We start from the raw sequence: 57671 nt of genomic DNA, 5'->3' as shown, positions 1-57671 counted from the left end.
ACACTTCCTTGGTTAAGACCTGATGCAAAAAGCCAAGTAACATTAATTTACCAAGACGGTCAGATAAAAGGTGTTGATACAATCGTTCTATCAACTCAGCATTCAGAAGATATTGAGCAAAAAGCATTACATGAAGCCGTCATGGAAGAAATCATTAAACCAACATTACCAGCCGAATGGTTAACATCTAGAACAAAATACTTTATTAATCCTACTGGGCGTTTTGTTATTGGTGGCCCTATGGGAGACTGTGGACTAACTGGACGAAAAATCATTGTCGATACGTACGGTGGAGCAGCTCATCATGGTGGTGGGGCCTTTTCTGGAAAAGATCCTTCAAAAGTTGACCGCTCAGCAGCTTATGCCGCACGCTATGTTGCAAAGAATATTGTTGCTGCAGGACTTGCTGACAGATGTGAATTACAAATATCTTATGCAATTGGTATTGCCAATCCTACATCAATCTATGTCAATACTTTCGGCACAGAAAAAATCCATCACAATAAAATTGTATCGCTTATTAAAGAATTCTTTGATTTAAGACCTTATGGATTGATCCAAATGCTTGATCTAATTCAACCGATCTATCAACAAACTGCAAGTTACGGTCATTTTGGTCGAGATATATTCCCTTGGGAAAAAACTGATAAAGCGGCACTACTACGTGATGCAGCAGGATTATAAACGCATACCAATTTATTTACATAATCAAACTATGGCTTGTCTAAGAACTCACTTAATGCAAGCCAATCAACGTCTACATTCCCAATATAAAGAACCTAAGATCATTTATAAACCCAAAGGCAGTATTGCTGGTAGTGCCTTTTTAACACGTTGGGAAATTCAACTTAATTCGATTATGTTGCTAGATAATGGTACTCAATTTATTGAGGAAGTTGTGCCTCACGAATTAGCTCATCTCATTGTGTTTAAAAAGTTTGGCAAAGTAAAACCACATGGCAAAGAATGGCAATATATTATGTCAGAAATATTAGAAAAAAGCCCTGTGACAACTCACCGTTTTTCCATTCAACGCAATACTTATTTATACTACTGCAATTGTCAACAACATCACTTAACTTCGATAAGACACAACAAAATTCAAAAGAATAAAACTAGTTATTTGTGTCGTAAATGCGGTACTATACTCAAACTTAAAAGCGCTTTTTAATAATAAGATATTGTATGTGTAAGTTAGATTTTCATTTTTACAAAAGTTCGTTATTAATTATCACTCTTGGCATTATCCTTTATATGACGGGAAATTGCTTTATACCTTTATACAATGGAATGACGGTTGTAGTGATTGAACATATTCAATCTCTCTTCTTATTATTTATGTGCTGTTATACCTATTATTATGCAAAACGAGTATCTGAACATTCTGAGCTTTATAGATTTTGGGTTTGGACAATTTTCTGGTGGTTTATGCTTTTTGGTCGAGGAATTAGTTGGGGACGAGACTTTTTTCCTGAGGTACCTCGTTTCTATTATAAAATCATTGCTAGTATATTAATAGCGATCCCAATCCTAAGTATATTTTCACCCACGATTCGCCGAGAAATTGCTCGTCGCTACAAATACGAAAAAATACCATTTTGGCATATATTCTTTGCTTTTTTATTCTTAGGTATAGCTGATATTGCAGAACATCACCGTATTGGACATGAATTTCTAGTTATAACAAAAGAGCGAAAAGATCTCATTGAAGAATTAATGGAAATTCCTTGTCTTCTTTGCTTATCCTTAATAACCTTTTATATGCAAAAAAATGAACAAAAGGGAGTAGATTCCCTATGCTAAGCTACCGCCACAGTTACCATGCTGGAAATCATGCAGATATATTAAAACATATTGTTTTAACGTTATGTATTGAATCATTAAAAGAAAAAGAAAAGCCTTTTTTATATTTAGATACACACTCGGGGGCTGGACGATATCTGTTAAGAAGTGAGCATGCAGAAAAAACGGGTGAATATTTATCAGGAATTAATTTACTATGGCAACAATCTAATATTCCTGAATTGCTTAATACATATATATCGGTACTAAGACGCTATAATCCTTTTGAGGAAATAAAATATTATCCAGGTTCACCATTAATTGCCAAGCAATTATTACGTGAACAAGACAAGCTCAACCTTACAGAGTTACACCCAACTGATTACCCTTTATTAAAACAAGAATTTAGTAAAGATAAACGAACAAAAGTTTTACGTGAAGATGGATTTTCCCAATTAAAATCAAAGTTACCTCCACTATCTCGTCGTGGAATAATATTGATTGATCCTTCTTATGAAATTAAAGACGATTATCAAAAAATCCCTGCAGCATTATTTGAAGCATATAAACGTTTTGCAACAGGTGTTTACTTAATTTGGTATCCTGTGGTATCTCGTACACAAACTCAAAAAATGATTGATAATATTATTAATTTAGGCATAAAACGAATTTCACAATTTGAGCTAGCAATAAAGCCTGATAATAACCAAAAAGGCATGACAGCATCAGGAATGATAGTAATTAATCCTCCATGGAAATTACACGAACAAATGCGTACAATTTTACCATGGCTAAAAACAACTTTAGACGTTGAACAAACAGGAAATTTCATCATTAGAGAACTAGTTACCGAATAGATTTTGGGTAATTAAACTATTGTCAAAACTTTCCGGAAAACCTACGTTTAAATAAAAAATTATGATGAAAAGTGACAAGAAAATAGATAAATCCACAAGATAATAGTCAATAATAACGACAAAAATACAGCAGCCGAGCCATAATCCTTTGCTCGGCCAGATAAATCATGCCTTTCAGAACCAATCCGATCAACTACACACTCTATTGCACTATTTATTAACTCAGTAATCATCACAACTCCAATTGAACCAAGTAATAAAATACGTTCATAAATAGAAAAATCGACTAGCATTACAATAATATAAGCCACAATTAATAGAATTAACTCTTGGCGAAATGCGGCTTCATGTTTGATAGCTGATTTCAAACCTTTTAAAGAATATTTTGCTGCCTTAAGGATACGTAGTAAACCTGTCGATTTTTTCATTACAATATTCCAAATTACCTTACGTAGCCATAGTTCATCAAGCGTTGATATCTTCTTTCTAGTAATACAGATAAATTTATACTTTCAAGTTCATCAAGATCACTAAGTAACTGTGTTTTGAGTGAATTAGATACAACAGCATAATCACGGTGGGCACCGCCCAGTGGCTCAGGTATAATCGAATCAATAAGATTCAATTTTAGTAATTTATCTGCAGTCATATTCATAGCTTCAGCTGCAACTGGTGCTTTATCAGCACTTTTCCATAAAATCGAAGCACAACCTTCTGGCGATATAACAGAGTAAGTACTATATTGAAGCATATTAACTTTATCGGCAACCCCAATAGCAAGAGCGCCCCCAGAGCCTCCCTCTCCAATTACTGTACAAATAGTAGGTACTTTAAGACGTGACATTTCTCTTAAATTACGAGCAATAGCTTCTGCTTGCCCCCTTTCTTCAGCACCAATACCAGGATAAGCGCCTGGAGTGTCAATAAAAGTAATAATTGGTAATTTAAAACGCTCCGCTAATTGCATTAATCGTAAAGCTTTTCGATACCCTTCTGGAGCAGGCATACCAAAATTTCGGTAAATTTTCTGTTTTGTTTCTCGACCTTTTTGATGCCCAATAACCACCACAGATCTTCCATCAATACGAGCTATTCCACCAACAATTGCTTTGTCGTCAGCATAAGCCCTATCACCAGCTAATTCATCAAAATCAGTAAAAATTTCTTTCAGATAATCCAATGTATAAGGACGATTTGGATGTCTTGCTAGTTGCGCAATTTCCCAAGGAGTTAAATTAGCAAATATTTTTTTTGTTAATTCACGGCTTTTTTTATGTAATTGCTTAATCTCTTTATCTAAATTAATATCTAATTCAACTTGTTGCGAATCAATATTCTTTAAGGAATTAATTTTTGCTTCTAATTCCGCTATCGGCTTTTCAAATTCCAAAAAATTGTTCATAACGCTTGTAATTGCCTCTTAATTTATTTGGTATTTTAATAAAATACACATCTAATACAGTATACTGGCTAATTCTTAAAATAAAATTAAGCCAATTCTACTATGTAATACTCATTAAAGTCACTTAAATTTATATTATTAGACTTCAACTATTCCAAATGTTATACCACTTACATATAATTAAAGTAACATCATTTATTTAATAAATTCAATTAATCAATCAGAATACTATTAATAAGTTTATTTTCTTATTCAAACTCAAATTCAATACGATCAATGCCAATAAGTGTCTTTAATTCAACAATCAGAGAGTCCTCTGGAATAACTCTCCATGTCGTGCCGAATTGAATTTTAACAACCGAATCATCTCGGTGATAATATAAGTTGACAGGCACACTACCATGACGATAAGGTTCTAAAAGTTGTTGTAAACGCTGCAATATCGCTTGATTTGCTTCGCTTTCAGTTAATGTAATGGACAGTCCTTTTACATATTTAGCACGGGCATCTTTTAGATCAACAATATCCCGCACTGACATTTTAAAACCACCATTAAAATCATCATTACTAACTTGGCCTGTAACAATTAAGATCTTATCTTTTACGAGTAAATGTCCAAAATTTTCCAAAGATTCTGCAAAAAGCATACCATCAATACGGCCTGAACGATCATCCAAAGTAAACAAGCCAATTTTTTTACCTTTTTTAGTAATTCTGGTCCTAGCATCAGTAACAATACCAGCAAAAGTGACCGTTTTTCCCCAGCCTGTCGGAGATGCTTCACTAATTCGCAATCCACCAGTATAACGATTTAATTCTTTTAAATATTGCGTTACAGGATGCCCTGTTAAATAAAGCCCTAAAGCTTCACGCTCGCCATCAAGCAAAACTTGATCGGGTAATTCAGGTACCGCAGCATAAGCATGCTCAACTTGTTCAGGTTCTTCCGCTAAGACTCCAAACATATCTTCTTGACCAATATCTTGAGCTTTTGCATATTGATCCGCTGCCTGCATTGCATCATTAATACTATGCAAAATAGCTGCTCTGTGAGGGCCTAATTTATCAAATGCCCCTGCCATAGTAAGTTTTTCAAGTACACGGCGGTTGATCTTTTTCATATCTGTTCGAGCACAAAGTTCGAATATATTTTTAAAATATCCACCACTATTACGTGCTTCAACAATTGCCTCAATAGGCCCTTCACCGACACCCTTTATAGCTCCAATCCCGTAAACAATCTCACCTTTATCATTCACATGAAAGTGATAAAGGCCACTATTAATATCTGGAGGGTTAACCTTTAATCCCATCCGTAAGCATTCATCAACTAAACCGACAATTTTATCAGTATTATCCATATCTGCAGTCATAACTGCAGCCATAAATTCTGCTGGATAGTGAGTTTTTAACCATAATGTTTGATAAGAAACAAGCGCATAAGCTGCTGAATGGGATTTATTAAAACCATAACCGGCAAATTTTTCCACTAAATCAAAAATGCGCATGGAAAGCTCACCATCGATACCTTGCTTTTCGGCACCTTCTTTAAAGACAGAGCGTTGCTTTGCCATTTCCTCAGGTTTTTTCTTCCCCATAGCTCGACGTAATAAATCCGCACCACCTAAGGTATAACCGGACAAAGTCTGAGCAATTTGCATAACTTGTTCTTGGTACAAAATAATACCGTATGTTGGTTCTAAGATAGATTTTAATGATTCATGTTGATATTTTATATCAGGATAGGATACTTCTTCTCTGCCATGTTTACGGTCAATAAAGTTGTCTACCATGCCTGATTGTAACGGACCTGGTCTAAATAAAGCAACTAAAGCGATCATATCCTCAAAACAGTCAGGTTTTAATCGCCTTATTAAGTCTTTCATACCTCGAGATTCAAGCTGGAACACAGCTGTTGTTTCAGCTTTCAATAACAAATCAAATGACGGCTGATCATCAAGAGGAATTCGAGTAATATCGACTGGTTTATTACCATCTCTTAACTGACGTTCATTAATCATTTTGATTGCCCAATCAATAATGGTTAATGTTCTTAGTCCTAAAAAGTCAAATTTAACAAGACCTGCATATTCAACATCATTTTTATCAAACTGGGTTACTGGGTGATTTCCTTCTGGATCGCAATAAATTGGCGAAAAATCTGTAATCTTAGTTGGGGAAATGACAACCCCCCCAGCATGCTTACCTGCATTTCTAGTTACGCCTTCTAATTGACGTGCTATATCAATTAATGATTTAATTTCTTCATTATTATCGTATAACTCCTGAAGTTGAGGCTCAACTTCAAAAGCTTTAGCCAATGTCATTCCTGGATCTAAGGGAATTAATTTGGAAATTCTATCAACAAAACCATAAGGATGTCCAAGTACTCGGCCAACATCTCTGATTACCGCTTTAGCCGCCATAGTCCCAAAAGTAATAATTTGAGAGACCGCATCACGACCATACATATCAGCAACGTGATCAATTACTAGATCTCGCTTTTCCATACAAAAGTCGACATCAAAATCAGGCATTGAAACACGTTCTGGATTCAAAAATCGTTCAAAAAGTAAGTCAAACGCCAGTGGGTCTAAATCGGTAATTTTTAAAGCATACGCAACTAGTGAACCCGCACCTGAACCACGCCCAGGTCCCACGGGAATATCATTATCTTTCGACCATTGAATAAATTCCATAACGATTAGAAAGTATCCAGGAAAACCCATCTGATTAATAACCGTTAATTCTGTTTCTAAACGCTCATCATATTCAGGTCTTCTTTGTTTTCTAACTTTTGGATCGGGAAATAAAAACTCAAGTCTTTCTTCTAAACCTTCACGCGATTTATGCACTAAGAAATCTTCGGTCGACATATCACCAGTAGGAAATTTAGGTAAAAAATATTCACCTAACCGGATGGTTACATTACAGCGCTTTGCTATTTCAACACTATTTTCAAGCGCTTCTGGTATATCAGAGAATAGTTCACACATTTCCTGTTCAGATCGTAAATATTGCTCTGCTGAGTAATTTTTAGGTCGGGAAGGATCTTCAAGTGTATTTCCATCATGAATAGCAACACGAATTTCGTGAGCCTCAAAATCTGAAGCTTTTAAAAAACGAACATCATTAGAAGCAACCACGGGTAATTGATACTGTTCAGCCAATCTTACTGCACTATGAATAAATAGCTCTTCATTGATTCGTTTAGTCCGTACTAGCTCAAAATAAAAATGCTCATTAAAATTTTCAAGGTAAAAATTAATAGCATGCTCAATAATAGTTTGATTATTGCGAACGATACCGATACCAATATCACTTTCTCGTCCAGCTAATACAATTAACCCTTCTCGATGCTCAATTAACCACTCATTATCAACAACAGGCAAATCTCCAATGTATCCTCGCTGATAAGCTTTAGAAATCAATAAAGTAAGATTTTGATATCCCTGATTATTAGCTGCTAACAGAGTTAGATGATAAATATCATCAGGCAATTGAGAACTTCTAATAGCGAGATCTGCACCAATGATAGGTTTAATACCTTTTGACATTGCTGAGCCGTAAAACTTAACCAGTCCACAAATATTAGTAAAATCAGTGATTGCAAATGCAGGCATCTGCAACTTGCTCATTTCATTTACTAATGCACCTACCTTAGCAATTCCATCAATCATAGAGAAATCACTATGCAAATGAAGATGAATAAATTTTGGTTCTGCCATAATTACCAGAAATGAAGCGATAAAATTAGCTTTGAATTATAACACAAGCAAGAAGAATTTTCTTATTCTCTTTACCTACATGAACTTACAACAAAATGTAAAAGAAATAAAAACTCTTGATGTAAAAAACCAACCAGAGTACATTTAAAGTTAGCACAATTAATCTAAAAAAGTGCAAAGCTATTTACGACGTAATCCCTCTGTATTTGCTACTTTTGTAGCGATTTTCATCAAGTTTTCATCACTGGCATTAGTTAAGTCAATTTCAGCCAGAGCAATTGGTAAACCGACAGATTCACAGAAATTATATACAGTTTCAATCATATCTGGATCACTATCGATTAACATTACCAAAGTACCTATCGCTACTGTTTCTCCAACCAATAATCTTGTGTTGCTTCTGATACAGTAAAGCCATTATGAATAGCATGAGCAACAGCCATCTGCCACATTTAAAGCTCCTAAAATATTAGAATAAAATTTGAACACACACTAAACATATCGTCTTCAATCAAGGAGAAAGTATATTTGTTGGTATAAATATAAAATAAGCTTTAACATTCAATTTACCAAATAGAATGTTGGAAAAATGAGGAATACGCTACATTTTTACTTAATAAAAATGGACTATTATTGACAACACTTTAACAAGAGATGAATAAATCCCCACCACTTTTAGTGATGGGAGAATAACTAAAAATTATATTTTTTTAAATAGCACCGAACCATTGGTTCCACCAAAACCAAAAGAGTTACAAAGTGCATATTCTAAATTTTTAACCTGACGCGCTGTATGGGGGACATAATCAAGATCACACCCTTCATCAGGGTTATTAAGATTAATTGTCGGCGGAACAGCTTGATCACGCAATGCTAGGACAGTAAAAATTGATTCAACCGCACCAGCAGCACCTAATAAATGCCCTATCATAGATTTGGTTGAACTTACCATCACTTTACTAGCATTTTCTTTAAAAATACTTTTTACCGCTTGAGTTTCAGCTTTATCACCAGCAGGGGTCGATGTACCATGAGCATTAATATAACCAACTTGTTCTGGAGTAATACCTGCATCGCGCAGCGCACATTTCATTGCTAAGGCAGCACCACTACCATCGGCTGGAGGCGAAGTCATATGATAAGCATCACCACTCATACCAAACCCAACTAGTTCAGCGTAAATCTTAGCTCCACGTTTTTTGGCGTGTTCATATTCTTCTAAGAACATGATTCCTGCACCATCACCCAACACAAAACCATCACGATCTTTATCCCAAGGTCGGCTTGCTGCTTTAGGATTGTCGTTGTTAGTTGATAAAGCACGAGCTGCACCAAAACCACCGATACCCAATGGAGTACTCGCTTTCTCGCCGCCACCAGCTAACATCGCATCAGCATCACCATAAGCAATCATGCGTGCAGCGTGCCCAATATTATGAACACCTGAAGAACAAGCTGTTGCAATAGTAATGCTCGGTCCTTTTAATCCATAAATAATAGATAAGTGACCTGCAATCATATTAACAATTGTTGATGGTACAAAAAACGGGCTAATTTTGCGTGGACCACCATTTACTAATGCACTGTGGTTTTCTTCAATCAACCCAAGCCCACCAATACCAGAACCTATAGCACAACCGATTCGTTCTGCGTTTTCATTCGTGATTTCAATGCCTGCATCTCGCATTGCCTGCATACCTGCAGCAATGCCATATTGGATAAAATAATCCATTTTACGTGCATCTTTGCGTGAAATATTATAATCTTCGCCATTAAAGTTTTTTACCATCGCTGCGAAGCGCGTTGCGAAAGGGGCTGTATCAAAGTGCTCTATGAGTTCAACACCACTTTGCCCAGCTAACAAAGCTTGCCAAGTGGATTCAACTGTATTACCTACAGGAGATATCATGCCCATTCCAGTAACAACAACTCTGCGTCTAGACACATTGCCCTCCAGGAAAGGATTGAAATGAAATTTGAATCATTGAAAAATTTTATTTGGAGTTTTCTATAAATTTATATCAAGTTGTCTATAAATTAATAATTAAAGATATAAATACAAACTAGGCGATCATTTGACCGCCTATCATGAAAACTCTACTAACCTTATTGATTTGCAGTGATATAATCAATTGCAGATTGAACAGTTGTAATTTTTTCAGCTTCTTCATCAGGAATTTCTGTATCAAATTCTTCTTCTAAAGCCATAACTAATTCAACTGTGTCAAGAGAGTCAGCGCCAAGATCTTCAATGAAAGAAGATTCGTTTTTAACTTCTTCTTCTTTTACACCAAGTTGCTCAACAATAATTTTCTTAACTCGCTCTTCAATAGTGCTCATACTCTTTTTTTTCCTATAAAAATCGCCAAAAGTGGCGGTGAATGTAAGTTTATAAAATGTTGAAAAAGATGCCAATCATTTTTCAACCCAATTGCTTAATTTTTGTTCAAAACGTTAAAATAATGGCTTATTTTACACTATTCTAACCAATTACACCATATACATGCCACCATTGACATGTAAAGTTTCACCAGTAATATAAGATGCTTCATCTGATACTAAAAATGCTACTGCATTAGCTATTTCTACTGGTTCACCTAATCGTCCAGCAGGAACTTGTGCTAATGTTAAAGATTTTTGTTCATCAGTTAATGCATCAGTCATATCAGTTGCAATAAAACCAGGTGCAACCACGTTAACAGTAATACCTCGTGATGCAACTTCACGTGCTAATGATTTACTAAAACCAATTAATCCAGCTTTAGCTGCCGCATAGTTAGCTTGGCCGGCATTTCCCATTGTGCCTACTACTGAGCCAATGGTTACAATTCTTCCATAGCGTTTTTTCATCATTGTGCGCAATAATGCTTTAGATAAGCGAAAAACAGATGTTAAATTTGTATCCAAAATATCTTGCCATTCATCTTCTTTCATCCGCATTAATAAATTGTCACGAGTAATACCTGCGTTATTAACCAAAATATCAATATCACCAAATTGAGCCTTAATTGCACCAATAACCGACTCAATTGATGTTTCATCAGTCACATTTAACGCAAGACCTTTACCATTTGCTCCTAAGTAATGGCTAATAGCTTCAGCACCTTTTTCTGTTGTTGCCGTACCAATAACAGTTGCGCCACAAGCAACTAATTTTTCTGCAATTGCTTTACCAATTCCACGACTTGCGCCCGTAACTAAAGCAATTTTTCCTGATAGGTTCATAACTACCCCTTTTACCATTTTACTTTGTGTTTTCTAATGCCGTTTCTAATGATACTTTATCATTAACCACAAGACCAGAAAGTGTATCAACAATACGTTTAGTTAATCCAGTTAATACTTTCCCTGGCCCCATTTCAACTAAAAGTTTTACATCTTGTTTTGCCATATACTCAACAGTTTCAGTCCAACGTACAGGGCTGTAAAGCTGAGCAATTAATGCAGTTTTAATTTTTTCTGCAGATGTTTCAACTTTAACATCGACATTATTGATAACAGCAAACTTTGGTGTGTTAAATTCAATATTATTTAATGTAGTCGCTAATTTGTCAGCTGCTGGCTTCATTAACGCACAATGTGATGGCACGCTAACAGCAAGCGGTAATGCACGCTTAGCACCCGCATCTTTACATAGTGAACCTGCACGTTCAACAGCTTCCTTATTACCAGCAATAACTACTTGGCCAGGTGAATTAAAATTCACTGGCGCAACAATCTGCCCTTGAGCCGCTTGTTCACATGCTTTGCTAATTGATTCGTTATCTAATCCAATAATAGCATACATTGCACCTGTGCCGCTTGGCACGGCTTCTTGCATTAATTTTCCGCGTAATTCGACTAATTTAATCGCATCTTTAAAATCAATCACGCCTGCACAAACTAAAGCAGAATATTCGCCTAAACTATGACCTGCCATAAAATCGGGTTGAGTACCATTAACACTTTGCCAGACTCTAAATATTGCAACAGATGAAGCAAGTAGTGCTGGTTGTGTTTGCCATGTTTTATTTAGTTCTTCAACTGGGCCTTTTTGTACTAAATCCCACAAATCATAACCTAACACATCAGAAGCTTCATCAAATGTTGATTTGACAATCGGAAAATTATCAGCAAGATCTTTTAACATACCGACAGCTTGAGAGCCTTGTCCTGGAAATACCATTGCAAATTTGGTCATTCTTAAATCCTTGATCATTAAAAATACTTCATAAACTAAAATCTAACTAGTGCAGATCCCCAAACAAATCCGCCACCAAAGGCTTCCAATAAAATTAGGTGGCCTCGTTGAATTCGTCCATCTCTTACACCTGCATCTAAAGCACAAGGCACAGAAGCAGCAGAAGTATTACCCTGCTTATCTAATGTGACAATAACTTTATTCATATCCATATCTAGGCGTTTTGCGGTTGCAGAAATAATTCTTAAATTAGCTTGATGGGGGACTAACCAATCTAAATCTGCTTTGTTGAGCGTGTTCTCAGTTAAAAGCTCGTCAACCAAATTTGACAGCTCTTTAACTGCCACTTTAAACACTTCATTGCCATGCATTGCCATATAAACAGGATCATTCATATTACGGCGATCAACATATGGATATTTTAATAGATCACCATAACGACCATCAGCATGAAGATGCGAAGCAATAATACCTGGTTCTTCTGATGCGCCGACAACAACCGCTCCTGCACCATCCCCAAAAATGATAATGGTGCCTCGATCATTTGGATCAACACCACGGGTTAACATGTCAGAACCAACAACTAAAGCATTTTTAATTGCACCACTTTTAACATATTTGTCAGCAATATCAAGCGCATAAATAAACCCAGAACAAGCAGCTGACACGTCAAAAGCAACGACATCACCAATACCTAATTTAGCTTGTAATTCTGTTGCTGAACTTGGAAATGCATTGACCGAAGTTGCTGTTGCAACAATAATCATACCGATTTCTTCTTTATCGATATTGGCCATTTCAATTGCATTTATAGCAGCTTCATAAGCCATACTTGTTACAGTTTCATCTGGCGCTGCGATACGTCTTTCTTTAATACCAGTACGCGTTGTGATCCATTCATCACTGGTATCAACCATTTTTTCAAGATCTGCATTAGTTCTTATCTGTTTTGGAAGATAACTCCCAGTTCCTAATATCTTTGTATACATCTAATTATTCGCTCTTGGGTAGTGCGGAAGAAAGGCTCGTTGCAATCTTCTCAGGTATATTTGTTTGTATAGCCAAAATAGCTTGTTCTATTGCTGCATAAAATGATTTTTGATTGGCACTACCGTGACTTTTAATCACAATACTTCGAAGTCCAAGCAAGCAAGCACCATTATATCGTCCGGGATCTAAATAACCAAAATTTTTTGCAATTTTCCTTTGTAGCCATTTACTCAATAATTTCAATAATAGTGAATGATGACCTAACGATAATTTAAAAGAAGACATAAAAATTTTTATTAAACCTTCTACTGTTTTTAACGTTACATTACCCACAAAACCATCACAAACAAGTACATCGGTTTTACCCGTTAAAAGTTCGTTACCTTCTAAATAACCGATATAATTAATTTTGTTATTTGATTTCAAAATAGCAGAAGCCGCACGAATTTTATCCAAACCTTTAATGTCTTCTTCACCAATATTAAGTAATGCAACACGAGGATATTCAATATTAAGCACTGTTTTAGCTAAAATTTCACCCATTATCGCAAACTGAACTAACATATCACTATCACACTCAGCATTAGCTCCTAAATCCAATACTACTGTATTTTGATTGTTTAATGCTGGAACTATAGCAACGAGTGCAGGACGATCTATACCCGTCAATGAATGCAAAAGTAGTTTTGACAGCCCCATTAACGCACCAGTATTACCAGCACTTACACATGCTTGAGCTTTATTATCTTTAACTAGTTCAAGCGCAATTCTCATAGAAGATCCTTGACTATGACGAATTGCATAAGAAGGTTTCATATCATTAGCTATTACTGATGTCGATTCTATCAACATTAATCGACCTTCTTGTTGGTATTGAGTAATTAACTTTGCTTTTTCTTTAGGCAAAAAAAGATTGATTTCTGTTAGACACCCTACCAGAAAAATTGAAAGAGTTGGATAATTATTTAGTGCTTGTATTGCAGCAGGAACAACAATACGAGGACCGAAGTCCCCGCTCATAGCATCTAACGCAATGGTTAGATTATCCAAAATGTCACCTGAGGATTTCTAATTACTAAATAATTATTTAGAAATCACTTTACGACCACGATAATAACCATCAGCGGTTACGTGATGACGCAAATGTGTTTTACCTGATTCATCAACTGAGATATTAGCAACAGTTAATGCATCATGAGAACGACGCATACCACGTTTTGCACGAGTTTTACGATTCTGTTGAACAGCCATGGATTTACCCCTTATTCTTTAAACTAACTAAAATTGCAAATGGATTTGTTTTTTCATTCTCAGTAGGAATTTCACCAAATACCATATCTGCCTCTGACACTTCGCAGTGTTTACTATCATGTACCGGCGCAATTGGTAACGAGAGAATAATTTCGTCCTCAAGTAACGCTAATATATCTACTTCACCAAACTCGTTCATCAAAACGGGTTCATAATGTTCCGGTAGCGTCTCTGCTTGAGCATCGCTCTTAACAGGACTAAATTTATTCGTCACATGAACTTCAGTGACAAAAGGTTTAAAACAACGTTGACAAGTTTGTTCTAACGTTAATTTTGCATCAATATTGATAATGCAGAGTTTTTGTTCATCATAATAAAAAGACAAACTACATTCAATATCACTTTTTGGGCTATCAACCCTATTTACCGCTTGAAGTGGATAATATCCAATATAATCAAGTCGTTTTTGTGCCGATTTAATCGGGTCAATAGTAAATGGTAATTTATTTTGCATAAGATATGCATACTACCTTAAAAAAATTTTTTGGTGTAGTTAAAAACTACACAATGCCATAAGGCGCGCATATTACCTTTAAATCAAGGTTTCGTCAATGGGATCACACAATATAATTTGTTTTAGTTGTTGATTATTACTTTAATATTCATTTTGTTAATGATAATTTTTTTCTTGTAAAGTCCTTTCAGGAAACACCCATATTTCAGTATAAAAGTAGTTATTTTGGTCTTTTCATTTATTATGATAATCGGCACAAACTATCTTTCATAATCGCTCGAAAATCATCAAAAGTTCTGCTATCTAATAAACGTTTGGTAGACTTTTCTTTGACAAAGTTTACAAACAAATTATATATTCGCATAGCATCTTCATATTCATCTTTGCTAATTGCTAATAAAAAAATAACATGTGCAACTTCATTTTTATCCCAAACAATACCTTGTGGTGCTAAAATAGTCGTAACTACAGTTTTTCTTGCCAACAATCCAACTGAATGAGGAATAGCAATATTTTCACCTAATAATGTAGAGACTATTTTTTCACGCTCAACAACTGATGGATAAAAATCACTACCAACATATCCTGATTGTTCAAGCCTTACACAAATACTTTTAAAAATCTCTTTTTGTGTCACTGGTTTATCAATAATAATAAAAAACTTTTCATCAAAAAAACGTTCAATAATATAAGGCATTTTTCGATCAACCATTGCCAATCGCCCTAATTGTTCAAGCTGATAAGCTGTCGGAAATGGTGCTATTTTGACAATTTGTTTGTCTTTTTCAGTTAAACGAACAGTTGATACAACAAAATCCTCTTCTATCTGTGTTAATTGCTCATACTCTCGATAGGAAAGTGTACGATTAATTTGGATATGCGGAAAATCTCTTTTAATTTTTGATTCAACCATACGCAAAGTTGAGTTACTGAGCTCACTAACTAATAGAATTTGTGCAAATCTTTCATGCCCTGCACTATAATTTCGCTCCAATGCTACACCAATATGTATGGCTAAATAACTGATTTCATCCTCTGTCATTTTAAATTCTGTATACTTTTCTGTATTAGTTAATGCAGAAAGCGTAATATCATAAGCAAATGGGTAATATTGTTTAATTTCATGCAATAGAGGATTGGTTGTTCTAATTTGATATTTTATCCTAGATAACATTGATGACGTATGAATCAGCATATCTTGGCGTAATTTAGTATCATCCCATAAATTATAGTGATATGTATCATTAATATAAGATAATATATGCTCAACTAACGCCAAACTTTTTGCTTGATTTGGGGATTCTGTTATTGTCCGAGAAATAATTTGTACACACAGGTAATTAAATTCCGCATCACAAAGTACACTGCCTAAAAAATATGAAAACTCTTCTGAAATTTCACGTGCAGCACTAATAACTGTTGTATTAATTTGATCAACTTGATATTCAAGCAACTCATAACCTTGAGTAATACGAGTGATAGATACTGCGCAACTGTAAAGCAAATATCCCAGTCCTTCAGCATTTAACTTTAGTTCAAAACTTTCAAGTTGGTTTTGTAAAATCTTTTCAAGATAATCTAAATCAATATCATTTAATATTGTCTGACGAAGTCTGTTTACGTTTATAGTATCTTCTGCCATATGACGTTGCCACAATATATCAGTTAAACACGCTCGAATTGATGACTCCTCGCCAACTAAGTACATCCCATAATAAGGGCGATTTTCAAGAGATAAATTGTACTTATCTAAATATTGTTTAACCTCGATAACATCATTTTGTAAAGTACTGCGACTTAAAAACCACTCATCAGCGATATCATCCAATTTCACAGAATTAGACTGTGTTAAAAAAGCAATCAATAAAGCCGAAATCCTTTCTTTACTAGTTCTTGGAACTTGCTCAATTGCTTGAGTGATAGGCAATTGAGCATAACTGACAGGATCGGTTACTACAAGTTGATATCCTACATTTTTAGTATAATCAACCTGAGCACCATAACTACGTAGAACATCGTTAAGTGCTGAAATATCAGTACGAATTGTGCGAGTAGATACTGAAAAGCGATTAGCTAACTCTTGCTGAGGTAGTGTCTCCTTTTTTATAGTATCAAATAAATACGCTAATCGCTGATAAGAGAAAAGCACTTTAGATGACATCATTTATCCTACTAGTTTTTGTGTGATAGCTAAAAGTTGTTTGACATCATTGGTTCGCGTTGCTCCTGTCGCTTTATCAATAATAGAACTATAGATGTGTGGAATAATTTTTTTTACACCTGCATCTAAGGCAATTTTTAAAATTGCTTCATAATTATCTAGATCAATTCCACCTGTCGGTTCAAGATAGAAATCGTACTCAGCGCAACACTTAGCCACATACTCAAATTCATCTTTATGTTTTAGTCCACCCATGGGAAAATATTTTATTGAACTGCCGCCCATATCTTTCAATAAAGCGATAGCCGTTTCCACTGGAATAATTCCTGCTGGGGAATTTGAGCTTAAAGGTCCAGTTGCAATATTAACTAAACCAACTTTACCTGTCGGCGAAACTAAACCATTAATAACAGTTTGTTTTTGCCCTAATAATGCTCTGCTAGTTGCAACACCAGTGAAAACTTGGTTAATATGCTGTGGTTGAAGTACCGCTGAAATTTCAGACACCATAATTGACTGATTTGGATCACCTGCACCAAGCCCCACAGAAATGGCATTATCGATAGCTGCTGCGTATTTTTGCATATCCGCAATCGCCGAATCATTATCTGAATAGTTTTTAGATAAGATACCAACAACTACATGATTTTGTGCCGCTTCATAAATCTCTTTTGCATTATCGATTGAATTTGCTAAAACATTTAAACAAACACGATCGTTATAATAATTTGGAGTCAGTTGCATTATTTTGCTCCTTGAATAATATTTTTGATTTTGTTGTAAATAATATCGAGTTGGGCTGATGTTACACTACGCACATCGGCATCAACTTTACCTTCATTGGCTTTATATTCTCTGAAATACACTGCAATTTCGCCTTTTTTCATCAGGTCAACTATCTCAATTGCAGATTTACCTATTACACTTGCATCAAACGTTATTTCTGCACGCGCAATATCACGTCCTGCCCCATCCCAAACGACTCTGGCAGATACTCCATCAAGTGTATTTAGGCTTTCAATAAATGGTGTCATTTTAGTCACCATTTGCTGTCCTGTTTCCGTCTTTTTATCAGTAATATAAAGTTCAATAGCTTTTGTTAATCCTAAAATACCTTCTTTTCCTACTTTCATTGGTCGGCCAATACCTTGTGATTGTAGTTTTAACCATTCCACCGCCTGATGACGACCAATAACCAAACCACTAGTTGGCCCTTCAATTGCTTTAGCACCACTATAAACGACCAAATCTGCGCCTTGCTGATAATAAGTTTGTAAATCTTCTTCCGCCGCTGCATCAACAATCAATGGGATATTATGTTTTTTTGCAATTGCTACAGTTTGTGCAACCGACAACATGCTTTTTTGGACACAATGATGTGACTTAATATATAAAATTGCGACAGTATCTGGATTAATTAGTGATTCAATATGTTCAGGCTTACACTCGTTGGCATAACCAGCTTCAACAATAACCCCACCACCTAAAGAAACCATTGTGCCAATTGGTGCACCAAAATTAACATTATGACCTTTAGGAACAATGATTTCACGGGGGACATATTTGTCAGATGAATGCAAATTAAATAATAAATCGCGATCATCTTTGATAATTAATCCAGCAACAGCTTGGGCAATACCAGCAGAAGCACATGATACTACCACCGCATTTTCAACATTAAGCAATTTAGCAATATATTGACCGGTTTTATCAACCAAATCTTTAATTTCGAAATATTCATTTAGCCCATGAGATACAGTATCGACCACTTCAGGCCTTGGCGTTGAAACACCTAAAATTGTCATTCGTCCTGATGCATTAATTACCTTTTTTAGGTTATATTTACTGTAAACATCTTTTTCAGTTTGAGATTCTGAGCTCATTTTTACTACCTTCTTCTGTTATTTCAATTCGTATCAAATGGTTTTTCTCATCAGCAACAATAGAGGCTAGAGGAACAAATTGCTCATCACTTTGTCTAACTTCACCTTCTGAATCTAATAATGAAACTGTTTGCTGTCTAATATCAAAAATAGTCAAATCTGCATCATAACCAACCGATAAAACACCTTTATTTTTAAGCTGCAAAACTTGTGCCACATTTTTCGTCACACTATCAATGATTCTTTTTCGACTATAACCAAGACAGATAAACTTTGTCATCACATTAGCCAAGCTAAAAACTGGTCCCTGTAAACGATTTTTAGAATAAATATCAGAGCTAATAGTATTAGGATAAATATCTAAGCATTTAGCACGTTCTGCTACTGAAAAACTAAAACTTTCACCACCATGACCGACATCCAATATCACACCACGTTCAATTGCTCGTTTAATTGAACCACGCAGTTTATTTTGTTTATCAAAGATTTGATTTGGTTTACCATTAAAACAATGTGTAATAATGTCACCTTTTGTTAACAAATCAGCAATTTCATCAAGTTCTGGAGGATTATTACCAACATGGATCATTAAAGGTAAACCACTTTTTTTTTGCATTTCTTTAGCTTTAACTAAGGGGAAAATGCCATTTTTACCTACTACACTACGGCTCATTCGCACTTTGATCCCAATAATAAAATCGGGATACTTAGCTAATGCCTCATCAAATAAGGGCACATCAATATCTTGTATATCGGCGAGTTCACTTTGCCTTAATAACCCAATTTTAGAAATATTTAAAAAAGAGTAAACATGTGTACTTGCTTGCTGAGCTAATTGATAAAACTCATCTGCATCGATAGCTCCAATGCTACCAGCATCAACAACAGCGGTGATACCAGCTTTAACGCCTATCAAATCAGGATCATCATGATAAATAGGTGAACGAGCAAAACAATGGGTGTGTGAATCAATCCATCCAGCACTGACATAGTGCTTATTTTGTAGATCTAAGACACGCTCAGATTGGTCTATAATAGAACTAGCAATCGCAACGATCTTTCCATGATGAATAGCAATATCTGTTACTGATTCATCAATTTGTTTGGCATTTTTTATAATTAAATCATACATATTCTATTCCGAATCCCCTCTTTGCAATTTAATAAATTACAGAGGGGAATAACTAATATTATAAAATTGGGAATATACCACCAAAAATCATAGCACCTAAAATAGCTCCACCTGTGATTGGTTTTTTCCATACATAAAAAAGTAGCGCCCCCAACAATGAACCGGTACCAATAGGAATTGAAGCAACCATCGCAGATAAAATAATCATAGGACCAAGAAATCGTCCTGATGCATTACCTGCCCCCATCATGACATCAGCACCAAAAGTTGAACCACCACTACTATTGACGGTGAATTTACGGATAAGAATAATAATTAAGCCTATAAGCGCACCTAATATCAATCCGGTTGCTAACGCTACAAAAAAATTTTCAACAGGTAAAGTATAGCCGCCAGCTAGCAGTAACGCAGGTACACCAAGCCCAATACCTGTTTGCAATGCACCTCCGATATCTAAAATGCCGACCAATGAACCTTCAATAACACGAGCAAATAAAAAACTAGCACCAAAAGCCGCGACAGCGCCATAATCGCCAGTGGTCATTCCTGATTTAAGCATAGCAACAAATGCAATTTCATTAAATGCACCAATACCGTACACATAGAATGTATGCGTTCCAGCAAAAATACCGGCAGATAATAGCCCACAAATGATAGGGAAAGACCAATCGGCATACCAAAAACTTTTATTGATCATTGTTTGTGTATTCATAATGTATCCCTATATTATTTAAACCAATAAGATAAACCATCTCTAAACGAGTTAATCATCTTCAAATCAAAACCACGGAAATATCCACTCATAACAAATAAAATAATGACAGCAACTAACATGATTTTCATCACACGGTTCCAGCCACTATCATCTACACCTTTACCAATCAATATACCTAACACCAAACCAGGTACTGCATTGCCCATAATTAACTGTGCAAGCCCACCAAATAACGTTCCCCAAAATCCACTACGACGCCCTGCATCTAGAGCGGCTAACCAGAAAATAACGGGCATAACAGTTGCTACTAGCAAGTTAGCGGCAGGAACAAGAACCTTCGTTGCAGTAATTTTTAGCGAATCAGGAATAACCGAAGTAGTTGTATTTAAAAATAGCACCACAATCATCCCAATAAATGCACAAGCAAATGCCATCTTTTTAGGATCATGTAAGGTTTCTGCAAGATTACGATTTTTTATCATCAATAAAGCTCCACCCCAGTTAGGGATGATGCGATGATCGACGTCTTGAGTAAAAGAACCAGCAGCAACCGATGAAGCCCACGCATTAAAAAAGAACCCTAAACCAAATGAAAAGTGCGCTGCAGGATCACCTTCACAAGAATTAAGTTCACCTAATGTCCGAAACGCTCCCATCCCTTGATAAGTTGGTGCATGAAACATTCGAGCAGCTCCCGCACCAACCCCAAAACCACAAAGTCCACCGATAATAATAGACTTGAATGCAATAATTAAAATTTCCATAACTTCCCTTTTACGTTATGTTATTTTGATGTATATTTAATATCATTTAAATCAATAAAAATTAAGTTAACAGATACATCAAGCGTGATTTCATAAAATGTCTTTTTCCTTGGTAAAAAGATAAACAAAAAACGTTCTGTTGTTATCTTTTCTATTGCTGATACAACTTGAATGTCAATTGGTTCTATTCGCAACATAATATTATTAGTGTTTTTGAGTACTTCTTTCTGAACCTGACTTAAAGCTATAGCAAAAGCTCGCTGCTTAGAATCACCATGACCTTTTACTCTAACAAGTATCTGTTCTGTTTTTTTCATTCTTATTTACCGTTTATGAACGTGGATATTTTTTTAGAAATGCTTTTGCTACACGTTGTCCTAATTCTTCCGTGTCCATAAAACCAAAACCAAGAACTTTACAGCCGTCATTGATAGCTGTTTCACCTTCTTCAATTGATCGCATACCATGGCGTTGTGAATAGCCATATTTATTTTGTGCAGTAATAGCACCAGCTCCGCCACTACCACAAAATGAAAGGCCCAAATCGGCATTTTCTTTATTCATTACGTCACCTAATTTCATATCTGCAGCCATACCTGGAATGACAATTGCACGACAACCTTCTACTGAATTAATTCCCTCCGCAATTTTTTGCCCTTTTCCCATTCTATCGCCGATAACAATGACTATTTCTGTCATAATATTTCTCCTATTAATTATTGTTTTTTACTTGTCTAGTAATCTTTTAATTTGCTTTAGCAACTTCATAATGAACTGCCAATAAATATGCTTCTTCTATCGGTAAATTATCAAATAACTTTACTGTTTTGCGTGCCAACGCTAAAGATTCTTCTGAAAGCTCCTCAAATAATGTAGGGTCGATTTCAGGTAATGTTTCTAATGTTTTGGCCCTTTCAACCATAGCTTTTACATGTGAAAACAACATCGCTTTTTGAACATCATTTTGTATGATTTGATGCTGTGCTAACCAACTATTGATGATCGTAATGGTTTGTTCAGTAACTAACTCTGGTTCTAGATTATCTTCGATCATTCGAAATTTTATTGGATTCATAGCTAATACATATCTCTTATTGTTTTTTGAATTGGATTGAATAAGCGTAAATCAATCAAGGCTTAATGTGGATAGAGAATTTTTCCGTCTACAAGAGGAAATTTGTTATAAAGTTTGCTAACTACAGCAATAAGCAAGAATTGTTATTCTTGTTACAACATTTATTGATTAAAGCCATGTTCAATTTTGTGAGGTAGATCATAAAATTTAATCATCATAAATACATAAAAAATACAATTTTTATAATTTGATTAATTAGATAAGATAATACTGTCATTTATACATTGAGATAATATTCAACCATTGTCAAAAATAGGAAAAGATTAAAAAATTAGTTTTATTTCCTGAAAGTTTTCCTGTAGAGCGTTGATTTTATTTAATTTTTTATTATTGAGAATCGTTCTTTGTATGCTTTGTTATTTGTGTTATGGAAGTAGTGATTAAACTGTATAAAGTTAACCTAGACTTTAAAATCTACTTTAGACGTCAACTCTATTAATAATGAAGAAAACAGCAATTTGTTTTTTTCTATTTTCCTTTTTGAAAGGTAAAAATGATTCGTTACAATGTTCACTATACTTTTTTATATTTATAGCTTTATTTATCATATAAAAAAATAGCACGCTGTGCGTGCTATTTATAAATCAAATCTAATGAGACTATTGATTCTCTTCAGCCGAATTTAGTAACTCAGCTAAATTAGCTGTAGCTTCTTCTGCTGAAATTGTTGTTTGAATCTCATCAGTTGATGGCATTGCTCGTTTACGTAAACGTTCCTTATGGTAAGCATAACCTGTACCGGCTGGAATTAATCGACCAACAATTACGTTTTCTTTTAAGCCACGTAATTCGTCATTTTTACCAGCTACCGCTGCCTCAGTTAAGACGCGAGTCGTTTCTTGGAACGAAGCTGCAGAAATAAACGATTCAGTCGTTAATGATGCTTTGGTAATACCAAGTAGATCGTGTAAATAAACAATTGGTTCTTTACCTTGAGCCTCAAGTTCACGATTGATAATCTTCAAGCGTGAAACTTCAAGTTGTTCGCCTTCAAGCAAGCGAGAGCCGCCAGGATGGATAACTGTTGCTTTACGTAACATCTGACGCACGATAACTTCAATGTGTTTATCGTTAATTTTTACACCTTGTAGACGATAAACTTCTTGAACCTCGTTTACAATATAGCGTGTTACAGCATTAACACCACGTAGACGTAAAATGTCATGAGCCGATTCAGGTCCATCAGAAATTACATCTCCACGACCAACTTGTTCACCTTCAAACACGTTAAGTTGACGCCATTTTGGAATCATTTCTTCATATGGTTCACTACCATCTAACGGAGTGATAATTAAACGACGTTTACCTTTTGTTTCTTTACCAAATGAAATGATACCATCAATTTCAGCTAAAATAGCAGGCTCTTTTGGTTTACGTGCTTCAAATAGGTCAGCAACGCGAGGTAAACCACCGGTGATATCTTTGGTACCAACAGATGCTTGTGGAATACGAGCAAGTGTGTCACCAATATTGATTTCTGCACCATCCTCTAACTGTACTAGCGCTTTACCTGGTAAAAAGTATTGTGCAAGCATTTCTGTACCAGCAAGATAGATATCTTTGCCTTTAGCATCAACAATTTTAATTGCTGGACGTAAATCTTTACCCACACCAGTACGTTCTGCCACATCTAATATCACAATAGATGATAAACCAGTTAATTCGTCAGTTTGGCGAGTAATAGTTTGCCCATCAACCATATCAACAAAACGAACAAAACCTTTTGCTTCAGAAATAACTGGCATTGTATGCGGATCCCAGTTAGCAACAGTTTCACCCGCATCAACTGTTACACCATTACCTTTACTTAAAATCGAACCGTAAGGAACTTTATAGGTTTCTTTCATTCGACCTAATTCATCAATAATAGTTAATTCAGCATTACGCGAAGTAATAACCAATTTCTTATCTGGGTTAGTTACAAATTTAGCATTAGTTAATTTAATACTACCTTTGTTTTTAACTTGCACACTTGATTCAGCAGCAGCTCGCGATGCCGCACCACCAATATGGAACGTACGCATGGTTAACTGAGTACCTGGTTCACCAATTGATTGCGCAGCAATAACACCGATGGCTTCACCTTTATTAACCAAGTGACCTCGAGCCAAATCTCGTCCATAACATTTTGCACAAACACCAAAATCAGTATCACACGAAACGACTGAACGTACTTTAACACTATCTACCGATTCAGCTTCAAGTAAGTCACATTTACTTTCATCAAGTAAAGTATTACGTGGAATTAAGATATCTGCACTACCAGGTTTTAATACATCTTCAGCTGTGACTCGACCTAATACACGCTCACGAAGTGGTTCTTTAACATCACCACCTTCAATAACTGGTGTCATGACCACACCTTCTAAGGTGCCACAGTCGTCTTCGATTACCACTAGATCTTGTGCAACGTCAACTAAACGTCGAGTTAAGTAACCTGAGTTTGCTGTTTTTAATGCAGTATCGGCAAGACCTTTACGCGCACCATGAGTAGAAATAAAGTACTGAAGTACGTTTAATCCTTCACGGAAGTTCGCTGTGATAGGTGTTTCGATAATCGAACCATCTGGTTTTGCCATCAAACCACGCATACCAGCAAGCTGACGAATCTGTGCAGCAGAACCACGTGCACCTGAGTCGGCCATCATGTAAATACTATTGAAAGAAGATTGAACTTCTTCCTCACCTTCACGGTTAATGACTTTTTCAGTTGATAAGTTATCCATCATGGCTTTAGCAACACGTTCATTAGCTGCAGCCCAAATATCGATAACTTTATTATAACGTTCACCAGCAGTTACTAAACCTGATTGGAATTGCTCTTGGATTTCAGCAACTTCAATTTCAGCTTCATTGATGATTTGTGATTTCTTAGCTGGAATCTCCATATCATCAATACCAACAGATACCCCTGAACGTGCTGCATAAGCAAATCCAGTGTACATAATTTGGTCGGCTAAAATTACCGTATCTTTCATACCTAATTGGCGATAACAAATATTTAAAATCTTAGAGATCGCTTTTTTACCAAGAGGCTGATTAATAACAGAGAAGTTCATTCCTTTTGGCATAATTAACCATAGAATTGCACGACCGACAGTCGTATCAACAATCGAGGTAGTATCTTCCCATTCACCTACACTATTTCGTTGGCTTTCAGTAATACGAACTTTAACCTTAGCATGCAATTCAACTAGGCCTAAACGGTATAGTTTTTCAGCTTCTTTAGGACCAGTTAATACCATGCCTTCACCTTTGGCATTAACTTTATCACGAGTCATATAGTAAAGGCCTAAAACCACGTCCTGAGAAGGAACGATAATAGGTTCTCCACTTGCTGGTGAAAGAATATTGTTGGTTGACATCATTAACGCACGTGCTTCTAACTGAGCTTCTAACGTTAATGGAACGTGAACCGCCATTTGGTCACCATCAAAGTCAGCATTAAATGCCGCACAAACTAGTGGGTGTAATTGAATTGCTTTACCTTCAATTAGGATAGGTTCAAACGCTTGAATACCTAGTCTATGTAACGTTGGAGCACGGTTTAATAATACTGGATGTTCACGAATAACTTCATCTAAGATATCCCAAACAATTGCATCTTCACGCTCAACCATTTTCTTCGCAGCTTTAATGGTTGTTGCATAACCGCGACGTTCTAATTTCCCATAAATAAATGGTTTGAATAATTCAAGTGCCATTTTCTTCGGTAAACCACACTGATGCAAATGCAAGTATGGACCTACAGTAATTACAGAACGACCCGAATAGTCAACACGTTTACCTAACAAGTTTTGACGGAAACGACCTTGTTTACCTTTGATCATATCGGCAAGGGACTTTAATGGGCGTTTGTTAGAACCTGTAATTGCACGACCTCGGCGACCATTATCTAATAATGCGTCAACAGATTCTTGTAACATACGTTTTTCATTACGTACAATAATATCTGGTGCAGCTAAATCCAATAAACGTTTTAAACGGTTATTACGGTTAATAACTCTACGGTAAAGATCATTTAGATCTGATGTTGCAAAGCGCCCACCATCTAGTGGAACCAATGGACGTAAATCTGGTGGCAACACAGGTAATACGTTTAAGATCATCCATTCAGGTTTGTTTTCTGATTGAATAAATGCTTCAATAATCTTAATACGTTTAGTTAGTTTTTTACGCTTAGTTTCAGAATTAGTAGTTGCTAGCTCATCGCGTAGAGCTTCACATTCTGCTTGCACATCAATATTACGCAATAATTCTTGGATAGCTTCAGCACCCATACGAGCATCAAACTCATCACCAAACTCTTCTAACGCGTCAAGATATTGCTCTTCAGTTAAAATCTGACCTCGCTCTAAATTAGTCATGCCACCATCAAGAACCATAAATGACTCAAAATAAAGCACTCGTTCAATATCGCGAAGTGGCATATCAAGTAATAAACCGATGCGAGAAGGTAATGATTTTAAAAACCAGATATGAGCAGTTGGAGATGCAAGTTCAATGTGCCCCATACGTTCACGACGTACTTTAGCTTGAGTTACTTCAACTCCACATTTTTCACAAATAACACCACGGTGTTTTAGACGTTTATATTTTCCACATAAACATTCATAATCTTTTACTGGTCCGAAAATACGTGCACAAAACAATCCATCACGTTCAGGTTTGAACGTACGATAATTGATTGTTTCAGGTTTTTTGACTTCACCAAAAGACCATGAGCGAATCATATCAGGAGAAGCAAGGCCTATCTTGATAGCATCAAAGTCTTCAGTTTTTGTTTGTGCTTTTAGAAACTTTAATAAGTCTTTCACAATTGACTCCTATGGAGTTAAACCAATTAGATAACTTATTATTACTAATAAGTTATCCCTATAAATAGAAATCATTTAAGTTAGAGAAAATTACTCTTCATCTAACTCTATATTTATACCTAGCGAACGAATCTCTTTTAATAGTACATTAAATGATTCTGGAATCGCAGGCTCCATACGATGATCACCATCTACAATATTTTTATACATCTTAGTTCGACCGTTTACGTCATCAGATTTAACGGTTAACATTTCTTGTAAGGTATAAGCTGCACCATATGCTTCAAGTGCCCATACTTCCATCTCACCAAAACGTTGACCACCAAATTGAGCTTTACCACCCAATGGTTGTTGAGTAACCAGACTGTATGAACCAGTAGAACGAGCATGCATTTTGTCATCAACTAAGTGATTCAATTTGAGCATATACATATAACCTACAGTAACTGGACGTTCAAATTTTTCACCTGTACGACCATCGTACAAAGTAATTTGGCCAGAAGTTGGTAAGTCACCTAGCTCAAGTAATGCCTTAATTTCTCGCTCTTTAGCACCATCAAATACAGGTGTTGCTAATGGCATACCATTACGTAAATTTTGTGCTAAAGTCATCACTTCTTGATCAGTAAATTCTGCAACATTAACTTTTTGCGCAGCACCTAAACCAAGATCATACGCTTTTTGAATAAATTCACGTAATTTAGCTAATTCCTGCTGTTCTTTTAGCATAGCATCGATCTTCTGACCAATACCTTTAGCAGCCATACCCAAATGAGTTTCTAAGATCTGTCCAATATTCATACGGGACGGAACACCTAGCGGATTCAATACGATATCAACTGGACGACCTTTTTCATCATAAGGCATATCTTCAATTGGGTTAATTTTTGAAATAACCCCTTTGTTACCATGACGACCAGCCATCTTATCACCAGGCTGAATTTGACGTTTAACTGCCAAGTAAACTTTAACAATTTTAAGAACGCCAGGCTGTAGATCATCGCCTTGAGTGATCTTCATACGTTTAGCTTCAAGTTTTTTGTTAAACTCTGTTTTAATTTCGTCGTACTGTTCAGCCAACTGTTCTAATTGAGCTTGTTTATCTTCGTCTGCGATACCAATTGTTAGCCATTTTTCATGTGGTAAAGCATCTAATTTATCCGCTTTGATTCCACCTGAAATTAATACATCACGAATTCGAGCAAACAATGCAGCTTCTAAGATTTTAAGTTCTTCTGTTAAATCTTTTCTTGCCTGTTTGAGTTGCATCTCTTCGATTTCAATTGCACGCTTATCTTTTTCTACACCATCACGAGTAAACACTTGAACATCAATAACAGTACCTGAAACACCATTTGGCACACGTAATGAGGTATCTTTAACGTCAGATGCCTTTTCACCAAAAATAGCGCGTAGTAATTTTTCTTCTGGCGTTAATTGTGTTTCACCTTTAGGTGTCACTTTACCAACTAGAATATCACCGCCTTTTACTTCAGCACCGATGTATACAATACCAGACTCATCAAGTTTAGACAGTGCGGCTTCACCTACGTTTGGAATATCCGCAGTAATTTCTTCTGCACCTAATTTCGTATCACGAGAAATACAAGATAACTCTTGAATATGAATCGAAGTAAAACGGTCGTCTTGTACCACTTTTTCAGAAACTAAAATAGAATCCTCAAAGTTATAACCATTCCATGGCATAAATGCCACTCGCATATTTTGACCTAATGCCAATTCACCTAAGTCAGTAGATGGACCATCTGCAAGTACATCACCACGTTCAACTTTTTCTCCCAATTCCACACATGGAATTTGGTTAATACAAGTATTTTGGTTAGACCGGGTATATTTAGTTAAGTTATAAATATCAATACCTGTTTCACCGGCATATATTTCATCTGAATTAACATTAACCACAATACGTGATGCATCAACATATTGAACTGTACCACCACGACGAGCAACCGCTGTTACACCCGAGTCAACAGCTACAGCACGTTCCATACCAGTCCCAACAAACGGCTTTTCAGCTTTTAACGTTGGTACTGCTTGACGTTGCATGTTCGCACCCATTAAGGCACGGTTCGCATCATCATGTTCAAGGAACGGAATTAATGAAGCACCAACTGATACGATTTGTTGAGTTGATACATCCATATAATGAATTTGTTCAGGACTATATAAACCCGATTCACCACTTAAACGACAAGTTACTAAATCTTCTTTAAAACGACCATTTTCATCAAGATTTGAGTTTGCCTGAGCAATTACAAATTCACTTTCATCAATCGCTGATAGATAGTTAATTTCATCAGTTACAATACCATCAATAACACGACGGTATGGTGTTTCTAAAAAGCCATACTCATTGGTACGAGCATAAACTGCTAATGAATTAATCAAACCAATGTTTGGACCTTCAGGCGTTTCGATTGGACATACACGTCCATAGTGCGTTGGATGTACGTCACGCACTTCGAATCCTGCTCGTTCACGCGTTAAACCACCTGGTCCTAAAGCTGAAATACGACGTTTATGCGTAATTTCGGATAGTGGATTGTTTTGATCCATAAACTGAGATAATTGACTTGAACCAAAGAATTCACGAATCGCTGCTGAAATTGGTTTAGCATTAATCATATCTTGTGGCATTAGTGAATCAAGATCACCTAGAGATAAGCGTTCTTTCACTGCTCGTTCAACACGAACTAAACCAATACGAAATTGGTTTTCTGCCATTTCACCAACACTACGAATACGTCTATTACCTAAATGGTCGATATCATCAACTTCACCGTGACCATTACGAATAGCGATTAATTTCTTCATTACGTCAACGATATCATCTTTCGTTAAAACGCTTTCGCCTTCAATGTCATCACGCCCTAATGAACGGTTAAACTTCATTCGACCAACAGCAGATAAATCATAGCGTTCGTCAGAGAAGAATAAATTATCAAATAAAGCTTCAGCTGCTTCTTTTGTAGGTGGCTCACCCGGACGCATCATGCGATAAATTTCAACTAATGCACCAAGGCGGTCACGAGTTGAATCAACATTTAAAGTTTCAGAAATAAATGCACCATGATCTAAATCATTAGTGAATAATGTTTCTATCTTTTTATATCCAGCATTAGTTAATTGAAGCAAGAGTTCTAATGAAATCGGAGTATTGGCAAAAGCAATTACTTCACCTGTTTCTTCATCAACATAATTTTTAGCAAGAACTTTATTAACAATATATTCAACTGGTACATCAATTTTGCTAACTTTATCTTTTTCTAACTCACGAATGTGACGAGCTGTAATACGTCGGCCTTTTTCAGCATAAACTTTACCTTTTGATTCAATATCAAATAGCGCAGTATCGCCACGTAAACGCTCAGGAACAAGATCCATTTTTAACTTAGATTTACTTACTTCAAAAATAGTTTTTTCGAAGAAGATATCTAAAATTTCTTCTGTTTCATAACCTAATGCACGTAAAATAATTGTTGCTGGAAGTTTACGACGACGGTCAATACGAGCAAAAAGATTATCTTTTGGATCAAATTCAAAATCAAGCCAAGAACCACGATAAGGAATAATCCGAGCATTATATAAAACTTTACCAGAAGAGTGCGTTTTACCTTTATCACTATCAAAGAACACACCTGGACTACGATGTAACTGCGAAACGATTACACGTTCTGTGCCGTTGATCACAAAAGTCCCATTGTCTGTCATTAAAGGAATTTCGCCCATATAGACGTCTTGCTCTTTAATATCTTTAACTGTTCCCTCTGGCGCATCTTTATCATAAATAACTAAACGTAATTTTACGCGCAACGGTGCTGAGTAGGTGATCCCTCTAATTTGACATTCTTTAACATCAAACACAGGTTCGCCCATCATAAAGCTCACGTATTGTAACTCAGCGTTACCACTATAACTTTTTATCGGAAATATTGAACGGAATGCAGCTTCTAAGCCATATTGTCCTTCTGGATCTTGCTCAATAAATTTCTGGAACGAATCAAGTTGAATAGAAAGAAGATACGGTATATCCAAGACTTGTGGACGCTTACCAAAATTCTTACGAATTCGTTTTTTCTCGGTATAAGAGTAAACCATTAGTTCCTCAACTTGCTTATCTGCTATTTTAGCATGATTAAATATTCATCAGGGTGTTGTCGCCAACTGATACACCTGACACCTCATCGAAAATATCTATAAATATCAATTGATTAGGCTTAATAAATATACTATTTCTTTATTATTTTTTATTGATAATCTTCAAATAAAATTCTTTAACTTATTATAGCGCAAAAAGGCTGGAGGTATAAAACCCCCAGCCATTTATCGTAATATCGATAAACTTATTTAAGTTCGACAACTGCACCAGATTCTTCAAGTGCTTTCTTAAGTTCATCAGCATCGGCTTTGCTAACGCCTTCTTTAACTGTTGCTGGAGCTGATTCAACAAGGTCTTTAGCTTCTTTTAAACCTAAACCAGTTGCACCACGAACTGCTTTAATAACAGCTACTTTATTAGCACCAACATCTTTTAAGATTACATCAAATTCAGATTTCTCTTCTGCTGCTTCAGCTGGACCTGCTGCGGCTACGGCTACAGCTGCTGCTGCAGAAACGCCAAATTTTTCTTCCATCATTGATACAAGTTCAACAACATCCATAACAGACATTTCAGCAACTGCATCTAAAATTTGTTCTTTAGTGATAGACATAATATAGTTTCCCAAATTTACATTTTTTAATTAATAAAATTCACAATCAAACCGCCAATTAAGCAGCTTCTTTTTGATCGCGAACCGCTGCAAGAGTACGAACCAATTTGCCAGCTGCGGCTTCTTTCATGGTTGACATCAAGCGAGCTAATGCTTCTTCATATGTAGGTAATGTTGCTAAGCGATCAATGTTCGCTGCAGTAATCAACTCACCTTCAAAGGCTGCGGCTTTAATCTCAAATTTTTCATTTTCTTTCGCAAACGCCTTAAAAATACGCGCTGCAGCACCTGGGTGCTCATTTGAAAACGCAATTAGAGTTGGACCAACAAACGTATCTTTTAAACACTCATATTGAGTGCCCTCAACAACACGGCGTAATAGCGTATTACGAACAACACGCATATAAACACCCGCTTCACGAGCAGATTTACGTAATGCAGTCATTTTTTCTACAGTTACGCCACGAGAATCAGCGACAACTGCAGATAGCGCACCTTTGGCGATTTCATTAACTTCAGCAACAATCTCTTGTTTATTTTGAAGATTTAGTGCCATTGGTATTGCTCCTGGATTATACTAGGCAAAAGCCTAGACTTATTCAAGCTAGCTACAAATGTAGCTAGCACAACCACGATGAGCAGAATCCTTCTATTATATCTTATCAGGTTCTGTCACCGTCTACGTAGGAAAAATTAAGTAGTCACACAACAACCACACCTACGGTCTTGGACGGGGTCTGGTTAAGGCCAGACACCAACCGATTTCTCTATTTAATTATAAATAATAATTAAACAGTTGCATTTAATGTTGCTTGATCAATAGCAACACCAGCACCCATTGTAGTAGAAAGGCTAACTTTCTTAATAAATACACCTTTAGAAGAGGCTGGTTTTGCACGTTTCAACGCAACAAGTAATGCTTCTAAATTTTCTTTAAGCTTATCTGCATCAAAATCAGCTTTACCAATAGTAGTATGGATAATACCATTCTTATCATTACGGTAACGGATCTGACCAGCTTTAGCATTTTTTACAGCTTCTGCAACGTTAGGAGTTACTGTTCCAACTTTAGGATTTGGCATTAAACCACGTGGTCCTAAAATTTGACCTAATTGACCAACAACGCGCATAGCGTCAGGTGATGCAATTACAACATCAAAATCCATTTCGCCTTTTTTGATTTGATCTGCAAGATCGTCCATGCCCACTAATTCAGCGCCAGCTTCTTTTGCAGCTTCTGCATTTGCACCTTGAGTAAAGACAGCAACACGCACGCTACGTCCAGTACCATGAGGAAGAACGATTGCACCACGAACATTTTGATCTGATTTACGTGAATCAATACCTAAATTAACCGCAACATCAACACTTTCAGTAAATTTAGCTGTAGCTAATTCTTTTAATAAAGTAATTGCTTCATTGATTTCATATTGTTTAGTTGCATTTACTTTTTCGCGGATAAGTTTAGCCTTCTTAGATAATTTAGCCATGAATTAACCCTCCACTTCCAAGCCCATTGAACGAGCTGTTCCTTCAATAGAACGCATCATCGTTTCAATGGTCGCACCATTCATATCTGCAGCTTTCAATTCAGCGATTTCGCGAATTTGTGCACTCGTTACTTTACCTACTTTTTTCTTATTAGGTTCACCTGAACCAGACTTGATTTTAGCCGCTTTCTTTAACAAAACAGCTGCTGGAGGTGTTTTAGTTACAAATGTAAATGAACGGTCAGAATAAACTGTAATTACAACAGGAATTGGTAATCCTTTTTCCATGCTTTCTGTTTTAGCATTAAATGCTTTACAGAATTCCATAATATTCACACCATGTTGACCAAGTGCTGGACCAACTGGTGGACTAGGATTTGCTGCACCAGCTGCAACTTGCAACTTGATGTAAGCTTGTACTTTTTTTGCCATTTTTAGTTTCCTTTGCTCGGGTGCAAACGCCTCTATTAATAATAATTATTAATAAATAGACAGCTCCCCTAAGTTAAATGAGGGCAGAATTATCCTATAACTTAAATAAAAATGCAAGATTTAATTTAAGAACAGATAAGTCAAAAGCAAGGTAAATACCTTGCTTTAATCCTAAATAACATAAAAATTAAAGAACATCTACAGCATTAAGCTCTTTAAATGCAAGTTCTAAACGAGCAACTAAAGAATCTTGTCCTTTACGTAACCATACGCGAGGATCGTAGTATTTTTTATTTGGAGCATCAGCACCTTCAGGGTTACCTAATTGCCCCTGTAAATAAGCTTCATTTGCTTTGTAGTAATCTAAAATACCAGACCAGTTAGCCCATTGCGTATCTGTGTCAATATTCATTTTAATTACACCATAACTAACTGCTTCAGCAATTTCTTCCGGTGTAGAGCCTGATCCACCATGGAATACAAAGTTTAATGATTTAGCTGGTAGATTATATTTTTCAGATACATATTTTTGTGAGTTATCTAAAATTTTTGGTGTTAATTTAACATTACCTGGTTTATAAACTCCATGCACATTACCAAATGAAGCTGCAATAGTAAAACGAGGACTGATAGCACTTAAACGCTCATAAGCATAAGCTACATCTTCTGGTTGAGTATAAAGTGCTGAACTATCCATATGACTATTATCAACACCATCTTCTTCACCACCCGTACATCCTAGCTCTAACTCTAAAGTCATTTTCATTGCTGACATACGGGCAAGATATTGACAACAAATATCAATATTATCTTTCAATGACTCTTCTGAAAGGTCAATCATATGAGAAGAAAACAATGGTTTGCCTGTTTTAGCAAAATGAGTTTCACCTGCATCCAATAACCCATCAACCCATGGAAGTAATTTTTTAGCACAGTGATCAGTATGAACAATAACAGGGACTCCATATTTTTCAGCCATAAGATGAACATGTTTTGCGCCAGAAATAGCACCCAACACAGCACATTCTTGACCTTCTAATTTTAGGCCTTTACCAGCAATAAATTGAGCTCCACCGTTAGAAAACTGCACAATAACAGGAGAACCTACTTTTGCGGCTGTTTCAATAACGGCATTGATAGTATTTGTGTCAACACAGTTAACCGCAGGTAATGCAAAGTTATTTTCGCGAGCGATTTGAAATACTTTTTGAACATCATCACCAGTGACAACACCAGGTTTAACAACATCAGAAATCTTAGTAACCATTTTATTACCTATAAATTTATTTATAAAAATTAAAGGATGAGTAATTATTTCATCCTTTTACTGAACTCAAATACTAGGCCTTTGCTCTAGCTTCTAACATCGCAACAGCAGGTAGTTTTTTACCTTCAACAAACTCAAGAAAAGCACCGCCACCAGTTGAAATATAAGAGATTTTATCTTCAATACCAAATAGATCGATTGCAGCTAATGTATCTCCACCACCAGCAATTGAAAAACCTTCGCTATCGGCAATTGCTTTTGCTACAATTTCAGTACCACGACGAAAATTAGAAAATTCAAAAACACCCACTGGACCATTCCATAAAATAGTTTTAGCATTTTTGATAATATTTGCTAATACTTCTGCTGATTTATCACCTAAATCAAGAATTTGTTCATTTTCTTTAACATCTTTAACTGATTTTTCAGTCGCTGTTGCTGTTTCACTAAATTCTGTTGCAACACGAACATCAGTTGGAACTGGGATTTCACAGTTAGCCATTAATTTTTTAGCTTCTGGAATTAAGTCTGCTTCGTAAAGAGACTTACCTACATTGTAACCTTCAGCGGCAATAAAAGTATTAGCAATACCGCCACCGACAATAATTTGGTCAGCAATTTTTGATAAAGAATCAAGTACGGTTAATTTTGTTGATACTTTAGAACCAGCAACGATAGCAACCATTGGTCTTGCTGGATTATCTAATGCTTTACCTAACGCATCAAGTTCAGCTGCTAACAATGGACCAGCACAGGCCACTGGAGCAAATTTACCTGCACCATGAGTCGAAGCTTGAGCTCGGTGAGCTGTACCAAATGCATCCATGACATAAATATCACAAAGAGCGGCGTATTTTTTAGACAAAGTTTCATCATCTTTACCTTCGCCTACATTAAAACGGACGTTTTCAAGTACAACTAATTCGCCTTCTTTTACATCTACACCATTGAGGTAATCTTTTACTAAACGAACAGGAAATGACACATGTTCTTTTAAATAATCAACAACAGGCTGTAAAGAGAACTCTGGATTATACTCACCTTCTGTTGGACGGCCAATATGAGAGGTAACCATTACTTTAGCACCTTTTTTGATGGCTTCTTCAATAGTAGGTAGTGATGCTTTAATACGCGCATCGGAAGTTACCTTACCATTTTTGACCGGCACATTAAGATCTGAGCGAATAAATAAGCGTTTTCCTTTTAGATCAAGATCTTGCATTCTAATAATAGACATGATACTTCCCCTTGTAAAATATAAATAAAATAAAACTTTCGCTATTCTAACATAAAAATTCTTTTTAGGTTATAGGCATTACTGTGCAAATAATAAACATTAATAATAAATACAAAAACTACCAACATATTTTTTTATGTAACGCCATTGACAATAGGAAGAAATTAAGGCATATTTTGCCACCTTATTAATATGTAATTTTTATCTAAACTTGGGAGTTGACTTTGGCTAATATCAAATCAGCTAAGAAGCGTGCGGTTCAATCCGAAAAACGCCGTAAACATAATGCTAGTAACCGTTCAATGATGCGTACTTATATTAAGAAAGTTTACGCAGCTGTTGCAGCTGGTGATAAACAAACAGCTGAAGTGGCATTCAAAGACATGCAAGCAGTTGTTGACCGTCAAGCGGCTCGTGGCTTAATTCACAAAAATAAAGCTGCACGTCATAAAGCAAATTTAATCAAACAAATTAAAGCATTGGCTTAATACATTTATTTTTTAACTAACATAGTTAAAGAAATACGAAAAAAAGTGGTGTAAGCCACTTTTTTTATTTATATACTAGTTTTATTTTATACAATATTATTAAAAAAGAGAGTTTATTGTGGTTCAGCGTGATTATGTCAGGAAAAAGAGCCAATCAAAAAAAAATAAGTCACGAAACAAGCCTAATTTCATGATATTTTTGGCTATTATAATCATTATTTTATTTTCTGCTATTCTCTATTTTGTTGCAAATAATACACCTAAAAAACCCGTTGAACCGCTAAAAGTAAAAACTCAACCTCCTTCAGTAACTTTACCTGAACAACCTCAAGAGCGTTGGACATACCTTAAAGAGTTAGAAACCCCTAATGCTAATTATGGTTCAACATCAAGTTCAATTGCTAGTGAAAGAGAGCAAATCTTAAATAGCTTTGTCAATAATTCACGCACTGTAACACCTTCTCAAAAAGAAGCAACAACGCAAAACCAAACATCAAATGTAACATCACAATCAACACAAGCTATTACAGACAAATGGCTATTGCAATGTGGAGCATTTAAAGATAAATCTAATGCTGATAAACTAAAAGCTAAGCTTGCAATGACGGGGGTTAGTGGCAATATTTCTTCAGGTCAATTATATCGAGTCACAGTAGGACCTTATATCAGTAAAAAAGAAGCCGATATCACATTAAACTTATTAAATAGTAATGGGATTAATAATTGTGTTATTTCTAACTAGAATATAAAAAGCCGATGAGATCAATGACGCAAATACAGATTTTTATAAAAATGTTATGGAATCGTATCAACCATGACCGGCTAACAACATCTTCTGCGGGACTTGCTTATACCACTATACTGGCACTAGTTCCACTTATTACCGTTATTTTTTCTTTACTCTCAGCTTTTCCTATGTTTGATGAAGTTAGCCATTTATTGAAACAATTAATCTATAACAATCTTGTTCCAACGGCGAGTAACACCATTCAAAGTTATTTAGAACAATTCATCTCCAATACAAAAAAAATGACCTTTGTTGGTGTAATCGGTCTGATTGTTACATCACTGTTGCTTATCAACTCAATTAATACGGCGCTTAACCATATTTGGCAAACTAAACGCAAACGTTCCTTCATGTACAATCTAACCATGTATTGGACAATACTAACCTTAGGCCCAATTTTAATTGGCTCTAGTATAGCTGTTAGCTCTTATATCTTTTCATTGAAATGGCTATCTACCGCAACAACGGGTAATATACTACTTAATTGCTTACCATTTATTATTTCTGTGATTGGATTTTGGCTACTTTATAGCATTATCCCGACCGAGTCTGTACCTTTAAAAGAATCGATGATTGGAGCGTTTGTCGCTGCAGTATTATTTGAAATAGGTAAACGCGCATTTGCACTATATGTTACTTCGTTTCCAACATATCAACTCATTTACGGAGTAGTATCATCAATCCCCATTATGTTAGTTTGGATCTATTTTTCTTGGTGCATTGTCTTGTTTGGGGCCGAATTTGCAGCAACCTTAACTGACTATAACCGACAAAAAAAACATATTGTTAACAACCCTTCTTTACCAGAGTAATTAAATTATGATCGCCTTAATCCAACGAGTAAAACAAGCTAGTGTGACAGTAGACAATAATATCATTGGGCAGATTAATCAGGGTTTACTGATTTTCCTCGGAGTTGAGCAAGATGATGACGAACAAAAAGCAATTCGTTTATGTGACAAAGTTTTAGGTTATCGTATTTTCAGCGATAATGAAGGAAAAATGAATTTAAATGTTAACCAAACTAATGGCGAAATATTAGTTGTTTCTCAATTCACCCTAGCTGCAGACACTAAAAAAGGAATGCGACCAAGCTTTACAAAAGGCGCTAAACCCGATGAAGCAAATAGGCTTTACCAGTTTTTTATAGAACAATGCCAACAAAAAATAACAACTCAAACTGGCCAATTTGCAGCCGACATGCAAGTATCATTGATTAATGATGGTCCTGTAACATTCTGGTTACAAGTCTAGTTATATAACTAAAATTACATTCAGATAATATTCCGCAAGTTTTACCAATTATTATTTAATATTTGGCATTGTAAGATCCAATTTAAATAGGTTATTGTTAAATAAATCTAGCAACAACTTAACGAAATTTGATTATAAGATTCGGCTAACCTTTATTAGTCATCAATTGTTAAATTTCGAGTTGTTAAATCAAATGGAGTTAACTGGTAAACATAATAGTTGAGCCAATTACTAAATAATAGGTAAGCGTGGCTACGCCATGTGGCTTTTGGTGTTAAATAAGGATTATTATCAGGAAAATAATTATATGGCATATCAGGATTAATACCTGCATTTAAGTCTCGATAATATTCATTTGCCAACGTTGAAGAATCATATTCAGGATGACCTGTTACAAACACCATTCGCTTATCAGCTGTAGCCATTAAATAAGGGCCGGTAATATCAGACTCAGCTAAAATAGTTAAATCGGTATATGTTTTTATTTTATCAATTGGAAAATCAGCATAGCGAGAATGGGGAGCCCAAAAGGTATCATCAAAACCGCGTGTTAAAATCGCATTAGATTGCACAATATGATGCTGAAAAACACCCGATAACTTTTGCGCGCGAGTAAATTTTGGTAAATCATATAAGACATTCAAAGCAGCTTGAACACCCCAACAAACAAACATAGTTGAAGTAACATGATCCTTTGCCCAAGTAATAATTTCGGCTAACTTAGACCAATACACAACATCGGAAAAAGCCACTTTCCCTAGTGGGGCACCTGTTATAATTAACCCATCAAAATTTTGCTCACAAATATCATCAAAATCACAATAAAAACTATTTAAATGTTCAATAGGCGTATTTTTAGACTCTCGCTGATCAATACGTAATAACTGAATATCAACTTGTAAAGACGAATTAGAAAGTAAGCGTAAAAATTGGTTTTCTGTTTCGATTTTTTTAGGCATTAAATTTAAAAAAAGAAGCTTAAGAGGTCGAATTTCTTGGGTATTAGCACGAGATGAAGTCATAACAAATACATTCTCATTACGTAATACATCAACCGCAGGTAATGAGTCAGGAATACAAATAGGCATAACAAAAACTCCTAAATCGGTAAGTCATTTTCAAACATCAAAATAGACGTCTAGAAATCTATATAGCTAAATATAGTATCTTTTAATTTATTTGTCGAGATTTTTTATTTAATAAAATCATCAGAATAATCAAATTACAAATTGATGAACATTCTAAAGAAATGTGTATTACTTCATGCAAAAATCAAAATAACTCCGATAGATTTGTTAATTAAAAAGTACGAGTATCGGTACGCCAAGCATCTGCAGTAAGCGCTTCACCAAAATAGCTATTGATTAATTTTTGGGTAATATCACTCAGCGGTGAAGCTAATACTTCAGCGGTATTACCATATTCAACCAATTCGCCATTATGCATAACTAAAATTTCATCGCTGATATGTTTCATCATCCCAATATCTTGAGTAACATATACATAAGAGATATTTTGTTCAGCTTGTAACATCAGCATTAAATTAACAATTTGCGAACGCATCGAAATATCAAGTGCAGCTAATGCTTCATCTAAAATTATCACTTTGGGTTTTAAAATCAATGCTCGAGCTAGTGCCACACGCTGTTTTTGCCCCGCAGCCATCACTGAAGGATAATAAGAGGCATGTTCAGGTAACAATCCAACTTGCTTCAATACATCTCTAATTAACTTTTCACGTTCATGAGCATCATAATTAGCATTACACTTTAATGGTATTTCAAGCAATTGCCCAATACGTAATCGTGGATCAAATGAACTTTCTACATGCTGAAATATCATACGAATTAGTTGACAACGATAGCTATAATCACCGTATTGAACTTTATTACCGTCAATCCAGATATCCCCACTATCAGGCTTTATCATACCAACTAACATTTTTGCGAGTGTCGATTTGCCAGAGCCATTTTGTCCGATAATTGCAAGCGTTTTACCTTCATTAAGAGAAAACGATAATGGCTTCACTGCATTAATGTATAAATGTCCCAGAAAACCTTTAGGAATTTTAAATTGCTTAGATAAGTTACGCACTCTTAATATTGGATTCATCGTATATTCCTATTATTTATGGCTACTCATCAGTATTTAATGGAAAATGACAGGCTACAAAATGATCTTTTATCGGTATCAATTCTGGAGCCAAAATACATTTTTTCTGGGCATATGGACAACGAGGCCCTAATCGACAACCTATTGGTAGGTGTTCTAATGATGGGATCACTCCAGGTAAAGTATTTAAAGGACTTTTATGCGGCATCGCTTTACCAAAATCAGGAATTGCATAAATTAGCGCCTGAGTATAAGGATGATAAGGCGATTTAATTAAATCTTTACTATCAGCAACTTCAACTGTCTGTCCACAATATAAAACATTGATACGATCAGTCCATCTGGTAACCATTTGCAGATCATGACTAATAAATAAGATAGTGGTACCCACATTTTGATTCATACTAGCTAGCAACCTAAAAATTTGTGCTTCAGTAGTTGCTTCCATCGCATTTGTCGGCTCATCAGCAATAAGTAGCTTAGGCTGATTAGCCAACGCAATTGCAATCATGACTTTTTGACATTCACCTTCAGTCAATTCAAACGGATAAGATTTTAATATCTCCTTATGATTCTTAATTCCTACCCGATGCAATAACTCAATCGCTCGATGTTTACGCCAAAATAACCTTTGCCACCAATGCCCCTTAAATGTCCTTCTTGGAATTGCACTAATTAACTGTTGCCCTACTTTCATGGAAGGATCTAAGCAAGATTGTGGTTCTTGGAATATCATCGATATATTAGCACTAATGACTTTTCGGCGCTGTCTAGGAGTGAGTTTAAGTAAATCAATGTCATTAAAATAAAATCGATCAGCTGAAATCTTCCAATTATGATTAGTCACACCTAAAATAGCTTTAGCGATAAGGCTTTTTCCTGATCCTGACTCACCAACTAAACCTCGAATCTCACCTTCTGACAACTTTAAATTTACACGATCAATTGCGCGCAAAAGGCCATCTGATGTAATAAACTCAATGGTTAAATTCCGAATATCTAATAATGCCATAATTAAGTTCCTGCTCGACGGCCATATAATCCAAAATTGAATAAATAAACCAAAATAATTGTAGCAGAAACCGCAATTCCCGGAGATAAAAAGGCTAAATAATTAGTTGCAATGATATCTTTCATTTGAAACATCATCATACCTAAATCTGGTCGAGAAATATCATTTGCAAAACCTAAAAAAGTTATGGTAGTAATAGCTAAAATAATCGAACCAAATAGCGAAACAATTTCAGTCAAATAAATAGGTAAAATATTAGGTAAAATATAATGATTAAAAATTGTAAAGGAAGATAATCCATCAAGTCTATAGGCTGTAATATACGTTTTATTCCATTCATTGATGGCACGCTGATGAATATTATAAATAAAGCGTGGCATATAAGATAACCCTATTACCAATAAAATATTAGTAATGTCATCTTCTAATAATAAGCTAATCACAATCACACCAAGTAACGGTGGTATTACCATACAAAATTTAAAAACAAATAATATAAAAGGGCGTATAAATGATATAAAAAACATTAAATAATTGATTAACCCACCAATGACTACCACATAAAAAACCGCCTTTAATGTCATTGACATAGTTGAGCGATAACCAATTAACAAATAATCAAAAATATCTTGTCCTTTATCGTTAGTACCTAATATATGATTAATATCACCATTAGACCACCAAGCAGGTGGTAATGAAACTGGATAAATAGGGTTTAAATGAGCATGAAAGAACCATTTGGTTGATAATGCCACAAAGGCAAGCGCCAATATGCCATAAAAGCCAACAACTAAGTAAAGATTACTATGCAACCGATTAAAGCTTAAATTAACATTTTTAAGCAATCTTGCTCGTCTAGACATAATGTTCCTTATGACGCAAAGGATAAATAACTACCGCCGAAATTTCGCCCAATAACGTTAATAAACTTATGACAGTGCCACAGGCTAAAATAGCAATAGAAATAACAAAATAATTATGATGGTGATAAGCTATCATCACCCATTGCCCTAATCCTACTCGATTAAATAAAATTTCAATTACCATAGTTGAAAACAGTAATGTTGTCGTATTATAAGTTAGCTGTGGAATAGTCGCAGGAATGGAATTAGGTAATAAATGACGGCGTAAAATTTTAAACGGTGATCGCTCACGAATAATCGCCATTTTAATAAAATTCTGTCGTGATATATTTCTTACATTCTGGCTAACAAGTTGAATAGTCATAATGCTTGGTTGAATAGCTAAAATAAAGATTGGCAAAACCAAATAGTGAATTTGACCCAATATCATATGCCATTTATCTATTTTTGATGAAACCAAAAGGTCCAATAACGAAGTTCCAGCTACTGATGGCGATACATCAAAATTCATTGATATCGACCAAGTTGGCGATAACCAATACATAACGATAATAACAACCATAACTATAGGGCAAGAATACAAAGATAAAGATCCTAAACGGATAATATTATTTAACCAATGAATATTACTAAGTCCAAGAAAAATTCCCAATGGCAATCCAATCAGTAAAGCAACGAATAAAGCAAGAATACACAGTTCAAATGTAGCCAATAATGTATGGAAAAATGGTACGGTTTCTCCAGTTAATAATCTGAATTGACCCTGTAGTAACTGTTTAAAAAAAGCACTGTAAGCATCTAAAAAGCTTAAATTATTAATGTTAAATGTTGAGTGAGGACTAAAATAAACTAAACAAAAACTAATCTGGGCTAATACACAAATAATAAACAAAAACGTTACTATTTTTTTGGAAATATAGATAATCATTGTTTATCTTTATCGCTATTATAATTAATTAAAACACGGTGACATAAGCACACCACCGTGTTTTAATCTATTTATTGATTATCCGGTATTACCGGTTTACTTGCTGCGGCATAAGCATGATCCTGAGCACTTAAACCACCAGCATTACCTTTACCTTCGAAATGATAATCTGATTCTTCACGCGATCTTATTTCAACATCATAAGTCACATATTCTGGTGCAGGTGCTTTAGTCATCGCTGAAGAAGAATAACCTATTGAGTGTAAATCATTAGTTACCAGCTCAATATCATTACCATTTTGCTCACTAACTTTAAAATCCTCTTGAGCACTTACAAATAACGGAGCTTTTGATACATCATTAACACTAGCAGTATCAGTACTATTTACATCTTCCTCATTTTTAACAATAACAGGAAGTAAAAGTGATGGAATGACAGGTACCATATTATTTTGCTCTTCATTAGTTATTTGACTGTAATCAACGACAACGCGACCTAAAGCTAATTCTAATGATGCTGCAGCAAACGGTAATGGTATTGGAGACTGTTTTAGTTCCCCATTCCGAACACGGCGTTTATTACGTTGGCCATTCATTCGTAAATGTCTTGAAGTACGGCGCTGACGTTTCGGTTGAATTTCCGATACAATATTGCTCTCAGCTGATTCTGAGACAATAACAGGTAATAATATAGAAGGAATAATTACTTGTTCTTGTTCAGTCTGCATCGTGGCAGTGGCATTACTATTTTTCACACGAACACTTTTAGTTAATGCTCGTTGTTGACGCCTCGGCTTAGCCTCACGCAGTTTTGGTTGTACCACTTCCTCGACAACTCTATCTGCCTTAAGATTGTTTTCAGAGTTTGACAAATTAGCATTTGAATTACTATTTTGTTTAGCTCTGCGGTTATTATTTCGACTTGATTCTTTAACCTCCTCAGTATTGCCTACTGCAACAACATTACCATTATTAACTACATTGTTGTTCCGGTTATTACGTTGACGTCGATTGTTTGAACGTTGATTATCCCGTCTTTTGGTCGGTCTTGTTTTAACTTCTGGCTGAGGTTCTACTTTTTCAGTAACAAACAGTTTACGTAATTTACCAAATAACCCACTAAACAGACCACTTGATTTTTTAGTTTTTGACTCTACCTTTTCTTTTGGTGTTGCACATGCCTCAACTTTAGGGCCTGATAATACAGCTTGTTCAACAATAACTTCAACAGATTGTTGCTCTTCTTCCTCTTCCTCAAGTTCACGAATCAATTTTGGAAGATTATAACTCAACACATCTGTTTCTTCACCTCTACGCTTACGAATCACCTTATACAATGGGGTTTCCATCTCTTCATCGCCAGCAATCACAATTTTGACATCAGGATGCATGCTTTCAATATTGGTGATAGCACGACGTTTTTCGTTAAGTAAATAGCTTGCTATTGGCACAGGAACAATGACATCGATTTGTACTGTATTATCTTTCATTGCTTCTTCTTGAATCAATCGAAGAATAGATAAAGACAATGAATTATTGTCCCGAACTGTACCTGTACCTTGACAACGAGGACAAATATGATGGGTTGCTTCACGTAATGATGGGCTTAAACGTTGGCGCGACATTTCAAGTAGACCAAAGCGTGAAATTCGCGTAGTTTGAATTCTTGCACGATCGGTTTTCATCGCTTCTTTTAAGCGATTTTCTACCTCACGCTGATTGCGGACTGGTGTCATATCAATAAAATCGATAACAATCAAACCACCTAAATCGCGTAAACGTAGTTGACGAGCTATTTCTTCGGCTGCTTCAAGGTTAGTATTAAATGCTGTTTCTTCAATATCACTACCACGAATGGATTTAGCCGAGTTAATATCGATTGCTGTAAGCGCTTCTGTGGCATCAATAACAATTGAACCACCAGAAGGTAAGCGAACTTCTCGCTGGAATGCCGACTCAATCTGCCCCTCAATTTGGAAATGATTAAATAATGGCACATCACCCTCATAAAGCTTTAAGCGACTGATATACTCAACACGTCCCAAATCAGTTAAACGCTTTTTAGCAATTTCAAGCACTTTAGGATTATCAATTAAAATATCACCAACATCATCACGCAAATAATCACGAAATGCGCGAGTAATGATATCACTTTCTTTATGAATCAAGCTTGGTGCAGGATGTTTTTTTGCTTCGTTTTGAATTGCTGTCCAATAGTTAACTAATGCATCTAAATCTTGTTGCAACTCCTCTTGGCTTTTACCAACGCCCGCCGTTCTAGCTATAACGCCCATACCTTTTGGCTTTTCAATTGCATCAATAATACGTTTAAGATCTGCTCTTTCCTCACCTTCTATACGGCGCGAAACACCACCAGCACGAGGATCATTAGGCATCAATACCAAATAGCTACCAGCTAAACTAATATAGGTAGTTAAAGCCGCACCTTTTTTGCCGCGAATCTCTTTTTCAATTTGGATAAGGACTTCTTGACCTTCCTGTAGATGTTTAATACTACGGCGGCCAGAAATATTAGATGGGAAATAGCTTTCAGCAATCTCTTTTAAAGGTAAAAAACCATCGCGCTCACCACCATACGAAACAAAAGCCGCTTCTAAACTTGGGTTGATTTTAGTGATTTTACCTTTATAAATATTCGCTTTCTTCTGTTCATGTCCAAGGCTTTCGATATCTAAATCATACAATCGTTGACCATCAACAAGCGCAACTCGCAGCTCTTCTTGCTGGGTTGCATTGATTAGCATTCTTTTCATTATTCTACACTCTTCATTAATTTTAATTAACAGTAGGTAGAATCTTATTATTGATAAGTGATTATTTTAACAATGATGAATATTGGTACTTAACTAAATATTGGTATACAGCATTCATTATTTTATTTATGTTATTTTTGTTATTATTTTATGTGAACCTGACACCGCTTACACAACATCAATATCATACATTAAGCAAAATGCTAAATTAAAAAGCACTAAATATTAAAAAAAACCTAATTGTATAATTTATTGACACTTTATTAATATGGCTAATTTGCAAACCTTTGTGTCTTACCGGCTTTAGCAAATAAACTAAATCTTTATGCAATTGTTTAAAATAAACATATTATCTAATTATAATGATTCTACTTACGCTATTTTATTTTTACAAACTGTAATGTCTAACGCCATTGCTGCATTACAAGGATAAAATTATCCACCACTATTATTAACGTTTCGGTCAAGGATAGCAAGCAAATTAAACTGTCTATTTTACAAACAGTTAAGAATTCATTTTTAGCTATATTCAACTAGCTTTAATCACATGATAAATAACTTATTTAATTTGCTTAAATTTTTATACTAAAACACCTAGTTACCGGAAACTTTTTTACAAAAATTTTTCTTACTAATTATCTCATTACTTAAAAATAAAACATCGATGTAATTATGCATAATATAACTTAATCAGTATAATTACGATAAAATGACATTGTAATTTAATATGAGATATATCTATTTATGAACTCTGCCGATAAAATTGCCTTACTTAATTTCACTACTCGTTGGATTGAGCAATTCAAATACGCACCACAAAGCGAAGAATTACATGCCATCCCCTCTCCTTGTATTTTAAAAACTGAACATCTTACGGTATTTTGGCAACCATTCTTACTAGAACCGCCAAGAGATCTCACGATTGTAGAACAAGTTATCGGTATCATTTTGCACCCCTCTGCCCACATTTTTTATGGTACACAATATGCTGGCAATATGACGGCTAAATTTACCGACACACATTTAACCTTAATTCAAGCATGGAATGATGATGATTTTTCAACTTTAGAACAAAACCTAATAGCTCATTTATCCCAACAAAAAAGATTAAAACGAACACCAACCATTTTTATAGCCTCGACGGATGACTGCACAACAATAATTTCATTAAACAATTTAACGGGTGAAATAGTAAAAGAGGACTTAATTACAGGAGAATTAACGACATTAACTAATGATTTGATTTCATTTTTTAATCAACTTACAGTTTTTCAGTAACCAGAAGAAAGTTAAAAATAAAAAATGTTTACAAAAATCTGTTTTATTGTATGCCTATTCGAAATTGTAACTTACAAAATAATATGTATATAATGCAGTAATAATAATCAATTAAATAGGTGGATTATGTTTGAAAATTTGACAGCTGCGCCAGCCGATCCCATTTTAGGGCTAGCTGACCTTTATAATAAAGATGAACGCACCAATAAAATTAATTTAAGTGTCGGTATTTATAAAGATGAAACGACTAAAACCCCTATTTTAGAAAGTGTCAGAAAAGCAGGGCATTTGTTACTAAATGACGAAACCACAAAAAGTTACTTTCCTATTGACGGTCTCAAATCCTTCAATATTGCAACGCAAACTTTGCTTTTTGGTAGTGAAAATGAACGAGCAAGAACTGCACAAGCACCTGGAGGAACAGGGGCTTTACGCATTATGGCAGACTTTTTAGCTCGCCGAACAAAAATAAAACGAGTTTGGGTTAGTAATCCAACTTGGCCAAATCATCGTAGTGTATTCCAAATGGCAGGCCTTGAAGTACGCGAATACCATTATTACAGTGCACAAACGCACACTCTTGATTTTGATGCCATGATGAGCAGCTTAAACCAAGTTGCCGCTGGCGAAGCGGTATTATTCCATGGATGCTGTCATAACCCAACGGGTATCGATCCAACCCCAGAACAATGGCAAGCTATATCGCATCTTGCCTTAAAAAATGGTTGGTTACCACTGTTTGATTTAGCTTATCAAGGCTTTGGACAAGGTATAGAAGAAGACGTTTATGGGTTACGGTTATTTGCCAATAATCATCCAGAACTACTTATTGCAAGTTCATATTCTAAAAATTTCGGTTTATATAACGAACGAGTGGGAGCATTTACATTAATTGCGGCAAATGCTGAAATTGCCGATCGAGCCTTTAGTCAAGTTAAAACAATTATTCGAGCTAATTACTCAAACCCTCCTGCCCATGGTGCTAAAATCGTCTCTTATATATTAAACAATGAAGAATTAAAAGAAGAGTGGATCGATGAATTAACAAGTATGCGTCAACGTATTCACCGCATGCGACAACTATTTGTAAAAACGTTACAAGACAAAGGTGCAAATCAAGATTTTAGTTATATTGCCAAACAAAATGGTATGTTTTCGTTTAGTGGCTTGAACGAAGAACAAGTACTAAAATTACGTAATGATTATGGCATCTATATCGTAAACTCAGGACGTATCAACGTGGCTGGTATGACATTAGATAACATGTCCAGACTTTGCGAATCAATTGTTGAAGTACTATAGAAATTTTAATAATAAACAGTCATAACAATAGAAACGCTCAAATAAAGGGAGTTTCTATTTACTTCCCCCTTTAAATTAATATGTTTTTTACTACAAAAACACATTAACATATTAATTATATTTAATTTTTATTTATGAATTTATTGCCATAGTTTCTAAAATTGCCTGTAACCAACGTCATGAGCATAAATCTATTTATATAATCATTCTTGGCAATTGTTTTATGTGCTAAGATATTGCCATTCAATTGTACTTAACATCACAAAAAATAAGTCTAATTATGTCAATTTGTTATGTTGCTTTAGGGAGCAACCTTGAAGATCCGTTTGTACAAGCTAATCGTGCTATTGAATCATTACGCTGTTTGCCTAGCTCAAAAGTGGTAGATATTTCACCATTTTACCGAAGTAAGCCCTTAGGGCCACAAGATCAAAATGATTATCTTAATGCAGTAATTAAACTGACGACAAGCTTATCACCTATAGCATTGCTTGATGAACTACAAGCAATTGAAAAAGCACAAGGACGCGTACGCAAAGATAATCGTTGGGGTGCTAGAACCCTAGATTTAGATATTTTACTTTATGATGACTTAGTCATTAATAATGAAAGACTTACTATCCCTCATTATCATATGAAAAATAGAGAATTTGTCCTCTATCCACTATTTGATATCAGTCCTGAACTTATTTTCCCCGATAACGACAAATTGTACGATTTAGTAGCTAAATGTCCTGAAAATGGGTTAAAAAAGTGGAATAATTAATTATCTTTATTAATAACATATAGTTGTATTATTTTTCCTATTTTTTAACTATAAAAATGATAAAAAAAATTTGCCAAAGGCTGAATTATTGCTATAGTTTAGCGCTTTCAAATAATCTTTACTTAAGGGGATTGCAGTGAAAAAGGAACAAAAAGTAAATACATCTTCTCTTAGCCTGCTTTCAATTGCTGGGCTTGAGCCTTATAAAGAGGCAAAAGGCGAGGAGTACATGAACCCTAAGCAATTGAAACATTTTAAACTTATTTTAGAAGCTTGGCTAACTCAGCTACAAGGTGAAATGGGAAAAACAGTTACGCATATGCAAGATGAAGCAGCAAACTTCCCAGATCCGGCTGACCGAGCAACACAAGAAGAAGAATTCAGCCTTGAATTACGCGCTAGAGATAGAGAAAGAAGACTCATCAAAAAAATTGAAAAAACGTTAAAGAAAATCGAATCAGACGATTTTGGTTATTGTGAATCTTGTGGTGTTGAAATTGGAATCCGCCGTTTAGAAGCAAGACCGACAGCCGATTTATGTATTGATTGTAAAACGCTTGCAGAACTTCGCGAAAAACAAATGGGTATGTAATCCCTGTTATCTATCATTCCAAATCAGACCTATGCATTATATCGGTCGTTTTGCCCCTTCACCATCAGGGCCATTACATTTTGGTTCGTTGGTAACGGCTCTTGGTAGTTATCTCCAAGCTAAATCTTGTCGTGGTAAATGGCTTGTCCGTATCGAAGATATCGACCCACCACGAGAAGTCAAAGGGGCATCATCACTTATATTAAAAACGCTTGAAGCGCTTAATTTATATTGGGATGATACGGTCTTGTATCAATCATCTTGCAGTGAGCGTTACCACACTGTTTTAAAAACACTTATAGATAAACAACAAGCCTATTATTGTGACTGTACTAGACAACGAATTCAAAACCTAACAAATGGTATTTACGACAACTTTTGTCGTGAACGACATTTATCTATCAATAATAAGCAACAAGTTGCTGTACGTTTAAAACAAAATCATCCTATTTTTCAATTTAAAGATCAGATTCGTGGTTTACAAACAGTTGAAAAAGCAAGTGCGCAAGAAGATTTTATTATTCACCGCAAAGACGGCTTATTTGCCTATAACTTAGTGGTAGTTTTAGACGATCATGAACAAGGAATTACCGAAATAGTTCGTGGCGCGGATCTTTTACCTGTTACTGCAAAACAAATCTCACTATATCAACTGCTTGGTTTTTCTGTGCCAAGTTACAGCCATTTACCACTAGTATTAGATAAAAATGGCAATAAACTATCAAAACAAAATCATGCTAGCCCGATTGATTTAAACAATTTTAAAGCGTTAACCGTCCAGGCTTTACAGTTTCTAGGACAATATGTGCCAGAAGATTGGCAAGACGCCTCTCAAAAACAGTTACTAGATTGGGCTATACAACATTGGCAAATTGACAATGTCCCAAAACAGAACAGCCAATTATCCACCGATATAAGATAAATTAGGGGTGAGCCCTACACGATGATCATGTAACAAATGCTTTTCTGGTTTAATCATTAATGAAGCAAAAATTCTTGCTTTTAATTGTTGTTTCTGTTCTGAGCTTTCCAACAAATCACGTAAATCAACCGCCGCATCACCAAATAGGCAGTAATGTAATTTACCGATAGATGATACACGTAATCGATTGCAACTTTTACAAAAATCTTTTGAATAGGGCATAATCAAACCAATTTTTCCTTGATAATCGCTGTGCACATAAATCTTAGCAGGACCTGATAAAGGTTTTTTGGGTTGTAACTCCCATCCCTGCGCAATTAATTGTGTTTCAATAAAACTACCAGACAAGTGATAACGATTAAATACATCATTGCTTTCGCCTGTTTCCATAAGTTCAATAAAGCGCAACTCCACTGGAATATCTTTAATCCATAACAAATAATCATTTAAATTATCATTCATATTTTTCATCAAAACAGTGTTAATTTTGACTTTTTTTATACCTACTTCTAACGATTTATCAACACACTGCAGTAATTCTTTAAGCTTATCTTGACCAGTAATTAATTTAAATAAATGGGGAGTAAAACTATCAATACTAATATTAATCGCATTTAAACCAGCTTGATGCCAATGGTGAATATTTTTTAATAAACGCGAACCATTGGTCGTAATAGCGAGTTCTTTCACGCTGGGATAGGAAGATATGAGCGATAAGATATCAATAAAATCGCGACGCAAAGTGGGCTCACCACCCGTTAACCGAATTTTACGCACACCAAGTTCAGTAAATGTTGCAACAACATTATTAATCTCACTGAGCGACAAAAATTTATGTTCCTTGTTAGGCTGATAACCACTTGGTAAACAGTACTGACACTGAAAATTACACAGCTCGGTAATCGACAAACGTAGATATTGAAATCGACGCTGATAATTATCAACTAATTGCATATATACATTAAACACCTTATCCAAATCGGGAAGCATAACCATTTCTGCGTTATACCGCGGCTAATCCACCATATGAAAATATCACTTAGGTAAAAAAGCTTCAGAGTTTGATTCAGTCTAGCATAGGCTTTATTTTTTGACTATGAGCAAAGTGATTTTTATAACGCGTCTTCTTTCCAATTAATAGAAACTTATCTATAAAAAATTTATTTACATTATGTTAATTTCTGCTAACCTTATTCAATTAAATTAATTATTTTATAATCCTAATCACTATATAATTAACCGAGGAATAGGTATAAATTTATAGCATAATAGATATATGTGATGGAATATAAGTCATATAAAGTGAGTCAATTTTAAATAAACACTAATAATAAAAGTTCCATGACAAATAACATCGATTTTGCAATAAATTGACCAATAATGAAGAATGAAAAAGGCATTTGTTTTTTTATTAGGCTGTGAAGATTCAAATCTAAAATCTATTGATAATACATTATTGGAAAATATAAAGACATATTATCTTCAAAAGATTCCAAGTAAAGATAATCAAATCTGTTTTTATTTAGGAAATATCTTATTTCCTTATCAAACTAAACAATTAACCTATTCTAAACAATCTATAACAAAAGTTTGGGTAAATAATCAACTTAATCAACATTTGGATCTATTTAACCGACTTATATTTAATCGCAAAACAATCCTATTTTTATAACAATCAATTATTATGAATAACAAAATAATAAAATCTGCCCGATATCTAACAAATTTAAGCTTAATTTTATTCCCAATCTTAGCATTCTCTGATGATGCTAGTCGCTATATAACTTATAACAATCTACTTTTTGATCGTGACGGCACAGTTATTATCGATAACAGCCAAGAAATTGACTCAATAAAATACCAAGATCATTATTGGATTGTGCAGTTAACCAACAGTAGCAATAACCTCCTCTACAGCAATATAAAAAAGATAGATAATTTTAAATTTGCTTTTGAAAAAAAAGGCAACATATTAAAGTTTAAAATCAAAAATAACTTAACTTATTTGGGCGCCGAACGAATAGCCTATTATTACCAAGATACACATTTATCAGTTATCATTGATACCGATGGTAATTTAATTACACCCAAAGGGCGTTATTATCTCAAAATCGGCCCCTTTATTAACGGTTATGCCGAAGTAACTACCCCAGAATATGATGAAGGCTATTTAAATCTACAAGGTAAATTTTTTAAAAAACTCCCTAAAACAACACTGACACAAAAAACGCAATCCCAAACCAAACCACAATGCAAAATAATCACATCCGATACAATAATGCAGCTATGTAAAAAAAATAACAGCCAATATCTAGTTAATAGCAAAACAGGCAAAGAAACCGATGTTGGTTCCAAAGCGTGGACGACTAATTTTGATTGCATCCCACAAAACCTTTCAGCAGGTTATTTTTGGCTAGGCAATTATCAAGATGGTTATCATGTTTATCAAATTTATGATTATGATGGGAAAATGCATTATGAAAATCAGTTTGATAGCATTTCTCCTTTATACGGTACAGTAAGTTGGGTAAAAAATAATTATAATTCTAAAAAATATCACCTTATTGATATCAAAGGTAAAACACTTGGTGAATATGATTATTATACAGTTAAAGATGTTGGTAAGGAAAAACTTTATTATGCCCAAAAAGCCACACCCAAAAATCAAAGTGAGGATGAAAAAAAGTTATTAACGATTTTGGATATAAATGGTAATATTTTATTTTATGAAGATATCGTCGGTCAGGCACAATACAACTTTTGTAACCGTAATTTTAAAGTATTAAAAAATAAGGAAAATAAAATAGTTTGGCCAACAGATTTAGAGCGAGAATGTCTTTTAGATCGTTATATTCAATCAGCAAAAACCGATAACGACAACAGTTATCGACATAAAGAGCAAGAAAGTAAAGCGATTGAAATACCAAAAGATAAAGTTCCCGAAATCAGCCGCTATTTTACACAAATTCAATCCAACAAAAATACCAATCCATTTACATTCGAAAAAGGTGATATTTATCTTACAGGTCCCAACACAACTAAAATTGAAGGTATCGCAGAACTAAGTATACCTGAAGGATATATATATAGTGAAAAATATAACCCATCTAACACAAAACATTGTGACAGGTTTGTTGCGCCAGCTTATGACAATCAAAACCGATTATGTATAAATGTTTATAAACTCGGATTTATTGACTTACTTGAAGTCAAAAAGTTATTTGATGACAAAACCAACATCGAAAATTTAAAAACAAAAATTTCTTCAAGAATAGAAGATTATAAAGAATACAAAGACTATCAAAAATTTGAATGGTTAATCGACCCTGAATTTGATTTTGAAAACCAAAGTTTAAAATTCGGCTATCGATATCACATAGCAGAAAGCGATCAAAACAGAACCAGTCAAATTATCGAATATATAAAATTTGCCAAAGACCACATCATTGTGTTTAAAAACGATTATTACGACGATTATAACGATTTTAAGCCAATGGAATTTGATTGGCTTAATCGCATTAAGGTTTTTGAAAAGGCCGATATCAGCTCGACTTATCCTTGCAGCAAATTATCAATAAAAGACTCGGCATTATCTGCCAATAAATTTATTTATTTAGATAAAGAATTTTGCTTTCCACTACCGATAACCACACTCTTTGAAAGATATCCTACGCAAACTGAATTAAATAGTTACCATGAGTTATTTTCCTTCAGGGAAAACCAATACCCAATAAAAGAGGGAAAAACCTTATGGAATTAATAAAATATCTTCTCAGCACAATAGCTGTAACAATAATCGGACTCACTCTAAATGCGTGTGATGCTCCGCCACAACAAAGCCAATCCGAACTCGAAAAACTGCCCGAGGTTTTTAATTTAACTGAACAACAATGGCAAAACGAAATCCAACAACGATTTGACACCATAAACGGTAATGGCGAACCAATAAAATGCATATCAATAGTAATGACTGCGCCTTATTACATATTTGACAGACGATACGACTCTGACACATTGATCCTATTACAAACGTTAACAGAAGCAGGCTTGCTAACAGAACAAATTGAAATTAGCGGAATGGATAAAAATCGCATCGTTTATATCTATAACCTTACCGAAGAAGGCAAAAAATACTATAGAAAATGGCCTAACTTGAGTTCGTCAGGATTTTGTTTTGGCAAAGTGATTGTCAAGTCGGTAACCAAAATAACGCCATATAGCAATTATATTGAAATTGAATATCAATATGTTATTGATAAATTACCCCCCAAATTAATGCCCCAAAATGAATTAAAAACCGATACCGTAAGGTTTTATTATGATGAACAAACAAAAAAGCTCTATAGCCGTGGTATTGGCTTAATTGTTAAAAACTATTGGGATTAATTATCATGAATCTAAAATATCCACTGATAACTACTTTCAGCTTACTACTATTTGGTTGCAATAATGTAGATTATAAGCAATCGCTACAAGAAACTTTAAGTAGAGAAGATAATCGTGCATTATGTTATTTCCTGCCAAATAACCAAAACATCTTTCCTAACGATGTGTTTTTCGATAAACAAACTGAAATACTCGACCTATTTGTCGATCTCAAATTCTTAAAAATCAAAAACATCACAGCCCAATTTTATGATGCCAATACAGATATAACCACCCTGCCTAGATCCCCCACCAAAATTGAAGGATTAAGATATCAATTAACTAATGAAGGTAAAAAATATTTTGTTGGTAATAAAGGTGCTTTTTGCTTTGGCGATATCATCATTGATAAAGTGAACGACACTTACAATATAGAAATGATAAGAGGAGGTTTTCAGGTCGACACAGGTAAATGGATAGATTATAACTATCATTATACTAATATCCCAGATTGGGCTTATGATCAACGTTTTGAGCAATACTATAAAAAAATTTCACTGAATAGTCAGATATTACACAGTGCCAGAGCAACTTATTATAATAGTAACAATAGTTATGAAACGGGAATTAATAAAACAAAATTAATTACTTTAAAAACTAAAGATGAAGAATAAAAATAACTTAATATTTTTATTTAAAAATTAATAAAAAATGAATACTCAATAAAAGTTGGATTTTTTAAATCTTCTTTTAAGAAATCAATTATCACTAACAAAGCCTTCTTATAGTTATTATAATCTTCAATGATACAAGTAACATTAAGAAGGATCCACTCAGTTTCCTCTTAACTCGGACATATCATTAATTTCATTTATTCCTGGGTTCAAACATGAAGTGCAATTTTAAACACGGTGGAGTGAAGAAAGTAGAAAGGAACGATACCAAATTTTCGTATTATTACAAACAGGAAAGAATAAAAAAGAGATAGTCCAGCTACTCAATAGACATCCTTCGACAATAAGTCGAGAGATAAAAAGAAACTCAAAACCTAATCAAACCTATCAAGCACATGAGGCGGTAACACTCGCTAGGAAAAGGCGAAAAAACAGCGGTAATGGTAAGCCAATAGAGTCTTCGGTATGGCGTCAAGTTGAAAAATACCTCATGCTTTATTACAGCCCAGAGCAGATTGCTGCACGTTTAAAGAAAATCAGCGTCCAATCAATCTATAACTACCTTTATCAAAATAAAGCGCGCTATGAACAATTCAAACCTTATCTAAGACGAAAAGGCAAAGCTTATCGGCATTGCAAGGCACCGAGTATAAAAGAAGGAGACCGCCGATATAAACGGTCAATTAAACAACGTCCAAGTTATGTAGAAAGCCGGAAAACGCAAGGACATTGGGAGTGTAAATACCCCAAACTTAGTACACAACTCACGTAGAAAATTAAGCTGCTTGTTTTAGTGTTTTATACTCAATCGGTGTCATGTTATTTAATGCCTCATGCGGTCTTTCGGTGTTATAAATCGTTAGCCATTCTTCGGTTATTTTCCTAGCTTGTGCTAAGTTGTTAAAAAGATATAAATCGAGTACTTCAGTACGATAGGTACGATTAAATCGTTCAATAAAGCCATTTTGATAAGGGCTACCGGGCTGGATATAATCAATGGTTATATCATGTGATTTAGCCCAGTTTATAAAGGTTTTTCCTGTAAATTCTGGCCCATTATCGACCCGTATTTTTAATGGATATC

Annotated in this window: 53 protein-coding genes, 1 pseudogene and 1 riboswitch (1 of these 55 running past the window's edge); of the genes and pseudogenes, 17 read left to right on the top strand and 37 right to left on the bottom strand. The window is 35.1% G+C overall.

Going from position 1 to position 57671, the window contains the following annotated elements; genetic code table 11:
- From metK to A9G31_RS09220, 4 genes are all read left to right on the top strand, one after another.
- Nucleotides 1-684 carry the 3' portion of a methionine adenosyltransferase gene (metK, locus tag A9G31_RS09235; RefSeq protein ID WP_065561393.1) on the top strand. 468 nt of this gene lie to the left of the window's left edge, so 684 of the gene's 1152 nt are visible here — the last part of the coding sequence; the start codon falls outside the window, past its left edge; its stop codon occupies nucleotides 682-684.
- Nucleotides 668-1171, top strand: a complete 504-nt coding sequence (locus tag A9G31_RS09230; protein WP_065561392.1) for a SprT family zinc-dependent metalloprotease — start codon at nucleotides 668-670, stop codon at nucleotides 1169-1171. The genes metK and A9G31_RS09230 overlap by 17 nt, the downstream gene beginning before the upstream one ends.
- Nucleotides 1172-1254: 83 nt before the next feature.
- Complete coding sequence (locus A9G31_RS09225; protein WP_141671436.1) at nucleotides 1255-1803, top strand: hypothetical protein; 549 nt, start codon at nucleotides 1255-1257, stop codon at nucleotides 1801-1803.
- Nucleotides 1797-2639, top strand: coding sequence for a 23S rRNA (adenine(2030)-N(6))-methyltransferase RlmJ (locus tag A9G31_RS09220; RefSeq protein ID WP_065561390.1), 843 nt, complete (start codon nucleotides 1797-1799; stop codon nucleotides 2637-2639). The genes A9G31_RS09225 and A9G31_RS09220 overlap by 7 nt, the downstream gene beginning before the upstream one ends.
- A gap of 59 nt (nucleotides 2640-2698) precedes the next feature.
- Here the strand turns inward: A9G31_RS09220 and A9G31_RS09215 are convergent, their stop codons facing one another.
- The 29 genes from A9G31_RS09215 to pgk all read right to left on the bottom strand — a co-directional run bounded on the left by A9G31_RS09215 (nucleotide 2699) and on the right by pgk (nucleotide 36470).
- Nucleotides 2699-3067 carry a diacylglycerol kinase gene (locus A9G31_RS09215; protein ID WP_065561389.1) on the bottom strand — a complete coding sequence of 123 codons (369 nt, stop codon included), beginning with the start codon at nucleotides 3065-3067 and terminating at the stop codon, nucleotides 2699-2701.
- Nucleotides 3068-3081: 14 nt separating this feature from the next.
- Nucleotides 3082-4041, bottom strand: coding sequence for an acetyl-CoA carboxylase carboxyl transferase subunit alpha (accA, locus tag A9G31_RS09210; protein WP_065561388.1), 960 nt, complete (start codon nucleotides 4039-4041; stop codon nucleotides 3082-3084).
- 248 nt (nucleotides 4042-4289) lie between these two features.
- Nucleotides 4290-7769 (bottom strand): DNA polymerase III subunit alpha, encoded by a 3480-nt coding sequence (dnaE, locus tag A9G31_RS09205; protein WP_065561387.1) that lies wholly within the window; start codon nucleotides 7767-7769, stop codon nucleotides 4290-4292.
- A 180-nt stretch (nucleotides 7770-7949) separates the two neighbouring features.
- Complete coding sequence (locus A9G31_RS11650; protein WP_141671435.1) at nucleotides 7950-8123, bottom strand: glycerol dehydrogenase; 174 nt, start codon at nucleotides 8121-8123, stop codon at nucleotides 7950-7952.
- Nucleotides 8124-8469: 346 nt separating this feature from the next.
- Nucleotides 8470-9714 carry a beta-ketoacyl-ACP synthase II gene (gene fabF / locus A9G31_RS09200; protein ID WP_065561386.1) on the bottom strand — a complete coding sequence of 415 codons (1245 nt, stop codon included), beginning with the start codon at nucleotides 9712-9714 and terminating at the stop codon, nucleotides 8470-8472.
- A 161-nt stretch (nucleotides 9715-9875) separates the two neighbouring features.
- Nucleotides 9876-10109, bottom strand: coding sequence for an acyl carrier protein (gene acpP / locus A9G31_RS09195; protein ID WP_034910452.1), 234 nt, complete (start codon nucleotides 10107-10109; stop codon nucleotides 9876-9878).
- Between the two features lie 150 nt (nucleotides 10110-10259).
- Entirely contained in the window at nucleotides 10260-10994 is a 735-nt protein-coding gene (gene fabG / locus A9G31_RS09190; RefSeq protein ID WP_065561385.1) for a 3-oxoacyl-ACP reductase FabG, read from the bottom strand.
- Between the two features lie 19 nt (nucleotides 10995-11013).
- Nucleotides 11014-11949, bottom strand: coding sequence for an ACP S-malonyltransferase (fabD, locus tag A9G31_RS09185; RefSeq protein ID WP_065561384.1), 936 nt, complete (start codon nucleotides 11947-11949; stop codon nucleotides 11014-11016).
- A gap of 35 nt (nucleotides 11950-11984) precedes the next feature.
- On the bottom strand, nucleotides 11985-12938 hold the full coding sequence (locus A9G31_RS09180; RefSeq protein ID WP_065561383.1) for a beta-ketoacyl-ACP synthase III: 954 nt from the start codon (nucleotides 12936-12938) through the stop codon (nucleotides 11985-11987).
- A 4-nt stretch (nucleotides 12939-12942) separates the two neighbouring features.
- Complete coding sequence (gene plsX / locus A9G31_RS09175) at nucleotides 12943-13989, bottom strand: phosphate acyltransferase PlsX (protein WP_081298000.1); 1047 nt, start codon at nucleotides 13987-13989, stop codon at nucleotides 12943-12945.
- Nucleotides 13990-14022: 33 nt separating this feature from the next.
- Complete coding sequence (gene rpmF / locus A9G31_RS09170) at nucleotides 14023-14190, bottom strand: 50S ribosomal protein L32 (RefSeq protein WP_025316508.1); 168 nt, start codon at nucleotides 14188-14190, stop codon at nucleotides 14023-14025.
- Nucleotides 14191-14194: 4 nt separating this feature from the next.
- Nucleotides 14195-14704, bottom strand: a complete 510-nt coding sequence (gene yceD / locus A9G31_RS09165) for a 23S rRNA accumulation protein YceD (RefSeq protein ID WP_065561382.1) — start codon at nucleotides 14702-14704, stop codon at nucleotides 14195-14197.
- A gap of 241 nt (nucleotides 14705-14945) precedes the next feature.
- Entirely contained in the window at nucleotides 14946-16868 is a 1923-nt protein-coding gene (locus tag A9G31_RS09160; RefSeq protein ID WP_141671434.1) for a BglG family transcription antiterminator, read from the bottom strand.
- Nucleotides 16869-17609: a 2-dehydro-3-deoxy-phosphogluconate aldolase gene (gene dagF / locus A9G31_RS09155; protein WP_065561380.1), complete on the bottom strand. Its 741-nt coding sequence runs from the start codon at nucleotides 17607-17609 to the stop codon at nucleotides 16869-16871.
- Nucleotides 17609-18748, bottom strand: coding sequence for a DgaE family pyridoxal phosphate-dependent ammonia lyase (locus tag A9G31_RS09150; protein WP_065561379.1), 1140 nt, complete (start codon nucleotides 18746-18748; stop codon nucleotides 17609-17611). The genes dagF and A9G31_RS09150 overlap by 1 nt, the downstream gene beginning before the upstream one ends.
- Complete coding sequence (locus A9G31_RS09145) at nucleotides 18726-19880, bottom strand: amidohydrolase/deacetylase family metallohydrolase (RefSeq protein WP_065561378.1); 1155 nt, start codon at nucleotides 19878-19880, stop codon at nucleotides 18726-18728. Before A9G31_RS09145 ends, A9G31_RS09150 begins: the two co-directional genes overlap by 23 nt.
- A 58-nt stretch (nucleotides 19881-19938) precedes the next feature.
- Nucleotides 19939-20577 carry a DUF4310 family protein gene (locus tag A9G31_RS09140; protein ID WP_065561395.1) on the bottom strand — a complete coding sequence of 213 codons (639 nt, stop codon included), beginning with the start codon at nucleotides 20575-20577 and terminating at the stop codon, nucleotides 19939-19941.
- 29 nt (nucleotides 20578-20606) lie between these two features.
- Complete coding sequence (locus A9G31_RS09135) at nucleotides 20607-21359, bottom strand: DUF4311 domain-containing protein (RefSeq protein ID WP_034910435.1); 753 nt, start codon at nucleotides 21357-21359, stop codon at nucleotides 20607-20609.
- Between the two features lie 20 nt (nucleotides 21360-21379).
- The gene (locus A9G31_RS09130; RefSeq protein WP_065561377.1) at nucleotides 21380-21676 is read right to left on the bottom strand and encodes a DUF4312 family protein; all 297 of its coding nucleotides are present in this window, start codon (nucleotides 21674-21676) and stop codon (nucleotides 21380-21382) included.
- A gap of 13 nt (nucleotides 21677-21689) precedes the next feature.
- Entirely contained in the window at nucleotides 21690-22058 is a 369-nt protein-coding gene (locus A9G31_RS09125; protein ID WP_065561376.1) for an SFCGS family glycine-rich protein, read from the bottom strand.
- Nucleotides 22059-22104: 46 nt separating this feature from the next.
- Nucleotides 22105-22434, bottom strand: a complete 330-nt coding sequence (locus A9G31_RS09120; protein WP_065561375.1) for a PRD domain-containing protein — start codon at nucleotides 22432-22434, stop codon at nucleotides 22105-22107.
- A 659-nt stretch (nucleotides 22435-23093) separates the two neighbouring features.
- Nucleotides 23094-27311 carry a DNA-directed RNA polymerase subunit beta' gene (gene rpoC / locus A9G31_RS09115; RefSeq protein ID WP_034910425.1) on the bottom strand — a complete coding sequence of 1406 codons (4218 nt, stop codon included), beginning with the start codon at nucleotides 27309-27311 and terminating at the stop codon, nucleotides 23094-23096.
- Nucleotides 27312-27401: 90 nt separating this feature from the next.
- The gene (rpoB, locus tag A9G31_RS09110) at nucleotides 27402-31430 is read right to left on the bottom strand and encodes a DNA-directed RNA polymerase subunit beta (RefSeq protein WP_034910423.1); all 4029 of its coding nucleotides are present in this window, start codon (nucleotides 31428-31430) and stop codon (nucleotides 27402-27404) included.
- A gap of 245 nt (nucleotides 31431-31675) precedes the next feature.
- On the bottom strand, nucleotides 31676-32044 hold the full coding sequence (rplL, locus tag A9G31_RS09105; protein ID WP_034901671.1) for a 50S ribosomal protein L7/L12: 369 nt from the start codon (nucleotides 32042-32044) through the stop codon (nucleotides 31676-31678).
- Nucleotides 32045-32102: 58 nt separating this feature from the next.
- Nucleotides 32103-32600 (bottom strand): 50S ribosomal protein L10, encoded by a 498-nt coding sequence (gene rplJ, locus A9G31_RS09100; protein ID WP_065561374.1) that lies wholly within the window; start codon nucleotides 32598-32600, stop codon nucleotides 32103-32105.
- A gap of 232 nt (nucleotides 32601-32832) precedes the next feature.
- On the bottom strand, nucleotides 32833-33534 hold the full coding sequence (gene rplA, locus A9G31_RS09095; RefSeq protein ID WP_034910418.1) for a 50S ribosomal protein L1: 702 nt from the start codon (nucleotides 33532-33534) through the stop codon (nucleotides 32833-32835).
- A gap of 3 nt (nucleotides 33535-33537) precedes the next feature.
- A complete protein-coding gene (gene rplK / locus A9G31_RS09090; protein ID WP_034884321.1) occupies nucleotides 33538-33966 on the bottom strand; it encodes a 50S ribosomal protein L11 in 429 nt (142 codons plus the stop codon).
- A gap of 187 nt (nucleotides 33967-34153) precedes the next feature.
- Nucleotides 34154-35233 (bottom strand): class II fructose-bisphosphate aldolase, encoded by a 1080-nt coding sequence (gene fbaA / locus A9G31_RS09085; RefSeq protein ID WP_065561373.1) that lies wholly within the window; start codon nucleotides 35231-35233, stop codon nucleotides 34154-34156.
- A 73-nt stretch (nucleotides 35234-35306) separates the two neighbouring features.
- Nucleotides 35307-36470 carry a phosphoglycerate kinase gene (gene pgk, locus A9G31_RS09080; RefSeq protein WP_065561372.1) on the bottom strand — a complete coding sequence of 388 codons (1164 nt, stop codon included), beginning with the start codon at nucleotides 36468-36470 and terminating at the stop codon, nucleotides 35307-35309.
- Nucleotides 36471-36694: 224 nt separating this feature from the next.
- On the opposite strand from pgk, the gene rpsT reads away from it, so the two are divergent.
- The 4 genes from rpsT to dtd all read left to right on the top strand — a co-directional run bounded on the left by rpsT (nucleotide 36695) and on the right by dtd (nucleotide 38999).
- On the top strand, nucleotides 36695-36958 hold the full coding sequence (gene rpsT / locus A9G31_RS09075; RefSeq protein WP_025316521.1) for a 30S ribosomal protein S20: 264 nt from the start codon (nucleotides 36695-36697) through the stop codon (nucleotides 36956-36958).
- Nucleotides 36959-37157: 199 nt separating this feature from the next.
- The gene (locus A9G31_RS09070; protein ID WP_176700382.1) at nucleotides 37158-37700 is read left to right on the top strand and encodes an SPOR domain-containing protein; all 543 of its coding nucleotides are present in this window, start codon (nucleotides 37158-37160) and stop codon (nucleotides 37698-37700) included.
- A 23-nt stretch (nucleotides 37701-37723) separates the two neighbouring features.
- Nucleotides 37724-38557, top strand: a complete 834-nt coding sequence (locus A9G31_RS09065) for a virulence factor BrkB family protein (protein ID WP_218056437.1) — start codon at nucleotides 37724-37726, stop codon at nucleotides 38555-38557.
- A gap of 7 nt (nucleotides 38558-38564) precedes the next feature.
- A complete protein-coding gene (dtd, locus tag A9G31_RS09060) occupies nucleotides 38565-38999 on the top strand; it encodes a D-aminoacyl-tRNA deacylase (RefSeq protein ID WP_065561369.1) in 435 nt (144 codons plus the stop codon).
- Nucleotides 39000-39154: 155 nt separating this feature from the next.
- On the opposite strand, the gene metA is transcribed toward dtd, so the two are convergent.
- The 6 genes from metA to rne form a co-directional block, all read right to left on the bottom strand.
- Entirely contained in the window at nucleotides 39155-40087 is a 933-nt protein-coding gene (gene metA, locus A9G31_RS09055) for a homoserine O-acetyltransferase MetA (protein ID WP_065561368.1), read from the bottom strand.
- A gap of 211 nt (nucleotides 40088-40298) precedes the next feature.
- A complete protein-coding gene (locus A9G31_RS09050; RefSeq protein ID WP_065561367.1) occupies nucleotides 40299-41111 on the bottom strand; it encodes a peptide ABC transporter ATP-binding protein in 813 nt (270 codons plus the stop codon).
- Between the two features lie 22 nt (nucleotides 41112-41133).
- Nucleotides 41134-42123: a peptide ABC transporter ATP-binding protein gene (locus A9G31_RS09045; protein WP_065561366.1), complete on the bottom strand. Its 990-nt coding sequence runs from the start codon at nucleotides 42121-42123 to the stop codon at nucleotides 41134-41136.
- 2 nt (nucleotides 42124-42125) lie between these two features.
- Nucleotides 42126-42986, bottom strand: coding sequence for an ABC transporter permease subunit (locus A9G31_RS09040; RefSeq protein WP_065561365.1), 861 nt, complete (start codon nucleotides 42984-42986; stop codon nucleotides 42126-42128).
- Nucleotides 42979-43914, bottom strand: a complete 936-nt coding sequence (locus tag A9G31_RS09035) for an ABC transporter permease subunit (RefSeq protein WP_065561364.1) — start codon at nucleotides 43912-43914, stop codon at nucleotides 42979-42981. Before A9G31_RS09035 ends, A9G31_RS09040 begins: the two co-directional genes overlap by 8 nt.
- A gap of 71 nt (nucleotides 43915-43985) precedes the next feature.
- Entirely contained in the window at nucleotides 43986-46688 is a 2703-nt protein-coding gene (gene rne / locus A9G31_RS09030) for a ribonuclease E (protein ID WP_065561363.1), read from the bottom strand.
- Nucleotides 46689-47432: 744 nt separating this feature from the next.
- Here rne and syd point away from each other — a divergent pair.
- From syd to gluQRS, 5 genes are all read left to right on the top strand, one after another.
- A complete protein-coding gene (gene syd, locus A9G31_RS09025) occupies nucleotides 47433-47966 on the top strand; it encodes a SecY-interacting protein (protein WP_065561362.1) in 534 nt (177 codons plus the stop codon).
- A 126-nt stretch (nucleotides 47967-48092) separates the two neighbouring features.
- On the top strand, nucleotides 48093-49268 hold the full coding sequence (locus tag A9G31_RS09020; protein WP_065561361.1) for an amino acid aminotransferase: 1176 nt from the start codon (nucleotides 48093-48095) through the stop codon (nucleotides 49266-49268).
- Nucleotides 49269-49548: 280 nt separating this feature from the next.
- Nucleotides 49549-50034 (top strand): 2-amino-4-hydroxy-6-hydroxymethyldihydropteridine diphosphokinase, encoded by a 486-nt coding sequence (gene folK / locus A9G31_RS09015; protein WP_065561360.1) that lies wholly within the window; start codon nucleotides 49549-49551, stop codon nucleotides 50032-50034.
- A 136-nt stretch (nucleotides 50035-50170) separates the two neighbouring features.
- Nucleotides 50171-50626 (top strand): RNA polymerase-binding protein DksA, encoded by a 456-nt coding sequence (gene dksA, locus A9G31_RS09010; protein ID WP_034910366.1) that lies wholly within the window; start codon nucleotides 50171-50173, stop codon nucleotides 50624-50626.
- 31 nt (nucleotides 50627-50657) lie between these two features.
- On the top strand, nucleotides 50658-51548 hold the full coding sequence (gene gluQRS / locus A9G31_RS09005) for a tRNA glutamyl-Q(34) synthetase GluQRS (protein WP_065561359.1): 891 nt from the start codon (nucleotides 50658-50660) through the stop codon (nucleotides 51546-51548).
- Here gluQRS and moaA read toward each other — a convergent pair.
- Entirely contained in the window at nucleotides 51528-52502 is a 975-nt protein-coding gene (gene moaA, locus A9G31_RS09000) for a GTP 3',8-cyclase MoaA (protein ID WP_065561358.1), read from the bottom strand. The genes gluQRS and moaA overlap by 21 nt on opposite strands.
- A riboswitch (molybdenum cofactor riboswitch) is annotated at nucleotides 52499-52620 on the bottom strand. (Overlaps the previous gene by 4 nt.)
- A gap of 612 nt (nucleotides 52621-53232) precedes the next feature.
- Here moaA and A9G31_RS08990 point away from each other — a divergent pair.
- The 4 genes and pseudogenes from A9G31_RS08990 to A9G31_RS12255 all read left to right on the top strand — a co-directional run.
- A complete protein-coding gene (locus A9G31_RS08990) occupies nucleotides 53233-55308 on the top strand; it encodes a hypothetical protein (protein WP_065561356.1) in 2076 nt (691 codons plus the stop codon).
- Nucleotides 55299-55934 (top strand): hypothetical protein, encoded by a 636-nt coding sequence (locus A9G31_RS08985; RefSeq protein WP_065561355.1) that lies wholly within the window; start codon nucleotides 55299-55301, stop codon nucleotides 55932-55934. The genes A9G31_RS08990 and A9G31_RS08985 overlap by 10 nt, the downstream gene beginning before the upstream one ends.
- Before the next feature lie 5 nt (nucleotides 55935-55939).
- A complete protein-coding gene (locus A9G31_RS08980; protein ID WP_065561354.1) occupies nucleotides 55940-56587 on the top strand; it encodes a hypothetical protein in 648 nt (215 codons plus the stop codon).
- 262 nt (nucleotides 56588-56849) lie between these two features.
- Nucleotides 56850-57359, top strand: a pseudogene (locus A9G31_RS12255) (IS30 family transposase); the annotation flags it as partial.
- A gap of 4 nt (nucleotides 57360-57363) precedes the next feature.
- Here the strand turns inward: A9G31_RS12255 and A9G31_RS08975 are convergent.
- Nucleotides 57364-57671: integrase core domain-containing protein (locus A9G31_RS08975; protein WP_141671333.1), on the bottom strand; the 308-nt coding region annotated here is incomplete at its 5' end.

The organism is Gilliamella sp. Gris1-4 (assembly GCF_001690335.1).
Classification (GTDB): Bacteria; Pseudomonadota; Gammaproteobacteria; order Enterobacterales; family Orbaceae; genus Gilliamella; species Gilliamella apicola_P.
This window is presented reverse-complemented; position numbering and strand designations above follow the sequence as displayed.

Coding starts and splice junctions, on each gene's coding strand:
- rplA (WP_034910418.1), bottom strand. CDS start 33,534: ATGGCTAAATTATCTAAGAAGGCTAAACTTATCCGCGAAAAAGTAAAT.
- A9G31_RS09065 (WP_218056437.1), top strand. CDS start 37,724: ATGACGCAAATACAGATTTTTATAAAAATGTTATGGAATCGTATCAAC.
- A9G31_RS09220 (WP_065561390.1), top strand. CDS start 1,797: ATGCTAAGCTACCGCCACAGTTACCATGCTGGAAATCATGCAGATATA.
- A9G31_RS08985 (WP_065561355.1), top strand. CDS start 55,299: ATGGAATTAATAAAATATCTTCTCAGCACAATAGCTGTAACAATAATC.
- rne (WP_065561363.1), bottom strand. CDS start 46,688: ATGAAAAGAATGCTAATCAATGCAACCCAGCAAGAAGAGCTGCGAGTT.
- A9G31_RS09145 (WP_065561378.1), bottom strand. CDS start 19,880: ATGTATGATTTAATTATAAAAAATGCCAAACAAATTGATGAATCAGTA.
- dtd (WP_065561369.1), top strand. CDS start 38,565: ATGATCGCCTTAATCCAACGAGTAAAACAAGCTAGTGTGACAGTAGAC.
- rplK (WP_034884321.1), bottom strand. CDS start 33,966: ATGGCAAAAAAAGTACAAGCTTACATCAAGTTGCAAGTTGCAGCTGGT.
- moaA (WP_065561358.1), bottom strand. CDS start 52,502: ATGCAATTAGTTGATAATTATCAGCGTCGATTTCAATATCTACGTTTG.
- rplL (WP_034901671.1), bottom strand. CDS start 32,044: ATGTCTATCACTAAAGAACAAATTTTAGATGCAGTTGCTGAAATGTCT.
- gluQRS (WP_065561359.1), top strand. CDS start 50,658: ATGCATTATATCGGTCGTTTTGCCCCTTCACCATCAGGGCCATTACAT.
- A9G31_RS09035 (WP_065561364.1), bottom strand. CDS start 43,914: ATGATTATCTATATTTCCAAAAAAATAGTAACGTTTTTGTTTATTATT.
- folK (WP_065561360.1), top strand. CDS start 49,549: ATGTCAATTTGTTATGTTGCTTTAGGGAGCAACCTTGAAGATCCGTTT.
- A9G31_RS09135 (WP_034910435.1), bottom strand. CDS start 21,359: ATGGAAATTTTAATTATTGCATTCAAGTCTATTATTATCGGTGGACTT.
- rpmF (WP_025316508.1), bottom strand. CDS start 14,190: ATGGCTGTTCAACAGAATCGTAAAACTCGTGCAAAACGTGGTATGCGT.
- A9G31_RS09140 (WP_065561395.1), bottom strand. CDS start 20,577: ATGATCAATAAAAGTTTTTGGTATGCCGATTGGTCTTTCCCTATCATT.
- fabG (WP_065561385.1), bottom strand. CDS start 10,994: ATGAACCTATCAGGAAAAATTGCTTTAGTTACGGGCGCAAGTCGTGGA.
- A9G31_RS09225 (WP_141671436.1), top strand. CDS start 1,255: ATGACGGGAAATTGCTTTATACCTTTATACAATGGAATGACGGTTGTA.
- metA (WP_065561368.1), bottom strand. CDS start 40,087: ATGCCTATTTGTATTCCTGACTCATTACCTGCGGTTGATGTATTACGT.
- A9G31_RS09120 (WP_065561375.1), bottom strand. CDS start 22,434: ATGAATCCAATAAAATTTCGAATGATCGAAGATAATCTAGAACCAGAG.
- A9G31_RS09230 (WP_065561392.1), top strand. CDS start 668: ATGCAGCAGGATTATAAACGCATACCAATTTATTTACATAATCAAACT.
- yceD (WP_065561382.1), bottom strand. CDS start 14,704: ATGCAAAATAAATTACCATTTACTATTGACCCGATTAAATCGGCACAA.
- fabD (WP_065561384.1), bottom strand. CDS start 11,949: ATGACCAAATTTGCAATGGTATTTCCAGGACAAGGCTCTCAAGCTGTC.
- A9G31_RS09125 (WP_065561376.1), bottom strand. CDS start 22,058: ATGACAGAAATAGTCATTGTTATCGGCGATAGAATGGGAAAAGGGCAA.
- accA (WP_065561388.1), bottom strand. CDS start 4,041: ATGAACAATTTTTTGGAATTTGAAAAGCCGATAGCGGAATTAGAAGCA.
- rplJ (WP_065561374.1), bottom strand. CDS start 32,600: ATGGCACTAAATCTTCAAAATAAACAAGAGATTGTTGCTGAAGTTAAT.
- rpoB (WP_034910423.1), bottom strand. CDS start 31,430: ATGGTTTACTCTTATACCGAGAAAAAACGAATTCGTAAGAATTTTGGT.
- A9G31_RS09050 (WP_065561367.1), bottom strand. CDS start 41,111: ATGAATCCAATATTAAGAGTGCGTAACTTATCTAAGCAATTTAAAATT.
- pgk (WP_065561372.1), bottom strand. CDS start 36,470: ATGTCTATTATTAGAATGCAAGATCTTGATCTAAAAGGAAAACGCTTA.
- A9G31_RS08990 (WP_065561356.1), top strand. CDS start 53,233: ATGAATAACAAAATAATAAAATCTGCCCGATATCTAACAAATTTAAGC.
- A9G31_RS09020 (WP_065561361.1), top strand. CDS start 48,093: ATGTTTGAAAATTTGACAGCTGCGCCAGCCGATCCCATTTTAGGGCTA.
- acpP (WP_034910452.1), bottom strand. CDS start 10,109: ATGAGCACTATTGAAGAGCGAGTTAAGAAAATTATTGTTGAGCAACTT.
- A9G31_RS09040 (WP_065561365.1), bottom strand. CDS start 42,986: ATGTCTAGACGAGCAAGATTGCTTAAAAATGTTAATTTAAGCTTTAAT.
- fbaA (WP_065561373.1), bottom strand. CDS start 35,233: ATGGTTACTAAGATTTCTGATGTTGTTAAACCTGGTGTTGTCACTGGT.
- A9G31_RS08980 (WP_065561354.1), top strand. CDS start 55,940: ATGAATCTAAAATATCCACTGATAACTACTTTCAGCTTACTACTATTT.
- A9G31_RS09130 (WP_065561377.1), bottom strand. CDS start 21,676: ATGAAAAAAACAGAACAGATACTTGTTAGAGTAAAAGGTCATGGTGAT.
- dnaE (WP_065561387.1), bottom strand. CDS start 7,769: ATGGCAGAACCAAAATTTATTCATCTTCATTTGCATAGTGATTTCTCT.
- syd (WP_065561362.1), top strand. CDS start 47,433: ATGAACTCTGCCGATAAAATTGCCTTACTTAATTTCACTACTCGTTGG.
- A9G31_RS09160 (WP_141671434.1), bottom strand. CDS start 16,868: ATGATGTCATCTAAAGTGCTTTTCTCTTATCAGCGATTAGCGTATTTA.
- dagF (WP_065561380.1), bottom strand. CDS start 17,609: ATGCAACTGACTCCAAATTATTATAACGATCGTGTTTGTTTAAATGTT.
- A9G31_RS09180 (WP_065561383.1), bottom strand. CDS start 12,938: ATGTATACAAAGATATTAGGAACTGGGAGTTATCTTCCAAAACAGATA.
- A9G31_RS09150 (WP_065561379.1), bottom strand. CDS start 18,748: ATGAGCTCAGAATCTCAAACTGAAAAAGATGTTTACAGTAAATATAAC.
- A9G31_RS09215 (WP_065561389.1), bottom strand. CDS start 3,067: ATGAAAAAATCGACAGGTTTACTACGTATCCTTAAGGCAGCAAAATAT.
- A9G31_RS09045 (WP_065561366.1), bottom strand. CDS start 42,123: ATGGCATTATTAGATATTCGGAATTTAACCATTGAGTTTATTACATCA.